This is a genomic window from Burkholderia sp. BCC1638 (assembly GCF_902833195.1).
GTDB lineage: Bacteria > Pseudomonadota > Gammaproteobacteria > Burkholderiales > Burkholderiaceae > Burkholderia > Burkholderia diffusa.
In genome coordinates this window covers 1-53,859 of record NZ_CADFEC010000003.1, presented here as the reverse complement: position 1 = coordinate 53,859, position 53,859 = coordinate 1, and the positions used below count along the sequence as shown (strand labels likewise).

Annotated in this window: 58 protein-coding genes and 1 pseudogene (1 of these 59 only partly in view); 26 read left to right on the top strand and 33 right to left on the bottom strand. The window is 64.8% G+C overall.

Annotated features, from left to right (window positions below; genetic code table 11):
• Positions 1-158, top strand: the end of a protein-coding gene (locus HWX22_RS03890; RefSeq protein ID WP_059529019.1) for an alpha/beta fold hydrolase. It extends 727 nt beyond the left edge of the window; only the last 158 of its 885 coding nucleotides appear in the window; the start codon falls outside the window, past its left edge; the stop codon is at positions 156-158.
• Between the two features lie 38 nt (positions 159-196).
• Here the strand turns inward: HWX22_RS03890 and HWX22_RS03885 are convergent, their stop codons facing one another.
• Genes HWX22_RS03885 through HWX22_RS03875 form a run of 3 tightly spaced genes read right to left on the bottom strand, consistent with a single transcriptional unit; the run spans position 197 to position 2,131 of the window.
• Complete coding sequence (locus HWX22_RS03885; RefSeq protein WP_175915070.1) at positions 197-1,147, bottom strand: diguanylate cyclase; 951 nt, start codon at positions 1,145-1,147, stop codon at positions 197-199.
• Positions 1,144-1,770, bottom strand: a complete 627-nt coding sequence (locus HWX22_RS03880; RefSeq protein ID WP_059689214.1) for a chemotaxis protein CheC — start codon at positions 1,768-1,770, stop codon at positions 1,144-1,146. The genes HWX22_RS03885 and HWX22_RS03880 overlap by 4 nt, the downstream gene beginning before the upstream one ends.
• Positions 1,763-2,131 carry a response regulator gene (locus HWX22_RS03875; protein WP_040138947.1) on the bottom strand — a complete coding sequence of 123 codons (369 nt, stop codon included), beginning with the start codon at positions 2,129-2,131 and terminating at the stop codon, positions 1,763-1,765. Before HWX22_RS03875 ends, HWX22_RS03880 begins: the two co-directional genes overlap by 8 nt.
• Positions 2,132-2,597: 466 nt before the next feature.
• On the opposite strand from HWX22_RS03875, the gene HWX22_RS03870 reads away from it, so the two are divergent.
• On the top strand, positions 2,598-4,841 hold the full coding sequence (locus HWX22_RS03870) for a hybrid sensor histidine kinase/response regulator (protein ID WP_059818509.1): 2,244 nt from the start codon (positions 2,598-2,600) through the stop codon (positions 4,839-4,841).
• A gap of 45 nt (positions 4,842-4,886) precedes the next feature.
• Here HWX22_RS03870 and HWX22_RS03865 read toward each other — a convergent pair whose 3' ends face one another.
• Positions 4,887-5,441 (bottom strand): NAD(P)H-dependent oxidoreductase, encoded by a 555-nt coding sequence (locus tag HWX22_RS03865; RefSeq protein WP_175910729.1) that lies wholly within the window; start codon positions 5,439-5,441, stop codon positions 4,887-4,889.
• A gap of 371 nt (positions 5,442-5,812) precedes the next feature.
• On the opposite strand from HWX22_RS03865, the gene HWX22_RS03860 reads away from it, so the two are divergent.
• Both HWX22_RS03860 and HWX22_RS03855 read left to right on the top strand, forming a co-directional pair.
• Complete coding sequence (locus HWX22_RS03860; RefSeq protein ID WP_059818511.1) at positions 5,813-6,409, top strand: RNA polymerase factor sigma-70; 597 nt, start codon at positions 5,813-5,815, stop codon at positions 6,407-6,409.
• Positions 6,390-6,629 (top strand): zf-HC2 domain-containing protein, encoded by a 240-nt coding sequence (locus HWX22_RS03855; RefSeq protein ID WP_175915069.1) that lies wholly within the window; start codon positions 6,390-6,392, stop codon positions 6,627-6,629. Before HWX22_RS03860 ends, HWX22_RS03855 begins: the two co-directional genes overlap by 20 nt.
• A 288-nt stretch (positions 6,630-6,917) precedes the next feature.
• On the opposite strand, the gene arsC is transcribed toward HWX22_RS03855, so the two are convergent.
• The gene (arsC, locus tag HWX22_RS03850) at positions 6,918-7,274 is read right to left on the bottom strand and encodes an arsenate reductase (glutaredoxin) (protein ID WP_175915068.1); all 357 of its coding nucleotides are present in this window, start codon (positions 7,272-7,274) and stop codon (positions 6,918-6,920) included.
• A gap of 901 nt (positions 7,275-8,175) precedes the next feature.
• Between arsC and parA the strand changes: the two genes are divergently transcribed.
• Positions 8,176-8,838: a ParA family partition ATPase gene (gene parA / locus HWX22_RS03845; protein WP_040138954.1), complete on the top strand. Its 663-nt coding sequence runs from the start codon at positions 8,176-8,178 to the stop codon at positions 8,836-8,838.
• 23 nt (positions 8,839-8,861) lie between these two features.
• A complete protein-coding gene (locus tag HWX22_RS03840) occupies positions 8,862-9,923 on the top strand; it encodes a ParB/RepB/Spo0J family partition protein (protein WP_059689211.1) in 1,062 nt (353 codons plus the stop codon).
• Between the two features lie 90 nt (positions 9,924-10,013).
• Here the strand turns inward: HWX22_RS03840 and HWX22_RS03835 are convergent, their stop codons facing one another.
• Positions 10,014-11,378 carry a replication initiation protein gene (locus HWX22_RS03835; RefSeq protein WP_059818515.1) on the bottom strand — a complete coding sequence of 455 codons (1,365 nt, stop codon included), beginning with the start codon at positions 11,376-11,378 and terminating at the stop codon, positions 10,014-10,016.
• A gap of 1,822 nt (positions 11,379-13,200) precedes the next feature.
• Between HWX22_RS03835 and HWX22_RS03830 the strand changes: the two genes are divergently transcribed.
• Positions 13,201-14,382: a DNA-binding protein gene (locus tag HWX22_RS03830; protein WP_175915067.1), complete on the top strand. Its 1,182-nt coding sequence runs from the start codon at positions 13,201-13,203 to the stop codon at positions 14,380-14,382.
• A gap of 139 nt (positions 14,383-14,521) precedes the next feature.
• On the opposite strand, the gene HWX22_RS03825 is transcribed toward HWX22_RS03830, so the two are convergent.
• The 3 genes from HWX22_RS03825 to HWX22_RS03815 form a co-directional block, all read right to left on the bottom strand.
• Positions 14,522-15,535, bottom strand: a complete 1,014-nt coding sequence (locus HWX22_RS03825; RefSeq protein WP_175915066.1) for a tyrosine-type recombinase/integrase — start codon at positions 15,533-15,535, stop codon at positions 14,522-14,524.
• A 102-nt stretch (positions 15,536-15,637) separates the two neighbouring features.
• Positions 15,638-16,015 (bottom strand): DUF2471 family protein, encoded by a 378-nt coding sequence (locus tag HWX22_RS03820; protein WP_059818518.1) that lies wholly within the window; start codon positions 16,013-16,015, stop codon positions 15,638-15,640.
• Positions 16,016-16,144: 129 nt separating this feature from the next.
• Positions 16,145-16,756 carry an XRE family transcriptional regulator gene (locus HWX22_RS03815; protein WP_059529054.1) on the bottom strand — a complete coding sequence of 204 codons (612 nt, stop codon included), beginning with the start codon at positions 16,754-16,756 and terminating at the stop codon, positions 16,145-16,147.
• Between the two features lie 161 nt (positions 16,757-16,917).
• Between HWX22_RS03815 and HWX22_RS03810 the strand changes: the two genes are divergently transcribed.
• On the top strand, positions 16,918-18,117 hold the full coding sequence (locus HWX22_RS03810) for a glycine C-acetyltransferase (protein WP_175915065.1): 1,200 nt from the start codon (positions 16,918-16,920) through the stop codon (positions 18,115-18,117).
• A 13-nt stretch (positions 18,118-18,130) separates the two neighbouring features.
• Complete coding sequence (gene tdh / locus HWX22_RS03805; protein ID WP_059529060.1) at positions 18,131-19,159, top strand: L-threonine 3-dehydrogenase; 1,029 nt, start codon at positions 18,131-18,133, stop codon at positions 19,157-19,159.
• 537 nt (positions 19,160-19,696) lie between these two features.
• On the opposite strand, the gene HWX22_RS03800 is transcribed toward tdh, so the two are convergent.
• Both HWX22_RS03800 and HWX22_RS03795 read right to left on the bottom strand, forming a co-directional pair.
• A complete protein-coding gene (locus tag HWX22_RS03800; RefSeq protein WP_175915064.1) occupies positions 19,697-20,098 on the bottom strand; it encodes a hypothetical protein in 402 nt (133 codons plus the stop codon).
• Positions 20,095-20,733 (bottom strand): GNAT family N-acetyltransferase, encoded by a 639-nt coding sequence (locus HWX22_RS03795; RefSeq protein WP_175915063.1) that lies wholly within the window; start codon positions 20,731-20,733, stop codon positions 20,095-20,097. Before HWX22_RS03795 ends, HWX22_RS03800 begins: the two co-directional genes overlap by 4 nt.
• Positions 20,734-20,924: 191 nt before the next feature.
• Between HWX22_RS03795 and HWX22_RS03790 the strand changes: the two genes are divergently transcribed.
• Both HWX22_RS03790 and HWX22_RS03785 read left to right on the top strand, forming a co-directional pair.
• Positions 20,925-21,539 carry a TetR/AcrR family transcriptional regulator gene (locus HWX22_RS03790; RefSeq protein WP_175915062.1) on the top strand — a complete coding sequence of 205 codons (615 nt, stop codon included), beginning with the start codon at positions 20,925-20,927 and terminating at the stop codon, positions 21,537-21,539.
• Between the two features lie 55 nt (positions 21,540-21,594).
• Positions 21,595-22,074: a nuclear transport factor 2 family protein gene (locus HWX22_RS03785; protein ID WP_012365039.1), complete on the top strand. Its 480-nt coding sequence runs from the start codon at positions 21,595-21,597 to the stop codon at positions 22,072-22,074.
• 514 nt (positions 22,075-22,588) lie between these two features.
• On the opposite strand, the gene HWX22_RS03780 is transcribed toward HWX22_RS03785, so the two are convergent.
• Entirely contained in the window at positions 22,589-23,674 is a 1,086-nt protein-coding gene (locus HWX22_RS03780; RefSeq protein ID WP_175915061.1) for a tartrate dehydrogenase, read from the bottom strand.
• Positions 23,675-23,791: 117 nt separating this feature from the next.
• Here HWX22_RS03780 and HWX22_RS03775 point away from each other — a divergent pair, with 117 nt between their 5' ends.
• Positions 23,792-24,715, top strand: a complete 924-nt coding sequence (locus HWX22_RS03775) for a LysR substrate-binding domain-containing protein (RefSeq protein WP_059689202.1) — start codon at positions 23,792-23,794, stop codon at positions 24,713-24,715.
• Positions 24,716-24,866: 151 nt separating this feature from the next.
• On the opposite strand, the gene argC is transcribed toward HWX22_RS03775, so the two are convergent.
• A complete protein-coding gene (gene argC / locus HWX22_RS03770) occupies positions 24,867-25,823 on the bottom strand; it encodes an N-acetyl-gamma-glutamyl-phosphate reductase (RefSeq protein WP_175915060.1) in 957 nt (318 codons plus the stop codon).
• Between the two features lie 118 nt (positions 25,824-25,941).
• Between argC and HWX22_RS03765 the strand changes: the two genes are divergently transcribed.
• Positions 25,942-26,826 (top strand): LysR family transcriptional regulator, encoded by an 885-nt coding sequence (locus tag HWX22_RS03765; protein WP_175915059.1) that lies wholly within the window; start codon positions 25,942-25,944, stop codon positions 26,824-26,826.
• Between the two features lie 75 nt (positions 26,827-26,901).
• Here the strand turns inward: HWX22_RS03765 and HWX22_RS03760 are convergent, their stop codons facing one another.
• The 4 genes from HWX22_RS03760 to HWX22_RS03745 all read right to left on the bottom strand — a co-directional run bounded on the left by HWX22_RS03760 (position 26,902) and on the right by HWX22_RS03745 (position 30,352).
• Entirely contained in the window at positions 26,902-27,366 is a 465-nt protein-coding gene (locus tag HWX22_RS03760) for a hypothetical protein (RefSeq protein ID WP_175915058.1), read from the bottom strand.
• Between the two features lie 60 nt (positions 27,367-27,426).
• Positions 27,427-28,644: a patatin-like phospholipase family protein gene (locus tag HWX22_RS03755; protein ID WP_175915057.1), complete on the bottom strand. Its 1,218-nt coding sequence runs from the start codon at positions 28,642-28,644 to the stop codon at positions 27,427-27,429.
• A 129-nt stretch (positions 28,645-28,773) separates the two neighbouring features.
• The gene (locus HWX22_RS03750) at positions 28,774-29,559 is read right to left on the bottom strand and encodes a 3-hydroxybutyrate dehydrogenase (RefSeq protein ID WP_175915056.1); all 786 of its coding nucleotides are present in this window, start codon (positions 29,557-29,559) and stop codon (positions 28,774-28,776) included.
• Between the two features lie 52 nt (positions 29,560-29,611).
• A complete protein-coding gene (locus HWX22_RS03745) occupies positions 29,612-30,352 on the bottom strand; it encodes an acetoacetate decarboxylase (protein WP_006485181.1) in 741 nt (246 codons plus the stop codon).
• 457 nt (positions 30,353-30,809) lie between these two features.
• Between HWX22_RS03745 and HWX22_RS03740 the strand changes: the two genes are divergently transcribed.
• Complete coding sequence (locus tag HWX22_RS03740; protein WP_175915055.1) at positions 30,810-31,391, top strand: undecaprenyl-diphosphatase; 582 nt, start codon at positions 30,810-30,812, stop codon at positions 31,389-31,391.
• Positions 31,392-31,417: 26 nt separating this feature from the next.
• On the opposite strand, the gene HWX22_RS03735 is transcribed toward HWX22_RS03740, so the two are convergent.
• The 3 genes from HWX22_RS03735 to HWX22_RS03725 all read right to left on the bottom strand — a co-directional run bounded on the left by HWX22_RS03735 (position 31,418) and on the right by HWX22_RS03725 (position 33,331).
• The gene (locus HWX22_RS03735; RefSeq protein ID WP_059533537.1) at positions 31,418-31,642 is read right to left on the bottom strand and encodes a hypothetical protein; all 225 of its coding nucleotides are present in this window, start codon (positions 31,640-31,642) and stop codon (positions 31,418-31,420) included.
• 119 nt (positions 31,643-31,761) lie between these two features.
• The gene (locus HWX22_RS03730; RefSeq protein WP_175915054.1) at positions 31,762-32,583 is read right to left on the bottom strand and encodes a siderophore-interacting protein; all 822 of its coding nucleotides are present in this window, start codon (positions 32,581-32,583) and stop codon (positions 31,762-31,764) included.
• 37 nt (positions 32,584-32,620) lie between these two features.
• Complete coding sequence (locus tag HWX22_RS03725) at positions 32,621-33,331, bottom strand: PadR family transcriptional regulator (protein ID WP_175915053.1); 711 nt, start codon at positions 33,329-33,331, stop codon at positions 32,621-32,623.
• Between the two features lie 261 nt (positions 33,332-33,592).
• Between HWX22_RS03725 and HWX22_RS03720 the strand changes: the two genes are divergently transcribed.
• Complete coding sequence (locus HWX22_RS03720; RefSeq protein ID WP_059818313.1) at positions 33,593-33,796, top strand: DUF2875 family protein; 204 nt, start codon at positions 33,593-33,595, stop codon at positions 33,794-33,796.
• 128 nt (positions 33,797-33,924) lie between these two features.
• Here HWX22_RS03720 and HWX22_RS31905 read toward each other — a convergent pair whose 3' ends face one another.
• The 3 genes from HWX22_RS31905 to HWX22_RS03705 all read right to left on the bottom strand — a co-directional run bounded on the left by HWX22_RS31905 (position 33,925) and on the right by HWX22_RS03705 (position 36,079).
• Complete coding sequence (locus HWX22_RS31905; protein WP_244135186.1) at positions 33,925-34,137, bottom strand: GH3 auxin-responsive promoter family protein; 213 nt, start codon at positions 34,135-34,137, stop codon at positions 33,925-33,927.
• A gap of 48 nt (positions 34,138-34,185) precedes the next feature.
• The gene (locus tag HWX22_RS03710; protein WP_175915052.1) at positions 34,186-35,133 is read right to left on the bottom strand and encodes an aldo/keto reductase; all 948 of its coding nucleotides are present in this window, start codon (positions 35,131-35,133) and stop codon (positions 34,186-34,188) included.
• A gap of 325 nt (positions 35,134-35,458) precedes the next feature.
• Positions 35,459-36,079 (bottom strand): LysE/ArgO family amino acid transporter, encoded by a 621-nt coding sequence (locus HWX22_RS03705; RefSeq protein ID WP_175915051.1) that lies wholly within the window; start codon positions 36,077-36,079, stop codon positions 35,459-35,461.
• 106 nt (positions 36,080-36,185) lie between these two features.
• On the opposite strand from HWX22_RS03705, the gene HWX22_RS03700 reads away from it, so the two are divergent.
• Complete coding sequence (locus HWX22_RS03700; RefSeq protein WP_175912360.1) at positions 36,186-37,079, top strand: LysR family transcriptional regulator ArgP; 894 nt, start codon at positions 36,186-36,188, stop codon at positions 37,077-37,079.
• 53 nt (positions 37,080-37,132) lie between these two features.
• Here HWX22_RS03700 and fnr read toward each other — a convergent pair whose 3' ends face one another.
• The 3 genes from fnr to HWX22_RS03685 all read right to left on the bottom strand — a co-directional run bounded on the left by fnr (position 37,133) and on the right by HWX22_RS03685 (position 39,236).
• Positions 37,133-37,879, bottom strand: a complete 747-nt coding sequence (gene fnr, locus HWX22_RS03695) for a fumarate/nitrate reduction transcriptional regulator Fnr (RefSeq protein ID WP_059447453.1) — start codon at positions 37,877-37,879, stop codon at positions 37,133-37,135.
• Positions 37,880-38,018: 139 nt separating this feature from the next.
• Positions 38,019-38,486, bottom strand: coding sequence for a universal stress protein (locus HWX22_RS03690; protein ID WP_059533566.1), 468 nt, complete (start codon positions 38,484-38,486; stop codon positions 38,019-38,021).
• A gap of 339 nt (positions 38,487-38,825) precedes the next feature.
• Complete coding sequence (locus HWX22_RS03685) at positions 38,826-39,236, bottom strand: DUF3005 domain-containing protein (protein WP_059692678.1); 411 nt, start codon at positions 39,234-39,236, stop codon at positions 38,826-38,828.
• A 278-nt stretch (positions 39,237-39,514) separates the two neighbouring features.
• Here HWX22_RS03685 and HWX22_RS03680 point away from each other — a divergent pair, with 278 nt between their 5' ends.
• Together HWX22_RS03680 and epsC are read left to right on the top strand one after the other, a co-directional pair.
• Positions 39,515-39,748: a hypothetical protein gene (locus tag HWX22_RS03680; protein ID WP_011659947.1), complete on the top strand. Its 234-nt coding sequence runs from the start codon at positions 39,515-39,517 to the stop codon at positions 39,746-39,748.
• Positions 39,749-39,885: 137 nt separating this feature from the next.
• Entirely contained in the window at positions 39,886-40,806 is a 921-nt protein-coding gene (gene epsC, locus HWX22_RS03675; protein WP_059533573.1) for a serine O-acetyltransferase EpsC, read from the top strand.
• A gap of 110 nt (positions 40,807-40,916) precedes the next feature.
• Here the strand turns inward: epsC and HWX22_RS03670 are convergent, their stop codons facing one another.
• The 3 genes from HWX22_RS03670 to HWX22_RS03660 all read right to left on the bottom strand — a co-directional run bounded on the left by HWX22_RS03670 (position 40,917) and on the right by HWX22_RS03660 (position 43,377).
• Positions 40,917-41,720: an SDR family oxidoreductase gene (locus HWX22_RS03670; protein ID WP_059818325.1), complete on the bottom strand. Its 804-nt coding sequence runs from the start codon at positions 41,718-41,720 to the stop codon at positions 40,917-40,919.
• A complete protein-coding gene (gene folE, locus HWX22_RS03665; protein ID WP_059698678.1) occupies positions 41,720-42,349 on the bottom strand; it encodes a GTP cyclohydrolase I FolE in 630 nt (209 codons plus the stop codon). The genes HWX22_RS03670 and folE overlap by 1 nt, the downstream gene beginning before the upstream one ends.
• Positions 42,350-42,450: 101 nt before the next feature.
• Positions 42,451-43,377: a LysR family transcriptional regulator gene (locus HWX22_RS03660; RefSeq protein WP_175912361.1), complete on the bottom strand. Its 927-nt coding sequence runs from the start codon at positions 43,375-43,377 to the stop codon at positions 42,451-42,453.
• 116 nt (positions 43,378-43,493) lie between these two features.
• Here HWX22_RS03660 and pobA point away from each other — a divergent pair, with 116 nt between their 5' ends.
• The 7 genes from pobA to HWX22_RS03625 all read left to right on the top strand — a co-directional run bounded on the left by pobA (position 43,494) and on the right by HWX22_RS03625 (position 50,412).
• Entirely contained in the window at positions 43,494-44,726 is a 1,233-nt protein-coding gene (gene pobA / locus HWX22_RS03655; RefSeq protein ID WP_175912362.1) for a 4-hydroxybenzoate 3-monooxygenase, read from the top strand.
• A 145-nt stretch (positions 44,727-44,871) separates the two neighbouring features.
• Positions 44,872-45,585, top strand: coding sequence for a 3-oxoacid CoA-transferase subunit A (locus tag HWX22_RS03650; protein ID WP_014900666.1), 714 nt, complete (start codon positions 44,872-44,874; stop codon positions 45,583-45,585).
• An 18-nt stretch (positions 45,586-45,603) separates the two neighbouring features.
• Positions 45,604-46,260, top strand: a complete 657-nt coding sequence (locus HWX22_RS03645; RefSeq protein WP_012365076.1) for a CoA transferase subunit B — start codon at positions 45,604-45,606, stop codon at positions 46,258-46,260.
• An 88-nt stretch (positions 46,261-46,348) separates the two neighbouring features.
• On the top strand, positions 46,349-47,722 hold the full coding sequence (locus tag HWX22_RS03640) for a 3-carboxy-cis,cis-muconate cycloisomerase (protein ID WP_175912364.1): 1,374 nt from the start codon (positions 46,349-46,351) through the stop codon (positions 47,720-47,722).
• On the top strand, positions 47,722-48,507 hold the full coding sequence (pcaD, locus tag HWX22_RS03635) for a 3-oxoadipate enol-lactonase (RefSeq protein WP_059698683.1): 786 nt from the start codon (positions 47,722-47,724) through the stop codon (positions 48,505-48,507). The genes HWX22_RS03640 and pcaD overlap by 1 nt, the downstream gene beginning before the upstream one ends.
• Positions 48,508-48,517: 10 nt before the next feature.
• Positions 48,518-48,904 (top strand): 4-carboxymuconolactone decarboxylase, encoded by a 387-nt coding sequence (pcaC, locus tag HWX22_RS03630; RefSeq protein WP_059692656.1) that lies wholly within the window; start codon positions 48,518-48,520, stop codon positions 48,902-48,904.
• Between the two features lie 149 nt (positions 48,905-49,053).
• A complete protein-coding gene (locus HWX22_RS03625) occupies positions 49,054-50,412 on the top strand; it encodes an MFS transporter (protein WP_059692653.1) in 1,359 nt (452 codons plus the stop codon).
• Between the two features lie 123 nt (positions 50,413-50,535).
• Here HWX22_RS03625 and HWX22_RS03620 read toward each other — a convergent pair whose 3' ends face one another.
• From HWX22_RS03620 to HWX22_RS03610, 4 genes are all read right to left on the bottom strand, one after another.
• Positions 50,536-50,784, bottom strand: coding sequence for a hypothetical protein (locus HWX22_RS03620; RefSeq protein ID WP_059818331.1), 249 nt, complete (start codon positions 50,782-50,784; stop codon positions 50,536-50,538).
• Between the two features lie 110 nt (positions 50,785-50,894).
• Entirely contained in the window at positions 50,895-51,512 is a 618-nt protein-coding gene (locus HWX22_RS03615; RefSeq protein WP_175915050.1) for a LysE family translocator, read from the bottom strand.
• A 576-nt stretch (positions 51,513-52,088) separates the two neighbouring features.
• Positions 52,089-52,490: a DUF6527 family protein gene (locus HWX22_RS31900; protein ID WP_230965824.1), complete on the bottom strand. Its 402-nt coding sequence runs from the start codon at positions 52,488-52,490 to the stop codon at positions 52,089-52,091.
• Positions 52,491-52,557: 67 nt separating this feature from the next.
• Complete coding sequence (locus tag HWX22_RS03610; RefSeq protein WP_175912366.1) at positions 52,558-53,649, bottom strand: ThiF family adenylyltransferase; 1,092 nt, start codon at positions 53,647-53,649, stop codon at positions 52,558-52,560.
• 93 nt (positions 53,650-53,742) lie between these two features.
• Between HWX22_RS03610 and HWX22_RS03605 the strand changes: the two are divergent.
• Positions 53,743-53,859, top strand: a pseudogene (locus tag HWX22_RS03605) (IS5/IS1182 family transposase); the annotation flags it as partial.

Here is a 53,859-nt window from a genome sequence, read left to right as displayed (position 1 = left end):
TGATCCTGCCCGCGCTGCAGCAGCGCTTCATCGACGAAGCCGACGCGTTCGTGCCCGGCAACCCGACGCATGTGCACCAGCTCGACAGCAGCCATTCGCCGTTCGTGTCGCAGCCGGCCGTGCTGGCCGGCGTGCTCGCGGATATCGCGAAAAGCTGAACGGCGCGCATCGCGCGCGCGAAGCGGCGGCGCGGCGGTTACGCGTAGGCGATCGACCGATCGCGCCCGAGCCGCTTCGCGCGATATAGCGCGGTGTCGGCCTCGTTGACGAGCGCGTCGAACCCCGACGCGCCCGCCGTCGCGCACGCGCCGCCGACGCTCGCCGTCACCGGCACGCTGACGCCTTCCGCGTCGACCGGCGTGCTGCCGATCGCGTCGCGTACCTTGTCGGCCACCCGCATCGCCTCGTCGAGATTCGTGCACGGCAGCAGCAGCGCGAATTCCTCGCCGCCGAAGCGGCCGAACGTATCCTGCGCGCGCACGATCGACGCGACGCGGCGCGCCGTCTCGCGCAATACCGCATCGCCGGCCGCGTGCCCGAACCGGTCGTTGATCGTCTTGAAGTGGTCGAGGTCGAACAGCAGCACCGACAGGTCGCCGCCGTAGCGCTGCCAGCGCGCGAATTCGTCGCCGAGCCGAGCCTCGAAGAAGCGCCGGTTCGCGATGCCGGTCAGGCCGTCGCGATTCGCATGCTCGCGCAGCTTCGCGACCGCCTCCTCGCGCTCGCGCTGCATCACGCTCACGTGCGTGACGTCCGAGATCGTCACGCAGACGGCCTCGACTTCGCGGCCGCGCGTGAGCGGCATGAACGTGCAGTCCTGCTGCATGTAGTCGACGCCGCCGGTAATCGGCCGGTCGTGCTCGAAGCGGAACAGGTAAGGCCGCTGCTCCCACGAACTGAATGCGAAACTGCCGAGCTGGAACACGCTCTCGAGCTTGCGTTCGAGCCATGCGCGCGGCAGTTCCGGAAAGCGGTCGAACAGGTTGCGGCCGATCACGTCGGCAGCCGGGATACCGCTGTGGTCCTGCATGAAGCGATTCCACATCAGCACGTTCATCGTGCGGTCGAGCACGAACAGGCCGAAGCCGACGCGTTCGATCACGAGGTCGCTCAGCGACGCGGCGGTGGTGGTCGGGGTAGTGGTCATAGCGCGGACAGCAATGCGTCGAGCGCGTCGCCCATCAGCCGGATCGAATCCTCGGCCATCAGCATCACGAAATGTGCGCGGAATGCGTGATCCTCGAGGCCGAAGTTCACTTCGAGCAGCAGCGCGACGCTCCATGCGAGCGCGTTCGGCTGGAACACGTCGTCGAACGACACGTTCGCGCCGAGCAGCCCAGGCGGGAAGAACACGGGCTTGCGGCCGAGCTCGTCGAGAATCGACGCGACGCACGCGCTCATCAGCACGTTCGCGACATCGAACACGAGTTCGTCCTGCGTGGCCATGCCGGCGTACACACCGTCGCCGAACGTGCGGTCCATCAGCGACATGAGCCGCGCGACGCCCGCGCTGCGGCACAGCACGATCGCCTCGCCCTTGATGTCGGAACGGAATCCCTGGCGCACGGCCGTCACGTTGTCGTGGATGCCCGTCATCTCGCGCAGCGCGTCGCCCGCGTCAGCGGCCTTCACGACGCGCACGCGCGGTACCGACAGCTCGATGAAATGCCCGAGCAGCAACGCGAGCCGTGAGGCGGCGCGGCCCATCGCAAGGTTGGCGATCTCCTGCAACGCGTCGCGTTGCTCCGCCGTGAACACCGATTCAGGCATACAACCCATACTCCTTGAGAATGGGCAGCAACGCCTCCGACGTCACGGGCTTGGCAACGAATGCGATCGCGCCCAGCTCGCGCACGCGTGCTTGCGCCTGCGGCTGAATATCGGCGGATACCACGATCACGAACGTGTTCAGATCTTCGTGGCGCAGTGTCTCGAGCACCTGATAGCCGTTCATGTCGGGCATCGTCAGGTCCAGAAACATCACGGAAGCTTTGCCGTCACGATAGAGCGCCAGAGCCTCGCGACCATTCGCCGCATACGCGACGTCGACGTCCCAGTCTCCCGGCAGTGCCTTTGTCAGAAGTTTGCGAGCGAGCAAGGAGTCGTCGGCGATCACGATCGGCAAAGGCATGGCGGCGAAGCGGTATACGGAATGGTCTCTCTCGCGTTAACGACCGCGCGGCGCGCTTCTTGAGGCGCCGTGCAATCAAGCGCGGGCAGCACCGTGCGACCGCGCGCGGGCGTCGCGGCGCGAGGCACGCGACACACCGCGCCGCGAACGCCGGCGGGCGCATATATCTGTCATAGGGAAAGCAAGGCGCGATTCTCTGAGTAAACCGAAGGCAGTGCAACTCGCCATTTTCACCATTTCGAACAAAATCGGTTCGATCGGCCTGCATTCCGAAAACAGGCGCGACCATTTTCAAGATAAGCACGCAAAATTTTTCTTTGTGTACGTTTGCGCTGCCGGATTCATAGCGTTTTCAAACTTTCATTTCGCCCTGTCGGAATCATCAGGTTGCACATCCGCGCGCGGGTACGGCGAGCAAGCGCAACTCGTTTATGATTGAACATCTCAGCTTGGCCCGCCTTCCTCGATGACGTCCGAACGTCCCGCCGACTCCCGCACACCCGTCTCTCCGCCCGCCGACGACTGGCAGGACGACGGCAGCTACGCGTCCGGCGCACCCGAGCACGATTTCGCGGTCCGGCGCGTGACGCTGATCGTGCTGCTGGTCGCGGCGATCGTGCTGCCGTGCATCTACGTGTCGGTCATGGCGTACAACGACCTGAAGGCACGCGAGGCCGCGGCGAGCGACGTGACGATGCGCACCGTGCGCGTCGCCGAGGAGCATGCGCTCAAGGTGTTCGACCTGAGCGAGACGCTCGACGCGCGCATCGTCGACCTCGTGCAGGACATGGACGACGCCACCGTGCGCCGCCACGAATCCGACATCCACGAAGCGCTGAACACGATCGGCGGCGGCTATCCGCAGGTGGCCGCGGTGTCGATCTTCGGTGCGAGCGGGATGCTGCTCGCGAACAGCCTCTACTATCCGGCGCCCTATGCGTCGATCGCGTATCGCGACGACTTCGCCGGCATCCGCGACGGCAAGGTGATCGAACACATCTCGAAGCTGATGATGGGGCCGCTCAAGCTCGAGAACATCCCCGTGTTCAACACGGGCGTCGCGCGACGCCACAGCGACGGTTCGTTCGCTGGAATGGTGTCGATCGCGCTGAAGTCGTCGTATTTCAATGCGTTCTACCGCGACCTGCTCGGCGGCGCGACCACGCCGATGACGATGGCGCTCGCGCGCTCCGACGGCGCGGTGATCGCGTCGTATCCGCCGCCGCCGTCGCTCGCGCACACCGATCTCACGGCCACGTTCGGCAACGCCCGCAACGATCCGCGCGCGGGCGTCGTGCGCGTGCGCCACGACGGCGCCAGCAGCGAGATCGTCGCGTACCGCCAGGTCGGCAGCTACCCCGTGTACGTGACCTGCGCGTACCGCACCTCCGCGATCTGGCATGAATGGTACGAACACCTGAGCGTGCTGTTCATCTCGATGTTCGCGCCGTCGATCGCGCTGTGGTCGGTGATCTGGCTGTCGCTGAAGCGGCTGAAGGCGGAAGAGGAGGCGTGGGACCGCTGGCAGGCCGAAGCGTCGATGCGGCGCTCGATCGAATCGGCATACCGGCAGTCGCGCAAGATGCAGGCGCTCGGCAACCTGGTCGGCAGCGTCGCGCATGACTTCAACAACCTGCTGATGATCATCTCGAGCAACGTCCAGATCGCGCGGCGACGCGGCGTCCAGCATCTCGACAAGGAACTCGGCGCGATCGAACGCGCGCTGAAGAACGGCCAGTCGCTCACGCGCCAGTTGCTCGGCGTCGCGCGCAAGCAGCCGCTGCACAACGAGACGATCGACGTCGGCCAGTGGCTCGGCACGTGTCGCGAACTGCTGAAGACGTCGCTCGGTTCAAAGTCGTCGCTGGTCGTCGCGATCGAGCCCGGCATTTGGCCGATCCGGGTCGATGTCGCGGAGCTTGAGCTCGCGGTGATCAATCTCGCCGTCAACGCGCGCGATGCGATGACGGCGGGCGGCCGCTTCACGGTCGGTGCGCGCAACGTGACGCTGCGCCGCGAGGACGGCTTTCCGCTGATCGGCGACTTCGTTCAGATCTCGCTCGACGATACGGGCTCGGGCATGGCGCCCGACGTGCTCGCGCGTGCGTTCGAGCCGCTGTTCACGACGAAGGCGCAGGGCATGGGAACGGGGCTCGGGCTGCCGCAGGTGTTCGCGTTCTGCGAGCGCTCGGGCGGCCTCGCGACGATCGACAGCGCGGTCGGCGCCGGGACGTCGGTGCGCCTCTACCTGCCGCGCGCACGCGTCGAGGACATCGTCGCGCGCTCGCAGCCCGTCGCGCACGACACCGGCGCGCTCGCAGGCCTGCACGTGCTGCTGGTCGAAGACAACAGCGAAGTCGCGGCCGGCACCGAAGCGCTGCTGACGCTGCTCGGGCACCGCGTCACCTACGCCCCCACCGCCGACGACGCGTTGCGCCTGGTCGAGGGCGCGGCCGCGAACGACGCCTTCGATCTGGTGATCTCGGATATCCACATGCCGGGCCGCCTGAACGGCATCGATCTCGCCGAAGCGATCGACAAGCGGCCGGGGAAGCTGCCCGTGATCCTGGTCACGGGATACGCGGAGGAACTCGACCGCACGCGTACCGTCAACGTGCGCGTGCTGTCGAAGCCGTTCGACATCGCGCTGCTCGACGAGATCCTGCTCGGCATCCGCGAAGCGCGCGATGCGCGGCATGCCGGCGCCTGACCCGCGGCATGCAGGCCGGTGCCGGCGGCGGGAAGGGGACGGCGCTCAGGCCGCCTTCAGCACGCGCACCCAGTCGACGTAGCGGTCGACGAAGCCCTGCAGGAACTTGCGGGTGTCCTCGCTGACGATCTGCCCCTCGTCGTCGATGCGCGCCGGGTCATGCTTGATGAACATTTCCGGCTGCCCGAGCATCTTCACGTCGAGATACGCGAGCACGTTGCGCAGGTGCTGCTGCGCGAGCGCGGTGCCGACCGCGCCCGGCGACGTGCCGAGCACGGCGCCCGGCTTGCCGGACCACGAGTTGTGACCCCACGGGCGCGAGCCCCAGTCGAGCGCGTTCTTCAGCACGCCCGGGATCGAGCGGTTGTATTCAGGCGTGACGAACAGCAGTGCGTCGGCGGCTTCGATCGACTGCTTGAAGCGCTTCGCGACTTCCGGAAAATCCGCGTCGTAGTCCTGGCTGTACAGCGGCAGTTCGCCGATCTCGACGAATTCGAACGAGAAATCGGCGGGGGCGAGCGAGATCGCGGCATGCGCGAGCGCGCGGTTCCAGGAACCGCGGCGCAGGCTGCCGACGACGACTGCAACACGATAGGACATGGCTTTCTCCTTCCGGTGGGTGAGGAATCGGATCGATTGATTCCGAACAGGCGACAAAGGTCTGTTTATAGGCAAGCCAGCCCGCGAGCCGTCCCACGGGGCCGACCGGCCGACTTTCCACAAGGTTTTCCACAGAAATTGTGGATAACTTGGCCGCTATGATCTGATGTTACAGACCGCCCGCGTCGCGATTTCACGACGCGATGCGGAGCTCCGGCAAGCATAGCGCAGCACGCCGGCCGGCTTCGTGAATTCGTGACGGAACATCCGTTGCAGCGCGGCGTCTCGACCAGTAAGCTGCTCGCACCGCGATGCGCCCGCCCGACAGCGCGCACATGATCGCCTCCGCTCCGTAAGGCTCCCGACCCGCCATGCCGTCCGCGTACGACGACCCCACCTATCTCGCGCAACTGCGCCGCGACCTGTTGCGCTTCGCGCGACTCCAACTGCGCGATGCCGATGCGGCCGAGGATGCCGTGCAGGAAGCGCTGACCGCTGCGTGGACGCATGCGGGGGAGTTCGCGGGACGGTCGGCCCACAAGACCTGGGTGTTCGGCATCCTGCGCAACAAGCTGATCGACATTCTGCGTGCACGGCAGCGGACGGTGAGTCTGTCCGCACTCGACGCGGAGCTCGACGGCGAATCCGTGCTCGATCGCGAGTTGTTCAAGGAAAACGGGCACTGGGCCGCGCACACGAAGCCGCGACCGTGGGCGCGCCCCGAAACGCTGCTGCAGCAACGGCAGTTCTGGACGCTGTTCCAGGCCTGCCTCGACCACCTGCCGGAACACATCGGACGCGTATTCATGATGCGAGAGTTTCTCGACGTCGAGATTGCCGATATCTGCAGCGAACTGACATTGACGACGAATCATTGCAGCGTGCTGCTGTATCGGGCGCGCACGCGCCTGCGCACCTGCCTGAGCGAAAAAGGACTGACGACCGAAGATGCTGCCGGGGAAATGTAGAGACGTGACGCGACTGCTTTCGGATGCGCTCGACCGATCGTTGACGCTCCATGAGCGCATGCAGGTGCACGTGCATCTGCCGGCTTGCAGCGGATGCCGCGCATATCGTGGGCAGATCGCGATGCTGCGAACGGCGGCGCATGCAGCGGCGGGGCGGGGGATGGTGGATGAGGCGATGGGTGATCGGGACGAGTCGTCGGGCGACGCGCCGAAGGGCTAAGTTGCCGATGTCGGTCTGTGGTTGCGCATCGCAGTTGGCGATGTCGTTGGCGATGTCGTTGGCGATGTCGTTGGCGATGTCGTTGGCGATGTCGTTGGCGATGTCGTTGGCGATGTCGTTGGCGATGTCGTAGGGGCGACGCTGGAGGGGGCTTGTGGGGCGAGCGCGCCGAGTACGGGCTGTCTGCTGCGTGGCGTCGACGATCGCTCGCGGTTGCGAATTCTGTCGGTCGATCCCGGCCTGCTCGCGCCGGGATCGATCCGATAAGAAAAATACGCCGAACTAAAATTATTCGAACAGCGTCCGCACCGACTCGGGCGGGCGGCCAATGGCGGCCTTGCCTCGATACACGACGATCGGACGCTGCAGCAAAATCGGATGCGCCGCAATCGCTTCGTAGGCTTCCGCGTCCGTCAGGTTCGTACGGGCCAGATCCAGCGTCTTGTACGGCTCCTCGCCGTCGCGAAGCATGTCGCGCGCCGGGCGCCCAAGCTGACGATGCAGCGCTTCCAGTTCCTCGACCGTCAGCGGCGTCTCCAGGTATTCGACGACGTTCACCGGCGTGCCGGTGGTGTTCAGCGTCTCGACCAATGCGAGCGTCTCGCGGGACTTCGAGCAGCGGGGGTTGTGGTAGATCGTGATCATCGTTCGGGCCTGGATGAGAAAGGCCCGTATTGTAGCCAGTCTGGTTGCGGGTGTTTCGGCGGGGTGTCGGTACACGGGTGGAAGGGGATTGGAGTCTCGGTGTGGCGTGCAGAGGAGAGTGATTTGCGCCGACGAGTGCGTAATCCGCTTGGTGCGTTTATGCGCATAAAGCGAGTGCGCTGCATGGGCAATTTGCGACGCCGTTTTCGGTGGCGAATAGCTCAGGGGATCGGACTCATCGTCCTATGGTGTTGGCGGCGCCGACGCCGAGCCACCTCATATATCCGTCGCCGGGTTTATGCGCATAAAGCTAGCGCGTCCCCTGGTGGAAAGGACCGCGGGTATCGCCATCGGCCCGGCCACTTCGATGCACCGAACGATCATCATCGCAATACACGATGGAGTCTGGGGCGTGCGACCTTCGATAACGGCCGAGCCTCCCGATGGTTTATGCGCATAAACACAGTGGGGACGGCCAGCGCGCTTCGTCACTGAACATGGCATGTATCGCGTCGCATCGGTCTGAGCCGCGCGGCGTTTGTCATCGGAGAGCACGCTCGAGCGAGGACTCAGGGTCGTCGGTGCCCTCCGGCACTGCCGAAGTTTATGCGCACAAACTCCCCCGACACCACGGCAGCGCCCCCCCTTCAACGATGGATAGGGCAGCGCCTCAGTATGCCGAACGTGGAACCAAAGCCGCCCGTCGTCACGACCATCACCATTCATCATCCACCACAGCGACCTCGCTTCCTCCACCGGCGCCAGCCATCCGACATCCCGAGCCCGTTTATGCGCATAAACCAATCGCCCGAATGGCTAACGCGTAGTTGGCGAACGACAATTTCATTGAAATATAAATATCGTCCTGTAGAATTCCAACGACCAAAAACAGGAGTGAAAATTGGCCGCGGAAATCATTGCAGTCACTCAACAAAAAGGTGGCGTCGGCAAAAGCACGATTGCTATGCACCTCGGCGCGGCATTCCATGAGAAAGGGAAGCGCGTCCTCGTCATCGACGCAGACGGTCAAAACACACTGGTTCACTGGTCGAGTGCATCCGGTGACAGCGACGCCGGGATCCCGTTCCCGGTCGTCAACCTCGCCGAAGCCGGCGGCCAGATCCATCGCGAAATCAAGAAGTTCATCAACGACTACGACATCATCGTTGTCGATTGCCCGCCGTCGATCACCGAGAAGGTCTCCGGCGTCGTGCTGCTAGCCGCATCAATCGCCGTGATCCCGACTTCGTCGTCGCCGGCCGATTATTGGTCGAGCGTCGGGCTGGTCAAGCTGATCCAGCAGGCGCAGGTGATGAACGAAGATCTCCGCGCCGTCTTCCTGCTGAACAAGACCGAAGAGAAGCGCATGCTGACCCGCGAGCTCAAGCGCGCGCTCGAGGAACTCGGCTTCCCGTTGCTGAAGACGCAAATCCCGACCCGGGAAGCGTACAAGCAGGCGATGGCGCTCGGTCAGACCGTGCTGCAGATGAACGATCGTGGCGCGAAGCTGGCCGCCGCGGAAATCCGCGCATGCGCCGACGAAATCGTCGCCATGCTGCCCTGACTTTATGCGCATAAAGGAGTCGCATGAAACCCTCCCAATTTGCAAAAGGATTCCAGGCGCGCCCGGATATCACGACGAGCGAGAAGCGCACGGCGCTTGATCGGCTAAATGCCATCGACGGCATCGTCAAGTCCGAGACAGCCACACCCGCCCCGACGAAGTCCGCCAAGAAGGACATCGCGCCGCCGCCGGCTCCGGACGTCCTGCTCGATCCGTCGACCGACGAGTCGCCGCAATATCGCGCGTGGCGCCTCGAGAACCGCTATGCGCCCGGCCAGGTGATCGAGCTGTCGCTGAAGGCGATCAAGCATAGCCCGTTCAACCCGCGGCACTTCTATCTGAAGTCGTCGATTGCCGAACTCGCGGTCAACCTCGCGAAGCAGGGGCAACAGCAGGCGATCCACGTGATTCCGGACTACGACAATCCGGGTTCGTATTTCGTCAGCGACGGCGGCCGTCGTGTGCGTGCGTTGAAGGAAGCGAACAAGGAGTCGGTGAAGGCGATCGTGATCGACGTGCCGATCGGGATCCAGAGCTACAAGCTCGGCTACGATCTGAACGTGCAACGCGATTCGCAGACGGTGTTCGACAACGCTGTCGTATGGCGCCGTTTCCTCGACGACAAACATTTCCAGAGTCAGAAGGAACTGTCCGAGCATCTCGGCCTCGACGAGTCGACGGTCGCGGTTGCGCTGTCGATCGGCAAGTTGCCGGAAAGCGTGATGCAGGAGATGGTCGCGCGCCCCGATCGCTTCGGGTCGAACATGGCGTATCAGGTCGGCCGTTATCACAATGCGCGCGGCACCGAGGCGACGCTGCGGCTGATCAACAAGATCGTGTCCGACGATCTCAGCACGCGCCAGGTGTCGGACATCGTCAAGGGCCGCGTCGCGGCGCAGGAAACGCCGAAGCCAGCAGGTCGCCAGCGCTATGCGCAGCGTCTCGAGATCAAGCTCGGCGGCAAGTCGGTCGGCGACCTGAAGTCGTATGGCGAAGACCGTATCGAACTGCGCCTGCGCGGCCTCCCGAAGGACAAACGCGACGCGATCCTCGAGCAGCTCGAGCGGATGCTGTTGTCGGAGTGATGGAAACGGCCGGCAGGGCCTGGCAAGGCGCCAGGCCCGCCGGATGGCGGGCGGCCGGCGACGGCCCCGTCAGAGGGGCCTGAACGGGCCTCAGGCGGCCCGAGATTGATTCAGGGTGAACGACAGCAGGTCGCCGTCGGTCGGCTCGCCCCAGGTCTTCTGGGCGAGCCAGTCGAAAAAGGCCGTCTCGGCCAGCTTCGATTCGAGACCGCGCTTGCGCCAGTCGTCGCGCAGGTGCGAGCCCATCGTCGGCAACACCTCCGACTCGAACGACTCACGCGCCACTTCGCGCTCCGCGTCGCCCTGCTCCTCGTACAGCACCTTCGCTTCCTTGCGGCGGAACGCCGCGAATTCGCTCAACAGACGCGCCTTCAGATCGTCCGGCTGCGCCGAGACGGCCTTCGCGGCAGGCGTGCCGGAAGGCAGCGCGTCGACGGACTCGACCGGCGGCGCATAACCCTTCTTCAGCGCGTCCTTGAACAACGCGGGCGCACTGCGCACCGGCGGCAGCGTCGTGCTGCGCATCCGCTGCTCGGTCATCTGCAGCGCGGCGCGAATCCGGTTTTCTTCGCTGTCCGCGTAGAGCGTCTGCGCTTCCTTGAGCGGAATCCCGAGCTTCACCATCCGGTCGACCAGCGTGCTGTCGAACACGTTCGGATGCTCGTCGAGCGCGAGCATCGGCTGCTTGCGCTCGGTCACGCGGAACTGGATCTCCGCGACCCGCCGCCCTTCACGATGCTCGATCAGCTCGACGAAGATGTTGGTGACCGCGTTGACCTCGGCGATCGCCGGACGCAGGTAGTCCCGCTTGAAGTACTTGTACTCGCGCTTCGCCTCGTCGCCGGCTTCCGTATCGGGCGTGCCCGACAGGATCGGCCGCCACCATTCCCACGGCTCGCGCATCGTCAGGTGGCTCGGGTTCGTCAGGTAGCGCACGCAGATTTCGTAGAGCGCAAGACCAGCGCTGCTACGCAGCTGGCTCTGGAACTGCAGGCTCAGACGCGCGTACTGGACCGGGTCGAGCAGCTTCTTCTTGATCTTCGGTGCAAATGAAAATTCGACCCACACGCGGCGGGTGGCCGGATCCTCAAGAATTTCGGCATCGGCGATCAGCGTCGAGATCCCCCACTTGCGGCCCGGCTTCTGGCTCGACGTCCCCGTGCTCCATTCGACCTGGACCGACACCATACGGCGCAGGTGTTCCTTCACCAGAGCGGTGTCGTTCGAATCGAAGGCGGAGTTGGCGACGATGTCCGACAGCAGCGCGCGATAGGTATCGCCCGAGTCGTCGGCCTGCTGCGCGACGGCGAGCAGGACGTTGAACAGCTTGCGGGTCAGGAGCGTGATCTTGCCGCTCTTCGGCTGAATTGCGATCGCCTCGACGGCCTTACGCAATTCGGCTGAACTGGCACTCACCACATCCACATCGGTTTTCTTGGCGCGCTTCGTGGCCATGCGTCTGGTCGGAGGAGAAGTTTCACGGAAGGATAGCGCCTGTGGTGATGTGCGTCCAGAACGACATGCTCACCATAGCCGGTGAAGTGCGCGTGCAAAACGACACTCACCCCAACCCTCTCCCGAAAACCCTCACCGGTCCGGATTTAAAGCGTTTCGGACTCGTCCAGACGTGTCGCGGGATGCGCGGATTCACAGATTTTTGCCTGTGCTCGATACGTGCGAAATTTGCTCCCGTATCGGCTCACCTTTCGATTTGTCGTAATTTTACGACTGCGCTTCCGTGTCCTCGTCACAGCGTCGCCACTGGCCGTCTCGGCATCGAGCAGACAAGCTCGCAACGCCCTGTATGCATGTACAGGCGCGGCTGATGGGGCAATCGCGACCGCGTCCCGCATCCGGAAACCGGCACCGAAAAGCGTCTCCGCAACGTCGATCGAAACCGTTTCACTGGCCCGGGCGCGCATTGTACAGCGCACAGAATCCGTTCGGTCCCGAAAATTCTCACCTTATCGGCTCGAAATTCTGTGACCACGATATCGACGAATCCCCGACCCACGCGGGATCAGCAGTCCAAGGCTCCCGAAAAACCTCACCTTAATGATAAAAACGACGTTCCGACGAACGCGGAAGCCGCTCCCGAAAAATCTCACCGTAACCGCCACGGTATCAAAAATGTCAATGACATCCGATACTTATGCGCGCCAAGCGTTCCGCTGTGTCCGGCGATCGTCCCCCGAAAAGCCTCACCTTTAGGGCGTTCGGGCGGATGCGGCAGCTGTGTGCCACCTCCTGAAAAATCTCACCTGTGCCAAAAAGTGGCACAGCGAAAATCAGATTTCCACCAGTCCCGGTGGGCTTTTCAGCGAATTCGCTGCTCCCCGGATCCCGGAAATCCTCACCTTTGGCCAATTTTCGAGCAAATGGCGCTCCTGAAAAGCCTCACCTGTGAGGCCCCCGACAGCCTGTGATCGATGCCCCGAAAAAGCTCACCTTATCGGGATCCGTGCAGGAAAACCCGGATTTTGCTCCCGAAAAGCCTCACCTTTCGGGCCTCGTTGGCTTCACAGGGCACTTTTGCTGTGCAAAATGACGGTCGTTTCCCGGAAATCCTCACAGCAAATCCCTGTGGAGTCCCGTGAAACCTCACCTTTCCCGAAAACTGCCCAAAAGATGGGCAGAATAGGGGCGCGAAGAAGGTCCCGCAAATTCTCACCTGTGTCTGCACAGGCAGAAAACTGTGCGCGTAGGCACAGCATGGGTTCTATGGCTGTGTGGCCCCGAAAAACCTCACCTTTGGGGGAATCTCATGCTTCACTGTGATCCCGAATCCGCTCACGACCTTTCCTGCATTGGCTCACGCAGATCCCCGAACCCCATCACTTCAGCTCCCGCAGAAGATCACCTTGGTTCCCGTAAAACTTCACCTTGTCGGCCGGAAAGCCTTGCTACATAAGGCTGTGCCGTGGCGTTAACGTTTTTAACTAAGGGTTCAAGGGTGTTTACTTCTAATACTCTCAAGACATCGGTCGTCGAGTTTTCCACAGAGACCCAACGCCTGAACACCGATCGGCTGCGATGACGCCGGTCATGTGAAACAAATGCGCTTTTTGGGGGCCTACTCAAAAATGCTTTCGGGACAAGGACTTGCCTTGTTTTCTTCGCTTTGTTTCACGGAATCGAAGAGCTGGTTCGTCCGGATTGGCCCACAGCCCTGATTTCTGTGCACAGCGACGTAAATTCACGACACTCCGCGAAAATGAGTATCAAAAAATACGTATTTCGTTATGATCGCAACATATCAATGTCTGTGAGTCCTCCCATGACGCTGGATGAAATGCGTGAAGTCATCCGAGAAGAACTGGAATCGCTTCGCGCGAGTGGCGCGCGACGCCAGGAGTTGTCGCTGCATGCGTGCAAGCGGTTGTTCTTCGATCTCGGTATCCGACCGTCGGCCGCCAACGTTCGCGACCTGACCCAGACCGGCAGCGCCAGCGACATTCCAAAGGACATCGATCATTTCTGGGAACGAATCCGTTCTGCATCGAAAATCCGGCTCGACGGTGCGGCGATCCCGAAAGCGGTCGAGGAAAAGGCAGGCGCGTTGCTCGGCGCGCTATATGAAGAGGCCTTGAAAGCGGCCAGGGAAAGCCTCGATGTCGATCGCGAACAGGTTCGCGCCGGACTGACCGATGCGGAACAACGGCTGCGCGATGCCACGGTTCGCCAGGAAACCCTCGAGGGCGCACTGACGCGCAGTGAAACCCGCAACGAGCAGCTGCAGGCGCGTGTGACCGAACTCGAGGTGCAACTGGCTTCGCAGTCGACGCACGGTTCGGCAAACGAGGCGACACTGCTCACCACAGTCGCTCGACTTGAAAAGGAACTGGCCGTCATGGCCGGCCGCGTCGACACCGAGCAGACGCAGAATGCGACGCTGCGCGACCGCATCGACACGCTGCAAGCCGAATTGCAGCAGCGCACCGAACACTACGCGCAGCAGATCAAGGATGCGGTGGCCGAAGCCGAGCGCCGTGTCAAACCGATGCTGGTCGAGCTGGACTCACTGCGCAGTATGGCGTCGACCTACCAGAGCGGTCTGCGTGACGTGCAGCGCAAGGAATTCGATTTTCTTCAGCAACTGAGTTCGGCCAAGGCCCGCGCAGACCGGCTCGAGGAACAGTTGCGCACCCAGAGCGACGAACTGGACCGCGCGACACGCGACGCGAATACGCTGCGCGCGAGCCGCGGGATGAATCCGGAGATTTCCGCACTGATTCGGCGCCTGGCCGACGCAGGTCAGCTCGATGCGGACGCGTTTTCCGCAATCGGCACGTCACTGGACCACGAAATTCCGGTGCCGACCCAGTGCCCGCATTGCGACGGGGAACCGGAGTTATCGCATGGCGATGACGGATTCGAAGTGTCGTGCCCCGAGTGCGAACATGCGTCGGGGCCCTGGCCTTCCCGATTCGAAGCGATCGCGCGCTTTGCGCGCGACTGACATGTCGCTCGGCACAGGGATCGCACAGGTGAGGCGATTCGGGACGCGTGAGGTGAGGTTTTCCGGGAGCTGTGAGACGGTGAGGCTACGCCGCACAAGGCTGCTCACGAGTCATGTCGCGTGAGCAGCCTGCTCGGCATCAGAGCGTTTCGTCTTGCTCGGACGCGTCACCATTCGCGAGATCATCGCGCCAGTTTTTCCATGCGCGGTGAAGACGGTTCGACGAAATCGGCCGCATGAAGCCGAGCCATTTGCCGACCCGTTCGGGCGGCACGTCATGTTCGAACAGTTCCGCTGCGTAAGTGTTGCGCAGCGTTTGCGGGCTCGCGCGTGCGGTGCGTGACGACGTGAGCCCCGCAGATTCGATGATCGCATCGATCGCGCGCAGCATCGTTGCCTTGTGCATCGGCCGCCCGGCGTGCGATGCCGGAAACACGAGCTCCCCCGGAATCTCCTGGCGTTTGCGCTCCACGAGCCATGCTTCGAGCAACGCGATCGCGAACGAGGCCAGATGGGTTTCGCGCGCGAAATCGGGATGCGTCGACGGGATCTGCAGCGACGTTCCGCTCGTATTGATGCAACTAATCGTGAGCACGCGTGCTTCGCCGGTTTTCACGCCGGCCCCGAGAAATGCGGCGACGAGTGCGCGGTCGCGCCGCTCCTTCCAGTATGCGGAGCCGGATACACCAATCGGCGAAAACAGGTAGGCCAGCAACTTCGCGCGTTCGGCCGGTGTCAGGAAACCGGTCGGCTCATTGTCGCGTGCCTGGCGCCAGTTCGCTTCGCCATCCTGAGCAATGAAGCGGGCCGGGTTGGTGGACGCGAGCTCGGTGCGCCGGATGTGGTCGAGCACGCGTTCGATCAGCCTCAAATAGCGCATTCGCTGAGTTTTCCGGATAGGAAGTTCGCTGACGAAATTCGCGATCGTTGCGGTATCGACCGTGGCCACGTTTTTTTGATGTGCACGTAGCCATGCGAGAAAAGCACCCCATTGTGCGCGGTAGACGTCGGCCGACGAACGGCGGTAGTCCTGCATGGCAAGCCATGCATCGAACGCAGCTTCGGGCGAGATGATCCAGTCGGATGCACCGCGGTCGAACAGATCCTTTTCTTCCGGGCGTGCGGGCGTGTCGGAGGATGTGGGAAGGGACATGTCGTTTATTCCGTTAGTTGCGTATATGATAGCCCTATCCGCAACGTCGCGGGCAGCAGGATGCAGGAGCCGGCCGCCGTATCGAACGGCCGGGGCCGGGCGTCAGTCGCCCCACGCCTTGGACGAGCGATGAATGCGCTCGCGGGGTGCCGCTTCCTGCGATCTGGCTGCGGCTTCATACGCGAGGACCGCGAACGAGAAGACAGCGGGTAGTGCATTCGATCGTCCGAAGTCGATCGGATCATCCGTTTCGGGAAAGGTCATGTCCGACGGCCGTTCGAACAACTGGCGCATGCCGGCTTCGTGCCGGCTGGCAAAGCCGAGATCGGCGAGCGCCTCGGCTTCGATGGCGTGCAGCAGACGCCACGACAGCGGGACGCGCTGATGGATGTAGCGCCCGGCTATATGACGCACAATCAACTCGAGGTCATGCGCGGCAGCTTTGAAGCTGAGCGCGGCCAAATCTTGTTCTTCTGTCATCGCAGGCTCCTGTCGACCGGAGCGGGCGCCTCGGTGCGCCAGCTCGGCCAATGCATGGCGGAATGTCCGTATACTGTACAAACATACAGTATTTTCCGCAACTGGCCTTTCGGCCAGCTATCCGCTTCGTCAGCGATGAATCACGATCAGTAGTGCGCGCGCTTCGGCCTTGCCGGGGTTGCGGATCGCGTGAGGTGTGTCGGCCGGGTAGCGCGCGGTGTCGCCCGCTTTCAGGCGCCGGCTTGCCGCCGCGGCTTCGATTTCCATCGCGCCCTGCAGCACGGTGAGGTGCTCGCGCGTGCCGGGTTCGTGCGCGTTCGACACGAGCGCGCCGCCGCCCGGCAGCGTCAGCTCATACCACTCGAACTTGCCGGCCAGGTCGATCGGGCCCCATACGCGCAATTGATAGCGGCCGTCGTGGCCGGCGAGCGTCGGGATGTCGTGCGGGCCGTCCACGCGGATCGTCTCCGGCGCTTTCGGCTGCGAGAACAGCTCGTCGAGCGTGATGCCGAGCGCATTCGTGAGCCGCCATGCGACCGCGATCGTCGGATTGGCTTTGTCACGCTCGATCTCGGAGAGCATCGACTTCGATACGCCAGCTGCGCGCGACAGGTCGTCGAGGGTCAGCTTGCGTTCGTTGCGCAGGCGCTGGATTTGCTCGCCGACGCGCGGCGGTGTCACGCCCGGCGGCTGCGGTGCGGCGCCGGCACGCGTGCGCCGCGACGCGGAGGAACTTGCCATTTGGTTTCCGTTCGCTTAGAGTTGTTCGGTATTTCGAATTCTAGTTCGGAATATCGGATAAATGCGGTCAACCGAACGACCGACTATAACAGTAGCAGGCCGCTGCGCTGCCGCCACGAGCGGCGCGCGGCGGATTGCGAACCCATGTCAGGAGCTTTGCGATGCGTGATGCCTTTCTCGCCCAGGTGCGCGGGACGCTCGACCAGATCCGCGCGGATGGTTTTTACAAGACCGAGCGCGAGATCGCGAGTCCCCAAGCGGCGGCCGTGCGGCTCGCCAGCGGTGCCGGCGTGCTGAATTTCTGCGCGAACAACTATCTCGGTCTGGCGAACGATCCGCGCCTGATCGCCGCGGCGCAGGCCGGTCTCGACCAGGATGGCTTCGGCATGGCGTCGGTGCGCTTCATCTGCGGCACGCAAACCGTGCACAAGCAGCTCGAAAGCGCGCTGGCGTCGTTTCTCGGCACGGAAGACAGCATCCTCTATTCGAGCTGTTTCGATGCGAACGGCGGCCTGTTCGAGACGCTTCTCGACGAGAACGACGCGGTGATCAGCGACGAGCTGAACCACGCGAGCATCATCGACGGCATCCGCCTCTGCAAGGCGAAGCGTTTCCGCTACAAGAACAACGATCTGTCCGATCTCGAGGTGAAACTGAAGGAAGCCGACGCAGCGGGCGCGCGCCACAAGCTGATCGCGACCGACGGTGTGTTCTCGATGGACGGCATCATCGCCGATCTGAAAGGCATCTGTGACCTCGCCGATCGTTACGGCGCGCTCGTGATGGTCGACGATTCGCACGCGGTCGGCTTCATCGGCGCGCATGGCCGCGGCACGCCCGAGCACTGCGGCGTCGACGGTCGCGTCGACATCATCACCGGCACGCTCGGCAAGGCGCTGGGTGGTGCATCGGGCGGCTATGTCGCGGCCCGTCGCGAGGTCGTCGAATTGCTGCGCCAGCGTTCGCGCCCGTATCTGTTTTCGAACACGCTGACGCCGAGCATTGCCGCGGCGTCGCTGAAGGTGCTGGAACTGCTCGGCAGCGACGAAGGGGCGAAGCTGCGCGCACGCGTGCGCGAGAATGGCGCGCGTTTCCGCGAACAGATGACCGCCGCGGGTTTCACGCTCGTGCCGGGTGCGCATCCGATCATCCCGGTGATGCTCGGCGACGCGCAGCTCGCGACCAACATGGCTGACAAGTTGCTCGAAGAAGGCGTCTACGTGATCGGCTTCTCGTTCCCGGTCGTGCCGCGCGGTCGCGCACGCATCCGCACGCAGATGAGCGCCGCGCATACGCCTGAACAGATCGATCAGACGGTCGCCGCGTTCGTGCGCGTCGGCAAGTCGCTCGGCATCGTCTGACGGAGGCGCGACCATGAAAGCACTGGCAAAGCTCGAGCGCGGCCCGGGTCTCACGCTCACGCGCGTGAAGCGCCCCGAAGTCGGACACAACGACGTGCTGATCAAGATTCGCCGCACGGCGATCTGCGGCACCGACATCCATATCTGGAAGTGGGACGACTGGGCGCAGAAGACGATTCCCGTACCGATGCACGTCGGCCACGAATACGTTGGCGAGATCGTCGAGATGGGGCAGGAAGTGCGCGGCTTCGCGATCGGCGACCGCGTGTCCGGCGAAGGCCACATCACGTGCGGCTTCTGTCGCAACTGTCGTGCCGGCCGCCGGCATCTGTGCCGCAACACCGTCGGCGTCGGCGTGAATCGCGAGGGCGCGTTCGCCGAGTATCTGGCGATTCCCGCGTTCAACGCGTTCAAGATTCCGCCCGAGATTTCAGACGATCTCGCATCGATCTTCGATCCGTTCGGCAACGCGACGCACACGGCGCTGTCGTTCAATCTCGTCGGCGAGGACGTGCTGATCACGGGCGCGGGCCCGATCGGCATCATGGCCGTCGCGATCGCGAAGCACGTCGGCGCGCGCAACGTCGTGATCACCGACATCAACGACTACCGGCTCGAACTCGCGCGCAAGATGGGTGCGACGCGCGCGGTCAACGTCGCACGCGAGTCGCTGCGCGACGTGATGGCCGACCTGCACATGACGGAAGGCTTCGATGTCGGCCTCGAGATGTCGGGCGTGCCGAGCGCGTTCACCAGCATGCTCGAGGCGATGAATCACGGCGGCAAGGTCGCGCTGCTCGGCATTCCGCCCGCGCAGACGGCGATCGACTGGAACCAGGTGATCTTCAAGGGGCTCGAGATCAAGGGCATCTACGGGCGCGAGATGTTCGAGACCTGGTACAAGATGGTCGCGATGTTGCAAAGCGGCCTCGATCTGTCGCCGATCATCACGCATCGTTTTGCGGCCGACGATTACGAACAAGGCTTCGCCGCGATGCTGTCCGGTGAAAGCGGCAAGGTGATTCTCGACTGGACGGTCTGAGTGCCGGCGGGGCGGCTCGGCGCGTTTGCCGACTGCCCCGTTCGTGTCGACATGAGCGTTTGTCGAGGCAGGGCGGCTTCGACGAACGCGTGAGGTGAGATTATTCGGGAGCTGTGTTTGCGTGCCGAATGGCGGCTCGATCGTGCTTTCTCGAGGCGCGCAGGCAAGTAAGTCAATGGGCTGCACGTCGTTTCTAGTTGGCGATATGAGCGCGATCGCGCTTCGATTCCGCAGCAAGGCCGCGTCGGTGACATGCAATCGCGCGTGCACCTCACCTGTCAGCGTCGCTCTCCCGTCCGCGTCATCGCGTCATCGCGTCGTTTGGCGCGTGTCTTTCTTCCTGCCCTTCCGTTTCGTTTGCCGTGCCTCAATAGCGAGCCTCTGTCGCATCGCCCGCTTGCCACGTTCTTGCCGTGCTTCCGCGCCAGCACGTCATCACGCAACGCCGTCACGGTACCGCCTCGATGCGTGAGCCGATCAACCACATGCGAACTCACCTGTCAGCATGCCCGGCTGCATTGATCGGTGCGCTGCCCGTTATTTGATCCGCTCACCGTTCAACCATCGCGGTTCGAGTTGCAGACTCAACACGACGAGCCAGCGTTTCGGGCATTGCGGTGCAATCTCGATCAGTTCGCCATGCGCACCGGACACCGTCACGAACCCGTGCTGCGCCGCATGCCGATACGCGCGGGATGCGTCCGCCTGAAGCCAGAAGCTGACGAGCGCGCACGTGACGAAACGGAACAGCAGCAACGTCGCGGCTTCCGGCGCGTAGCCGACTGCGGCGAGCAAGGCGTCGAACACGAACGTCAGAATTTGCGTGACCGCGATCGTGATGACAGTCAGCTTCACCAGCCCGCGCATACGCAGCGCTGCCCGCATGCGGGCATGCGTCAGTGCGATCCGCGCGCGGTCGTCGTCGGCTTCGTGTTTCATGACGCCGCTCCGGCGCGCCGCGCGACGTGGATCGACGTCATGTCGGATGCAGGTATCCGCCCGTCGAACGAGCCAACGGCCTTGCACAGGATCGCGCTGTCGTAGCTGTGCCCTGCAAACCGCATCACGTCGATCAACTGAAATCCTTCGCGTCGATAGAAGTCGACGAGTCGGATAGCCGCATGCGGCGCATCGAGCGCGAGGTGCGTCGCGCCACGCGCGGCCGCGCGCCGTTGCGCGAACGCGAGCAGCGCACGGCCGATGCCGCGATCCTGCCAGACTGGATCGACGGCCAACTGGCCGAGCGTCGCGACGCGTCGGCTGCGGTACGGATCGCACCGCGAATCGGGATCGTGCGGCCGCATCGTGATCGTCGCGACCAGATGCGCGTTCCCGAGCGCGACGAAACACTCGCCGGTGAGCATGCGTTCGCGCGTCGCCGACGCCGGCTGGTCGACACCCGGACAGTTGAAGCCCGCGGCGCCGAGAGGCGCGTACGCGCGATGCAGCAACGCGGTCAAAGACTCGTACGAATCGCTGCGCGGATCGAAACGCCGTACGACGATGCGGCCATCGAGCCGCTTCGCATAAGCCGCATAGGCACGCTCGGAGCGTGCGGATTCCGGTCGCTGCATGATGTCCTTTCGGCCAGACAGGTTGACCGAAGTGTAGTGAGCACCCAGCGTCAGCTTCAAGAAAAAATGTCGTAAACGCCGCCTGCAATGCGCTGCCCGCCATCGAAACCAGGCGGCGCTCGGCCCTTCCGACGACAGGGCCTTTTCACGTGGCAGTTGACGATGGAGAACGATCGTTCTACCGTAAACCCATGAACACACACGATGACTTCTCCGGCGAACCGGCCGTTCGCGACCGGTTGCTCGACGCGGCCGAAGCGCTGATCTACTCGGGCGGCATCCACGCCACGGGCGTCGATGCGATCGTGAAGCGATCCGGTGCCGCGCGAAAGAGCTTTTATTCGCATTTCGAATCGAAGGAGGCGCTGGTTGTCGCCGCGCTCGAGCGCCGCGACGAGCGCTGGATGCACTGGTTCGTCGACGCCACGCTGGCGCGCGGCAAGTCGCCGCGTGCGCACTTGCTCGGCATGTTCGACGTGCTGCGCGACTGGTTCTCGCAACCCGATTTTCACGGCTGCGCGTTCCTGAACGCGTCCGGCGAGATTGCCGACACCGACGATTCGGTACGCGTCGTCGCGCGTATGCACAAGGCGCGCTTGCTTGCGTTCGTGCGCGAGCGGCTCGACGCGTATGCCGACGACGCCGGCATCGAGCGTCGCGGCCTGGCCCGCCTCGCGCGCCAATGGCTGGTGTTGATCGACGGCGCGATCGGCGTCGCGCTCGTCAGCGGCGATGCGACCGCGGCGCGCGATGCGCGCGCAACCGCCGAACTCTTGCTCGATACGGTGTCTCGAGCGTCGAAGTAACGCGTCCCAACCGGCTGCGTTCATGCGCGGCCCCAACCTTGAACAGGAGCATCCCATGTCCGCTTCCCCGGAAGTTCGTCCGCCCGTTCCGCCCTTCACGCTCGATACGGCGCGCCAGAAAGTGCGTGCCGCGGAGGATGCGTGGAACACGCGCGACCCGCAGCGCGTGTCACTTGCCTATACGCCGCAGAGCCGGTGGCGCAATCGCGCGGAGTTCGTGACGGGCCGCGACGAGATCGTCGGACTGCTGCAGCGGAAATGGACGCGCGAGCTCGACTACCGGCTGATCAAGGAGCTGTGGGCGTTCGGCGGCAATCGCATCGCGGTGCGATTCGCGTACGAATGGCATGACGACGCCGGCAACTGGTTCCGCTCATACGGAAACGAAAACTGGGAGTTCGACGAAAACGGCTTGATGGCGCATCGCCACGCGAGCATCAACGACCTGCCGATTCGCGAAGCGGATCGCCTGTACCACTGGCCGCTCGGTCGCCGTCCGGACGATCATCCCGGCCTGTCCGATCTCGGGCTGTGACGCATCACGATAGCGTCGCGCGAACGCGCTCGTTCATGCATCGAGCGCGACGCCTGTGCAAAACGGTGAGGGAATACGGGAGCCGCAGGTTGAGGTGAGCGTTTTCGGGAGTGGAGGAATTTCGTGCGGGACGGTGTGATTTTTCACGCTCTGCATCTCACCGATCGATCTTCGCAGGAAACGATGCGGTTGCACTGATCGAAGCGCAGCATGCGACATCGGCGTCGCACTTGCTGCATACATGCATGACGGTGAGTTTCAAGTTTCAATCGGTGTATATCGATGCGCGATGCAACTCACCGCTCGACATCGACGTGACGCTGGCCACCGCGATGAATCGACACGTAACCGTGCGTGCCGCCGAATCGCGTTGCTCACCGTTCGACATCGACACGCAGGCCTCCAGGCGCGCGCGTCGGAATCGACGAAGGTGCGCGGCAGTCAGTCGTGCTGCTCACCATTGAGCACGACATCGATCGAACCCTTCCCGGCCGCGCGCCTTCGGATCGTTCCGTCAGCCGGAGATCCGCACCGCGATCGCCTCTCCCACTTCCTGCGTCCCCGCTTGGCCGCCGAGATCGCGCGTGCGCGGCCCGGTGCGCAGCACGTCCTCGATCGCCGCGACGATCGCATCGTGCGCCTCGCGTTCGCGACCCGCGCCGTTGCCGAGGAAGTCGAGCATCATCGCCGCCGACCAGATCATCGCGATCGGATTCGCAATGTACTGGCCCGCGATGTCCGGTGCGGAGCCGTGCACCGGTTCGAACAGCGATGGAAACGTGCGGTCCGGGTTCAGGTTCGCCGACGGCGCGATGCCGATCGTGCCCGTGCAGGCCGGCCCGAGGTCGGACAGGATGTCGCCGAACAGATTCGACGCGACGACGACGTCGAAGCGGTCGGGCTGCAGCACGAAGCGCGCGCACAGGATGTCGATGTGCTGCTTGTCGACGGCGATCTCGGGATAGCGTTCGCCCATCTCGGCCGCGCGCGCGTCCCACCACGGCATGCTGATCGCGATGCCATTGCTCTTCGTCGCGACGGTCAGGCGCTTCGCGCGGCGCTGCGCGAGCTCGAATGCGAACTTCAGCACGCGCTCCGTGCCGTGACGCGTGAAGATCGACTGCTGCATCACCACTTCGCGGTCGGTGCCTTCGAACATCGTGCCGCCGACCGACGAATATTCGCCTTCGGTGTTCTCGCGCACGATCATGAAGTCGATGTCGCCCGCTTTGCGGCCGGCGAGCGGCGACGGCACGCCGTCGAACAGGCGCGCGGGCCGCAGGTTGATGTACTGGTCGAATTCGCGGCGGAATTTCAGCAGCGAACCCCACAGCGAAATGTGATCAGGCACCGTCGCGGGCCAGCCGACTGCGCCGAACAGGATCGCGTCCATGCCCGACAACCGGGCCTTCCAGTCGTCCGGCATCATCTTGCCGTGCTGCGCGTAGTAGTCGCAGCTCGCCCAGTCGATCTGCTCGAACTGGAAACGGATGCCGAAGCGCGCCGTCACGGCGTCGAGCGCGCGCAGGCCTTCGGGCATCACTTCACGGCCGATGCCGTCACCGGGGATGACGGCAATCTTGTACGTCTTGTCGCTCATGCAAGCCTCCTTGGCTGGTCGGGCCGCCGGCAGCGTGCGCAGCGGAACACGACGCCATTTTATTTATTTCCATTCAGATTAAAATCGTGCGAAAGGTTAATCGACTTTCCACGAATCGTGAATAAATCGCCGAATCTCGACGACCTGCGCGTCTTCAGCCTGGTCGTCCGCCTGACGAGCTTCAGTGCGGCGGCCGAGCAGCTCGCGGTCTCGCCCGCCTATGTGAGCAAGCGCATCGCGCTGCTCGAGGCGCAGCTCGGCACGCGGCTGCTGCATCGGTCGACGCGCCGCGTGACGGTCACGGAGGCCGGCGAACGCGTGTTCGCGCGTGCCGAGAAGATTCTCGACGACGTCGACCATCTCGTCGAGGACGTGTCGACCACGCGCACGGTGCCGCGCGGCACGCTGCGCATCTCGAGCAGCTTCGGTTTCGGCCGTCATGTCGTCGCGCCGGCGTTGCTCGACTTCTCCGCGCGTTATCCGCAGCTGAACGTGCGGCTCGATTTGTTCGACCGGCTCGTCGACGTCGCGGGCGAAGGCTACGACCTCGACGTGCGCATCGGCGACGAGATCGCCGATCACCTGATCGCGCGCCGCCTTGCCGCGAACTATCGCGTGCTGTGCGCATCGCCCGACTATCTCGCACGGCGCGGCACGCCCCGCACGCTCGCGGATCTCGCATCGCACGACTGCCTCGCGATCAAGGAGCGCGACCATCCGTTCGGCGTCTGGCGGCTGAACCTGCGCGGCGAAACGGCAACGGTGAAGGTCGGCGGCGCGCTGTCGACGAACCACGGCGAGGTGGCCGTGCAATGGGCGCTGGCCGGGCGCGGGATCGTGCTGCGCTCGATCTGGGAAGCGGGGCCGCTGATCGAACGCGGCGCACTTCGTCGCGTGCTGCCGGACGTAATCCAGCCGGCGAACATCTGGGCGGTGTATCCGGAACGCGTCGCGGCTTCGGCGAAAGTGCGCGTATGCGTCGATTTTCTCGCGGAGGCGCTTGCCGGGTTGAACGCTGCAGCGGGTGACGATGCGGCCTGAAATCGGCCAAAGGTGAGCTTTTACGGGGGCATGTGAAAGCGTTGGCGGACGCCCGTCGTTGGCTCGCAATCGCGTCGCGATCCGGTAGCGTGCCGCGCACACCGGCGGCCGCGATGCGCCGGACCTGCCAATGATGACGCCCGCCCGTGATTTACGCCGCCTTCGGTGTGCTCGCCGCGCTCGCCGCACCGAGCATCAGGTCGAGATTCTGCACGGCCGCGCCGGATGCCCCTTTGCCGAGATTGTCGAACACGGCGGACAGCAGCACCTGACCGTGCTCGACATTCACGAACACGCCGAGCCGCAGGTCGTTCGTACCGTTCAACGCTTGCGGATCGAGATGCGCGATCGTGCGCGTATCCGCGAGCGGAGTGACCTCGACGTGGCGCGCGCCGGCGTAATGGTGCGCGAGACACGCATGCAGCGACTCACCGGTCACGCCAGCCGGGAGCAGGCGCAGCTCGATCGGCACGGTCAGCACGATGCCTTGCCGATAGGCGCCGTAAGCCGGCACGAACAGCGGACGATGCGCGAGCCCGGCGTGCAGCTGGATTTCGGGCACGTGCTTGTGCGCGAGCGCGAGGCCGTAGACCTGCAGCGGTTTCGTGCGTGCGGCTCCGTTCGATTCGAATTCGTCGACGGCGGCCCGGCCGCCGCCCGAGTAACCGGACACGGCATGGATGCTCACCGGATAGTCGCGCGGAAGCAGGCCGGCTCGTTGCAGCGGCCCGAGCAGGCCGATCGCGCCTGTCGGATAGCAGCCCGGATTGGTGACGCGCCGCGCGTGCGCGATCGTCTGCGCATGTCCGTCGATCATCTCGGGAAAACCGTAGACCCATTCCGGATCGGTGCGATGGGCCGAGCTTGCGTCGATCACGCGTACCGCCGGATTCCGGATGAAGCCGACCGCTTCGCGCGCGGCGGCGTCGGGCAGACACAGAATCGCGATATCGGATGCGTTGATCGCTTCGGCGCGCCGCGTGGGGTCCTTGCGCTCGGCATCGGGCAGCGTGACGAGCCGCAGGTCGGTGCGATTCCGCAGGCGCTCGTGGATCTGCAGTCCGGTCGTACCTTGGTCGCCGTCGATGTAGACAGTGGAGAGGCTCATGATGGTCGCGTTCCTCGCTTCGGACGTCGGGAAAGCCATATCGTCCATCGAACGCCTAGAATAGGAAAAGTTGAATTTCCTGATTGCGAGATTCAGATTTCCTGAACGAGAGGTGGAAATGCGCGAGATCAGTCTGGATCGACTGCGTACGTTGGTCGCGATCGCCGACCAGGGATCCTTCGTGGCCGCCGCGCAACTGCTTCATCTCGCGCCGCCGACGGTCAGCCTTCATGTTGCCGAACTCGAAAGCCGTATCGGTGCGCCGTTGCTGTCGCGCACGCGCGGCAACGTGCAGCCGTCGACCATCGGTGCCGTGCTGGTCGAGCGGGCGCGCCGTCTGCTGGCCGAGGTCGAGTCGACCCTCGACGACGTGGAGCGACAAGTGCAGGGGCTGACCGGGCGGGTGCGTCTCGGCGCATCGACCGGCGCGATCGCTCATCTGTTGCCGCAGGCGGTGGCCCGGCTGCGCGAGCGGCATCCGGACATCGATGTCCAGATCGCGGTGCTCACGTCGCACGACACGCTGGCGCGCATCGCGCAGGGCACGCTCGACGTCGGCCTGGTGGCGCTGCCGCAGCCGGCGGTCGCGGGGCTGTCGATCCGCGCGTGGCGGCGCGATCCGGTGCTCGCCTTTCTGCCCGCGGACTGGCGGCTGCCGGCGCGTGTGACGCCGGCCTATCTGGCCGCGCGCCCGCTGATTCTCAACGATGCGACCACCCGCCTGTCGCGGCTCACGACGGAATGGTTCGCGCTCGGTGGCCACCGCCCCGAGCCGCGCATCGAACTCAACTACAACGATGCGATCAAGAGTCTGGTCGCCGCCGGCTACGGCGCGACGCTGCTGCCGCACGAGGCGGGCGCCCCGTTGCCGGACGCACGCATCGTCATGCGGCCGCTGCGTCCGGCGTTGTGGCGCGAACTGGGCATCGCCCATCGGGCAGGCCCGATCGAGCGGTCGACCCAGCACGTGCTCGACGCGTTATGGGCGCTCGGCGCGAGCTAGGAAGCGGCCACCGGTATTCCGGTTCGTCGGGCGTCGCGCGCGGCCGCGCCGGCGTCGGCACGTGGCCGTGGCCCGTCACAGCCGGTTGTCCCGCGCGAGCATCAGCACGCGCGCCCAGCGCTGCGCATCGCGCTTGTCCATCATCGGCAGCTTCCATTCGCCGCGTACGGCGTCGCGCACACGCACGACCAGATGCCAGCGGCCGTCGATCGGCGCGGCTTCGCAGCCGTCGAGCTGCGACAACGTATAGCGGCCGTCCGCGCCGTCATGCGACAGCCACAGCAACCCCTGCGTCGCGGACACACGCACCTCGCCCCACGCGCGATGCACGATATGGGTCCAGCCTTGTTCCTTCGTGTTCGGTGCAATGTCACGACGGCGTTTGATCCACCACGCGACCAGCGCGATCAGGATCGCGGCGGCGAGCATGGCGGCCGCGATCGCGGCCGGCTGGCCGAACTGCGCGGCGATGACGTGAAACAGGTGAACCGCGCCCCATCCCAGGGCGATGAGCGCGAACAGCGCAATGAAAATCGGCATGTCGAATCGGAAAGGAGGACGGACCGGCGCAGGCAGCGCGCCGGTCCGTCGCACGCAGCATTACCGGCGGCGGTGAATGTCGTGCGTGACGAAGCCCGCGTCGTTGGTGGGCAGCGCGAGGCCGTCCTTGACCGCGAGCGTCTTGCGGATGTCGTCGAGCCCCGCGCTCCAGTGGTCGCGCATCGTCGACAGACCGAACTGATAGTCCTTGTAGTGGTGCTCGTACGCCTTCTGCTGATAGATCAGGTGCTGGATGTTGTACTTCTTCCCGCTCGACATCGCTTCAGCCTCGACGCACCACGGGTCGTTCTTGCGCTGTTCTTCGGGCACCTGCTCGAGCACGTGGCGCAGCACGTTGCGGTAGCGCTGCTCGCGCTGCAGCGTGTCGGTGACGAAACGCGTGCGGCTCGAATACTGCACGTCCTTCGTGCGTTCCGCGACGTCGGCCATCGTGCGCGGCAGCGGCCCGCGTGCGCTCCACAGGTCGACCTGGAACGCGAGCGTGTCGCGCCGCGGACGCGCGCGCAGCACTTCCATCAGCGGCGTATTCGACACGACGCCGCCGTCCCAGTAATACTCGCCGTCGATCTCGACCGGCGGGAACGCGGGCGGCAGCGCGCCGGACGCCATGAAGTGCTCGGGCGCGAGGCGGATGCGCGAGTTGTCGAAGTACACGAAGTTGCCGGTGCCGACGTTGACCGCGCCGACCGACACGCGCGTCTCGCCCGAGTTGATCCGGTCGAAATCGCACAGCTTGAGCAGCGTCGCGCGCAGCTGCGACGTGTCGTACCAGCTGATCTTTTCCGGATGATCGGACACGCCCGGCAGCGGCGGCGGGAAGCGCGGCACGAAGAAGCCCTGCTGGCCCTGCATCATCGCGCTGGCGGCCTGCGACGCGGTGAAGAACGTGCGGATCTGATCGATGCTGTTGAACAGCGCGAACTCGAACGCGGCCGGAATCGCGGGAAAGAACGCCGGCTGGCAGATCGTTTCCCAGAATTCGCGCAGCCGCTCGACGCGATGTTCGGGCGCATTGCCGGCGATCAGCGCGGTGTTGAGCGCGCCGATCGAGATGCCGGCGATCCAGTCGAGCGGAACGTCCGCTTCGTGCAGCCCTTCAAATACGCCGGCCTGATACGCGCCGAGCGCGCCGCCGCCCTGCAGGACGAGCGCGATCGTTTCGTATGGCAGCGACCGCGCAGCGGCCGGCGCGCCGGCTTCGTGATGCAGGTCCGCCGCATCGACGGCCTGCTTTTCTGTACGCGCGTGCGGTTTCATCAGTTGCTCCGAGAAATCCCGCCGTGGATGGCGGATACGAATGGCCTGCCGTCGCTCGACGGCACGCCATCGTGAGTCGTGAGAATGGACGTGATGCGGGAATCGCCTCCCGTCAGGGAGGCGAGGACGTTACTGCATGAACCAGCCGTGGCTGACGATGAACGACTGGCCCGTGAGCGCGGCGCTCGGGAACGCCGACAGGAACAGCACCGTCTGCGCGACGTCCTGCACCGTCGTGAACACGCCGTCGACCGTGTTGCCGAGCATCACCTTCTTCACCACTTCCTCTTCGCTGATCCCCAGTTCCTTCGCCTGCTCCGGAATCTGCTTGTCGACCAGCGGCGTGCGCACGAAGCCCGGACACACGACGTGCGAGCGCACGTTGTGCTTCGCGCCTTCCTTCGCCAGCACACGTGCCAAACCCAGCAGCCCGTGCTTGGCCGTCACGTACGCCGACTTCAGCGGCGACGCCTCGTGCGAGTGCACCGAACCCATGTAGATCACGACGCCGCCGCGATCGTCCTTGTACATGTGCTTGAGCGCGGCCTTGGTCGTCAGGAACGCGCCGTCGACGTGGATCGCCTGCATCTTCTTCCAGTCGGCGAACGAGTAGTTCTCGATCGGATTGACGATCTGGATGCCCGCGTTCGACACGAGGATGTCGACCGAGCCGAACGTTTCAGCCACCTTGTCGATGCCGCTGTTGACCGCTTCCTCGCTGGTCACGTCCATCGCGACGCCGATCGCCTTGCCGCCTGCCTTGTTGATCTCGTCGGCAACCGCGTTTGCGCCGTCCTGGTTCAGGTCGGCGATCGCGACCGCGGCGCCTGCATTGGCCAGCTCCAGTGCGATTTCCTTGCCGATGCCGCTTGCGGCGCCCGTGACGACTGCGGTCTTGCCATTCAGGTTGCTCATTTCGAATTTCCCGTGGTGAAAGGTTTGACAGGGAGAAAGGACTGCGGACGTGTTACTGAGCCAGGTAATCGTAGACGACTTCGCCGAGGCCGAGTGTCAAATCCGCGACGAGGTGGCGCGCTTCGACGATCTCGAGCACCGGCAGGTCGGCTACCGGCGCAAGTGCGTGCGGTGCCAGTTCGAGCGAGGCCGGGCCCGTCCACGCGCCCTTCATCTTGATGTCCTGCATGTAGTAGCGCACCAGTTCGCATACGCGTGCGGTGCCGTCGACGTGCGGGATGATCTTGAGCAGGAAGTTCGGGCCGGCGAGGCGCTTCGTCTGCTCGTCGATGTCGAGTTCCTTGTGCTTGTAGCCCATCGTGCCGGTCGCGACGCGTACCTTGCCGTAGTCGAGCGTGCCAAGGATGTGATCGGTGTTCACGTGCAGCGTGGGCGACGCGAGTTTCTTCGGGAAACCCCACAGCTCGCGGCCGCCGGCGATCGGCGGGTGATCGTCGAGATACATCGCGAGCGTATAGCCGCCGGCCTGGCCGTTGTACTCGACGGGGATCACCTGGCCGCTTTCCGTGTAGTCGCCGAAGCCGGTCGAATCGGCCATGCGAATGAATTCGTAATGGACGAGCGGCTCGGTGACCTGCAGCGGCTCGGGCACGATTTCACGCAGACGGTCCGGATCGGTGCGATACGTGATGATCAGAAACTCACGATCGACGAAACGGTACGGGCCCATCGGAAAGGCGGGGCTGGTCAACGGCATCGCAAACGCTTTCGATCGGACATCGCTGGGTTTCATGCGGACTCCTTGTTGTTGATCGCTTCGTGGATGAGTGCTCGTAAGCCCGTAATCCTATGCCTGTGCGTTGCCGTTGTGCGATGCCGCATCTGGAATTAATTGTTGCCGATTTCGAATTATTTGCAACGCAAATATTGAGGCGAACGGTGCGAACGGCATGGAGCGCAGGGGGGCGGTCCGATATTCTCAGGCGTCGATGACGCCACGATGTGAAAAAGGTGAGCCTTTACGGGATGGTTGGTGAGCTTTTGCAGGAGACGGTCGCGCAGGAATGTGACAATTGCGTGAACTTGTGTTGCAGTGCTGGCTCTAAGTGCGTTCGCGCGCGACGCACGCGCCCGGTTCTTATCCCCGGCCGTCCGACGCATTAAGCATTGCTTAAGCGAGTGAGCACTAGCATCGTTCCAACCGACCGGCACGCCCGGTCCAATCGTTACGCCCCCACGCAACCGCATTCATGCAGAACCTCAATCTCACCCTCTTTTCCGCCGTCAATGCCGGCGCCGTGCCGCACCCCGGTGTGGCTCGCGTCGCGATCTTCGCCGCCGACTGGCTCGTCTATGCGCTGCCCGCGATGCTCCTGCTGACCTGGATCTTCGGCGAGCGCCCGACGCGCCGCCAGGCGATCGAAGCCGGCGTCGGCACGTGCGTGGCGCTGGCGCTCGCGCAGGTGATCGGGCATTTCTGGTTTTCGCCGCGGCCGTTCATGGCAGGCGTCGGCACGCAACTGATTCCGCATGCGCCGGACAGCTCGTTTCCGAGCGATCACATGACGTTCGCGTGGAGTCTCGCGGTCGGCATGATGCTCGCCGGCAGCACGCGGCTGACCGGGTTCGTGATGGCCGCGATGGCCGTCGTGATTGCATGGGGGCGTGTGTATGCGGGCGTGCACTGGCCGTTCGACATGGCCGGTGGCGTGCTGGTCGGCACGGCCGGCGCGCTGGCCGCGCATCTGTACGGACAACGCGTCGTCGAGCTGCTCGAACGGATCGGCGACGTCGTGCACGCGGTGATGATGGGGCGCGAGCGCGCGCCCTGAGCGGGAGAACCAGGGGCCGGACGCCGTCAACCGGGCGTCTTGGCCGCTTCAGCCGAAGCGGACGGGCCGCCGCCCGCTTCGTGCAGTTCGGGCGTCTCGCCCGGGTGCTGTGCGGCGTCGCGTTCGAGTGCGCTTTCCTTCAGGATCGCGCACATCGCAACGAACAGCGCGAGCACGACGGCCGCCAGGCCGCAATAGCCGGCGATCTTCAGGTTGCGAAGGAAAGGCGAAGCGTGGCTTTCTTTTGTCATGACCGGGCGCTCCTGGGCGGGCTGCGGCGGCTGTCGCCCGACAGCGGCGTCGCAGACATAGATATATACCAGCCGCCCCGCCGATGCCAAGCTCGCCGCTGCGCGGGCACCCGTTCGCGTCAGTCTTCCAGCGTTTCGTGCACGGCCGCCGCGCCGCGCTTCCAGTATGCCGCCGCGCGGATGCGCGACTTGTCGACGCCGCGCTCGCCGGTCAGGTGCTGCCGCACCGCGCGCATCGACTGCGCTTCCCCCGCTGCCCACACGTAACCGTCGCCGGAGGATGGCAGCGGCAACTCGCGCACCGCATTCAGCAGTACGTCGCCGTCTGCCGCGTCGGCTTCGGCGCGAAAGCGCCAGATTTCATGCACGTCGGCGCGCGTATCGAACGCGATTTGCGCGGTGCGATCCGCGACTTCCAGCACGACCGCCGCGCGCGCTCCGGCCGGCAATTGCTCGAGACGCCGCGCGACCGCGGGAAGCGCCGTATCGTCGCCGATCAGCAGATGCCAGTCGAAATCGATCGGGACCACGAACGAACCGCGCGGACCGCCGATGCCGAGCCACTGGCCGACGCGTGCCTGCGCCGCCCATTGCGATGCGGGGCCCGGATGGTTCAACACGAATTCCAGATCGAGTTCGCAGGCGGCGCGGTCGAAGCGGCGCGGCGTGAAATCGCGCGCGACCGGCTTCGGTTGGCCTTCGGGAAACTCGGGGCCATTCGCGCCGAGCGTCGGCATCGTGGGCCGGTCGGCGCCGGGCGGCGGGAAAAAAACTTTCACGTGATCGTCGAACGACGACGATTCGAAATCTGCGAGGTCGGGGCCGCCGAGGGTGACGCGCAGCAGGTGCGGCGTCACTGCGTGCACGCGCACGACCTGCAGCAGGCGGAACTTGAGCGTATGGCGCACGCGGGTGACGGCGCGTTCGGATGGGTTCTGCATCAATCCGTTCTCCTTGGGTTTTGACGGGCGGCGCGGATCACGCGCCGGTGCCGCCTTCGATTTCGGCCGTTGCGCGGCGCATGATCGCGGCGATGCGCCGCTGTTCGTCGGCGTCGGCGGCGCTCTTGTGGAGCAGCGCCCGCTTCAACGCGAGGCGGGCCTCGACGAACTCGGGCAGCCAGCCGGGCTGCGCTTCGTCCTGCGCTTCGCCGCCTGTCGATTCGCCGGCGAACGCGCGGCGCATGAATTCCATCTTGCGCGCGAGGTGCGTGAGGCGTGCGAACAAGGTGTCGACGCGTTCGCGCTGCACATCGAGATGCGCGCGGCCGTCGTCGGTCAGCGCATAGCGCTTGCGGTTGCCTTCCGCCTGCGAGGCGACGAAGCCGACTTCCTCGAGATACGTGAGCGCCGGATACACCATGCCGGGGCTCGGGCTATAGAAACCGTTCGAGCGCGTGTCGAGTGCCTTGATCAGTTCGTAACCGTGGCTAGGTTGCTCGGCGACCAGCGCGAGCAGCAGCAACTGGAGATCGTCGGAGCTGAACTGGCGGCCGCGCGGCATGCCGTCGTCACCGAAATCGCCAAAGCCGCCGCGTCCGCCACGGCCACCGAACGGGCCGCCGCCGAATGGATCGTGGCCGCGCCGATGCCGGCCGATTGCTTGCCAGATGCTGGCGTACCAGCCAGGGCCGGCATGCGCACCATGACCGTCGCATCGGGCATGGCCGCGGGAGGGGTTGTGTCGCATGATTGTGTCCTGTATGTCGTAAAACATATCTAAAGATATATATCGAAAGATATAGCGTCAAGCAGCAAATAAGGGGGCGGATGAAGTGAGGGCAGATCCGTAGGTTTGCGGGGAAGGTGGGTTTTTTTGCGGTATTCAGTTCTTCCACCAGCCGCGACCGGATACACGGCAATCTGCCCTTTCGCAGCGAGGGCACTTCAATACGTTGCCGACCACGCCGAGCGGACCATCGCGATATCGCGACTCCATCGTGACTTTGCGGTGACCGTGGACGCCGTCACGGGCCAGCCTCAAAGCTCGATCCGGGTCCAGACCGCGCTGGCGCTGATGATGGGTTATGGCGACGGGAAGACGAGCGCACTGATCGACATACGGGATCCGCTGCATGCCACGATCGTCATGCTGACACCGCCGGACGCCGCGTCGCGGCAGGCGCATCCGCAGACGTTCAGCTGGGATTTTTGACGAACCGGATCAACACGTCATGGCGCACGCCCGGCCGCGACGCCGGGCACGGCGCGATGCAGATCGGAGAGCCAGACGATCAGTGCGAACTGCAATTCTTCGAGAAAAGCCCGCGCGTAGGGAATGAGCTACTGCTGCTCGCTGCTGCCACTCGTGCACTCGAAGAAACGCGGCGCTTGCGCGGTCAGGACCGGACCGAAATCCTGGAGTGCACGATCGATCCATGGGGACATGTCGGCGTAGAGGGCCGCCGGCACGCGCTCGCGAAATTGTGCCGGATCTGCGATTTCGACAAAACAGTTGGCAGTACAGAGCGCTACGCTCCAATTTGCGTCGAGCACGCGTGATAGATAAGCTGCCCGCACATCGCCTGGCGCATCAAGTGGTCTTCAGACCGCGCTCGCTGCGTCGATCTTGCGAATGTCTTCCTCGTCGAGCCGCACGCGGATCGCTTCTCCGAGCAATGCGAGCTGCCCGAGTGACGTCGCACTCGCGATCGGTGCGGTGATCGTCGGCCGCGCGATCTGCCATGCGAGCGCGATCGCGGCTGGTTGCGTGCCGTGCTTCGCCGACACGTCGTCGAGCGCCGCGAGAATGCGCAGGCCGCGCGCATCGAGATAACGGGCGACGCGATCGCCGCGCACGCTTTTCTTCAGGTCGGCTTCGCTGCGGTACTTGCCCGACAGGAAGCCGCTCGCGAGCGCGTAGTAGTTGACGACGCCCAGTTTCAGGTCGCGCACGACCGGCTCGAGATCGCGCTCGTACTCGGCGCGGTCGATCAGGTTGTATTCCGGCTGGATCACCTGGTACGCGGGCAGGCCGTTGCGCTTGCTGACGTCGGCGGCTTCGCGCAGGCGTGCGCCGCTGTAGTTCGACGCGCCGATGATGCGCACCTTGCCCGCGTCGATCAGCTTCTGGTAAGCGGAGAGCGTTTCTTCGAGCGGTGCCGTGTCGGCGAGATCGCGGTGCGAGAAATACAGGTCGATGTAGTCGGTCTGCAGGCGGCGCAGCGAATCGTCGGCGGCCTTCAGGATGTTGTCCTTCGTCAGGCCGGCGCGCGCCGCGAGCAGGCCGACCTTGGTCGCGATCACGACCTGCTCGCGCTTGCCGGAACGCTTGAGCCACTTGCCGATGATCGTTTCCGATTCGCCGCCGCTGTTGCCGGGCGCCCAGGCCGAATAGACGTCGGCCGTGTCGATGAAGTTGATGCCGGTGTCGGCGAGCGCGTCGAGCAACTCGAACGATGCGTTCTCGTCGACGGTCCAGCCGAAGACGTTGCCGCCGAAGGCGAGCGGGGAAACCTGGATGTCCGACGTGCCGAGGGTGCGTAGTGCCATGTTGCTCTCCGGAATCTGAGGGGTGACGGGATGAGACGCCGGGATTGGCCGGGATGAATGCGACGGGAAGGCGAACGGGCGAAGCGCTTTAGCCGTTGTCGCGGACACCGGAACATTCTCGCTGATCGAGCGGAATCGTGCAGCGGACGGCGAATGGTCCGTCCGGCAGATGGATGATCCGCGCGGCGGCGTTCGATCCGGAACTGAATCTTGAGGCGTCCGGGGAGAGACAGGCGGAGATCCGGCGTATCGCACCACTTCGACGGAGCGGAACGAAAAACGGGCGGCGAAGTTGCCGCCCGCGATCGATCGGCGCCCCAATCCGTTACCGCAACTGCACGGCCGCCAGAAACAGCACCATGCTGCCGATCGCGCCATCCAGCACGCGCCACGCGACGGCCTTGCGGAACCACGGTGCAAGCAGCCGCGCGCCGTATCCGAGCCCGAGGAACCACACGACGCTGACCGCCATCGCGCCGATCGCGAACGCAAGCCGCGAGCCGTCCGGCTCGCGCGCGCCGGCCGTGCCGATCAGCAGGAACGTATCGAGATACACGTGGGGGTTGAGCCACGTGAACGCGAGCGTCATCAGCACGATCGCGACCGCGCTCTGCGGCGGCGGCGCGACGGCATCGCCGCGCACGTCGAGCGTTTCGTGTCCGGGCTTGAACGCGCGACGCAGCGCGTTGATACCGAACCACGCGAGATATGCGAGGCCGACGTACAGCACGACGTGGACGAAGGTCGGATAGCGTTCGACGAGAACCGATGCGCCGCCGACGCCCGCGCCGATCAGGATCATGTCGGACAGCGCGCACAGCAGCACGATCTTGCCGACATGCGAGCGCATGATGCCTTGCCGGAGCACGAACGCGTTCTGCGCACCGATGGTGACGATGAGCGACCCGCACAGGGCGGCGCCGTGGGAAAAAGCGATCCAGTTCATGATGGGAAGAGGTCGAGCAGTAGACGGGTGAATCGGTTGGCGCTAGTCTGCGGTCAGCCGAAACATAAGAGAAGCTAATTCATCTAATGCCGATTAAGGAAATCTAATGCTCGACTACGCATTGCTCGACGCTCTCGCGGCGGTGATCCGGCACGGCTCGTTCGAACGGGCGGCCAGGGAGCTGAACGTCACGCCATCGGCGGTATCGCAGCGCGTGAAACTGTTGGAGGAGCGCGTCGGCAGCGTGCTCGTCAAGCGCGGGCAGCCGTGCGTCGCGACGACGTCCGGCGCGTTGCTGTGCCGGCATACGGAGCGCGTGCAGTTGCTCGAGGCCGAACTGGGTGGCCGGATGCCGGCATTGCCCGGCCAGATCGCAAGCGCATGGCCGATGTTGCGCGTGGCCGTCAACGACGACAGCGTCGCGACCTGGTTCATCGATGCGGTCGGGCCGTTCTGCACCGAGCGCGAGACCTTGCTCGACCTCGTGATCGACGACCAGGACTACACGGCCGCGCGCATTCGCGATGGCAGCGTGCAGGGCGCGGTGACCGCGCAGGCCGAGCCGATCCAGGGATGCCGTTCGACGCGGCTGGGGCGCATCCGCTATCGCGCGGTGTGTTCGCCGGCGTTTTACGACCGCTATTTCGGCGCGGGCATCACGCGCGATGCGCTACGTCGTGCGCCGTGCGTGATGTTCAATCCGAAGGACGGTTTGCAGGCGCGCTTCATCCGGCGCGTGACGCGCGCGGATCTCGATCCGCCGCAACACTGGATCCCGCACGTCGCGGGCTACCTGCGTGCATGCGAAACGGGGCTGGGATGGGGGATGTGCCCGGACCGGATGGTCGATCGCCAGCTGGCGGCGGGCGAACTGGTCGACATGTCGCCCGGGCGGACGGTTGATATCGACCTGTACTGGCAGAGCTGGCGTTTGTCGATCGGCTGGCTCGACGATTTCAGCGCGGCGCTGAAAGCGCGCGCCGCGCTGTTTCTCGACTGATTGGGGCCGGAGGGATGGACGGCGGCGGCGCGCAGGATACGCGCCGCGCGGGGTCAGACGTGGTGCAGGCCGTCGAAGTCGACGATCTGTACGAGGCGGCCGTGCATTTCGATCAGGCCGCGCTTCTGGAACTTCGACAGCGTGCGGCTGACCGTTTCGAGCGTCATGCCGAGGTAGCTGCCGATGTCTTCGCGTGTCATCCGCAGGTTGAATTCCGACGGCGAGTAGCCGCGCTTCAGGTAACGCGACGACACGTCGAGCAGGAACGCGGCGACGCGCTCTTCGGCGTTCAACGAGCCGAGCAGCATGGTTTGCGACGTTTCGCGCACGATCTGCTCGCTCATCAGCTTGTGCATGCGCAGCTGCATCGTGCCGGCTTCCGAGCACAGCGACTTGAGCGCGCTGTACGGAATCACGCAGACCGAGCTGTCTTCCAGCGCAACCGCGGTGCGCGGGTGCGTGTCGTCGCAGATGCCGTCGAGGCCGAGCGCTTCGCCCGCGAGGTGCAGGCCGGTGACCTGCTCACGTCCGTCGTGGCGCGTGGCGACGGTTTTCAGCGAACCCGAGCGCACGGCGTACAGGTTGTCGAAGGTGTCGCCTTCGCGGAACAGCGCTTCGCCGCGCTTGACCGGGCGCGCCGCGCAGATGACTGATTCGAGGCGGCTGAGCGCTTCGGGTGCGAGGCCCTGCGGCATGCACAGGTGCCGCATTGCGCACGACGAGCAGTGCGGTGCCTGGCGGGGAGCCCAGTTGCCTGCATGGGACGAGGCGGCGGGACGTGTGGCGACGGGCGTCAACATGATCGTTTACTCCGGCATTGAATCGACCGAATCATTGTCCCACCGCAAGTTGCCGCTGTCGGGTGACAAAACGTCGCGACCGCGCGCACATGTCGCGGGCGTCGGCATCGGCATGCACGCATGCCGATGCCGACGCCGCTCAGCCTTCCTGATCGTCCGTATGCGCGGCGGCCGGGATCAGCAGCACGGGCAGCGTCGCATGCCGCACGCACTGTTCGGCGATGCTGCCGAGCACGAGGCGACGGAACCCGCGGCGGCCGTGCGTGCCGAGCACGAGGAGGTCGGCGCCGAACGCTTTCGCACCGTCGAGGATCAGCGTCGACACGTCGTTGAGCGACGACGCCTCGCTCGTCACCGTCTCGCCCTTCACGCCGGCTGCCTGCATCAGCTTCTTGAACTCCGCCGCGAGCGCATTGCCTTGCGCGATGAGCTGGTCGCGCAGCACGGACGGATCGTAGCCCGGCACGTTGTAGTAGATCGCGGCGTTTTCGACGACGTAGAACGGTTGCAGTTCGGCGCCGTGCTCCTTCGCGAGCGCGAGGGCGGCATCGAACGCGTGGCGGGCCGTGTCGCTGCCGTCGATGGCAACCAGAATGCGCTTGTACATGGTGTCTCCAGGTGGCGGGTTGAACGAAAGTCGGCCGAACGGCCGAGCAGGCCGTGCGTCGCTGCGAGGCAGCGTAAACCAACGGCAGGGACTTTGCAGCGACGTGCCGGTCGCCGCGAGTGTGCATTGAATATCATCCATATCGCGACGACGTGACTTCGATCAACGCCGATGCATCGACGTCGCGAAACCCGCGTGTCGAACGCGAAGCCGGCGCCGATATCGATTCCAGCGCCGATTCGGAGGACGGCGCGCGAACGCGCACGTCGCTCCGCCGCCATCGGTCATCGGCCGCGCATCGATCCGCCAATCGAACGATCGATTCAAACGCCGCGCGCGTCACCGCGGCACCGGTGTGATTTCGATCACCCGTTCCGGTCGGCGTCCATGGCCGGGCCAGTAAGCGCTGCCGTACATCCGGTGAACCGGGCCGTACAGCGCGTCGTCCGCGTGCGACGGCGCGTCGAACCCCTTCTCGATCACCATGTAGCCGGCACGCAGCGCGAACGCCGGATGATTGCCGCCCGGCCGGCTGTCGAAGCCGGCGAAGCCGTCGCCGGCCTCGGGCATCGCGTTGACGAGCGACGCGTTGCTGTGCGTGATCTGGTCGGGCGAGAAGGCGCGGCCGCTCGCAAGACGCGCGGCCTCGCGATTCTTGCCGTCGGTGTCGACGGTGCTGTCGTGCGTGTCGTCGTTGTCGAGTTCGATGCTGCGCGGACGCGCGGCGCGGGCTGGAGCTGTCGTTTCCATCACGGCTCTCCTGGCGGCGAAGCGCTCCGGATCGAAGCAAATCCCGTTCCGGGCAAGACGGGAAAACGGCGCGCGGACGATCGCCGCGGTCGTGCCGCGCGCGCTGATTTGTCATGATTTATTTCAGCTAGAAGACCCGTTTTCTACAGAGTATGATTCATTTCCTGCGAAGCGGCGACAGGGGATGCGGTCTCGCCGCCTCTGCCCGCACCGGGGCGCCGCAGCACCCTTAAGACGGGTAGTGAACAACAAATCAAGGGACTAGAGGTGGCGGATTCATGCAAGCGACTACTGCCTTCACGCACCGCGGTTATCTGTTGAATTGCGCGCCCGCGCGCGCCAGCGACGGCTCGTTCAAACCCTACGTCGTGATCTCCCGATCGAGCGACGGGGAACTCGTCGCGAACCGTTTTTTTCCGACCGAGCTCCAGTTCAACGACGAAGGCGACGCGATCGCGCACGCGCGCGACTGGGCCGTGCGCTGGATCGACGCGAGCAGTATTACGATCTGACGCCGTCGCGCGACGGCGGCATCGGCCGTCCGGCCGATCCCCCGGCGTGCCGCTGCCGGACGAAAACGCGGTAATCTTCTGGAACCCGTCACTTTATTAGCGGCCGTGCGATCGAGCGCGGCCGCCTGCATTGGCATATGTCGACATCACCCGCCCGTCAGTGGGGCCTCGAAGAAATCGTTGCCGGCTTGCGCGAATCGCGCGAGGAACTTCATCGCACGCGACATCCGCGCGGCATCCGCGAGCTGCCGTCGCGCGACGCGATCTGCAAGATCGTCACCGGCCTGCGCGCGTCGATGTTTCCGACGCACTATGGCGCGCCGGATCTGACCGACGAAAGCGTCGACTACTACGTCGGCCACACGCTCGAAAGCACGCTGCGGATCCTGTCCGAACAGATCCGCCGCGCGCTGCCGTTCCTGCCCGAGCATGCGGACACGCCGTTCGCCGAACTCGACGAACGCGCGTTCGAGATCGCGCGCGAGTTCGGCCGGCAGTTGCCGGCGGTACGCGCGCTGCTGGTCAGCGACATCCAGGCTGCCTACGCGGGCGATCCGGCCGCGCAGCACATCACCGAGATCCTGCTGTGCTACCCCGGCGTGCTCGCGATGATGCACCACCGGCTCGCGCATGCGCTGCACCAACTCGGTGTGCCGCTGCTCGCGCGTTTCATCAATGAAATCGCGCACTCGGCCACCGGCATCGACATTCACCCGGGCGCGCAGATCGGCCCGAGCTTCTTCATCGACCACGGCACCGGCGTCGTGATCGGCGAAACCGCGATCATCGGCGAGCGCGTGCGCGTGTACCAGGCCGTCACGCTCGGCGCGAAGAGCTTCCCGGCCGATGGCGACGGCGCGCTGGTGAAGGGCAATGCGCGACATCCGATCGTCGAGGACGACGTGGTGATCTACGCGGGCGCGACGATCCTCGGCCGCGTGACGATCGGGCGCGGTTCGGTGATCGGCGGGAACGTGTGGCTCACGCACAGCGTGCCGCCCGGCACGAGCGTCGCGCAGGGCAAGGTCCGCGAAGGCGGCAGCGCCGAGAAGCCGTAACGCGGCGCGCGAACGGCGTAACGGTCGTTCGCGCAGCGCAGGTGAAGGCGTGTGCCGATACCCGCGCGCCGGTGTGCGAAGGGCGCGGCTGCCGCTGACCATGCCGTTCGTCAGTGCTTGCCGGCCGGCGAGCGATGCTTGTACAGCACGTCCTGGTCGACGCGGATCAGGTTCTGCCCCGCATCGACGACGAAATCCACGCCGTTGTACGCACTGCCCGTCAGCAGCAGGATCGCGCCCGCGACGTCGTCGGGGCCGGCGATGCGCGCGAGCGGCGTCGATGCGCGGCTCGCGTGTTCGAAGTCGGCCTGCGTCTGGTCGTCGCTCGGCAGCATCAGCCCGGGGAACACCGCGTTCACGCGCAGCACCGGTGACGACGACAGCGCGAGCATCTGCGTGAGGTTGCCGAGCGCGGCCTTCGCGACCGTGTAGCTGAAATGGTCGCGGTGGAAGTTTTCCTTGATCTTCTGGTCGACCACGTTGACGACGACGCCCTGCGTGCCGGCCGCGCGGGCTCGTTCGTAGAATGCGCGCGTGAGCAGGATCGGCGCACGGCAGTTGACGGCCCATGCCTGGTCGAACGCCGCGAGGTCGAAGCTCGGGAAATGGTCCTGCCAGAACACCGACGCGTTGTTGACCAGCACGTCGAGGCGTCCGAAGCGCGCATATACCTGGTCGATCAGCGTGGTGATCTGCCCGGCATCCGACAGGTCGGCCTGCAGCGCGACCGAATCGTGCCCGCGTTCGGCGATCGCGCGGGCCGCCGCCTGAGCGGCATCGGCGGAGCGGTCGTAATGGACCGCGGTGCGATAACCGTGCGCGGCGAAATACTCGGCGAACGCGCGCCCGGCCCGGCGCGCGGCGCCGGTCACGAGCACGACCGGCGCGTTTGCCGCTTGCTTCGTGGACTGCATTACGTATTCGTCAGGTTGACTGAAGAAGGATTCGCGACGATCGACAGGAATTCGCGCCGCGTCGACGGATCGGTGCGGAACGTGCCGAGCATGCGCGACGTGACCATCTCGACGCCCGGCTTGTGCACGCCGCGCGTCGAGATGCACTGATGCGCGGCTTCGAGGATCACGCCGACGCCCTTCGGCTGCAGCACGTCGAACAGCGTGTCGGCGATCTGCACGGTCATCTTTTCCTGAATCTGCAGGCGCTTCGCGAACGCGTCAACGAGGCGCGCGAGCTTCGAGATGCCGACGACGCGATGGTTCGGCAGATACGCGACGTGCGCGCGGCCGATGATCGGCACCATGTGGTGCTCGCAGTAGCTCTCGAAGCGGATGTCCTTCAGCACGATCATTTCGTCGTAGCCGTCGACTTCGCTGAACGTGCGCGCGAGGATGTCGCGCGGTTCCAGCGCGTAGCCGGCGAAGAACTCTTCATAGGCGCGCACGACGCGTGCCGGCGTGTCGAGCAGGCCTTCGCGGGCGGGATCGTCGCCGGCCCAGCGCAGCAGCACGCGAACGGCATCCTCGGCTTCTTCCCGGCTCGGCCGGGATGCGGCCGGCTCGGGCCGCGCGGATTTTTTACCCATCTAGTCGCTCCATCGAATGCGGCCGCCTGCGGCGGCGCGGATATCCGGGCATTGTTTCATGCTTTCGCGGGTCGTGCGTGCGGCCTGCCGCACGCCCCGCGTCACTTCGGCCATTCGTCCTGCTCGTCGTTGAACAGCGACGCGACGACGCCGCGCAGCCACGCGGTGCGCGGATCGTTGTGGAACTTGCGATGCCAGTGCTGCTTCAGGTCGAAGCGTGGTAGCGGCAACGGCGGCTCGACCGGCACGATGAACGCATGCTCGGCCGCATATGCATAGCCGATCGCATGCGGCACCGTCGCGATCAGGTCGGTGCGACTCAGGATGAACGGCAGGCTCATGAAGTGCGGCGTCTCGAGCACCGCACGGCGGTGCATGCGCTGCTTCGCGAGGTATTTCTCGAGCACCTCCTGGCTGCGCCCCTCGGCGCGCACCACCGCATGCCCGCACGCGAGGAACTGCTCGGCCGTGAACGGGCGCGCCTGTTCGAGCGGATGGCCGCGCCGCATCAGGCAGACGAACCGGTGCGTGAACAGACGCTGCTGGAAGAAGTTGTTGCCGTCGAGATCGGGGAAGTAGCCGACCGCGAGATCGATCGAGCCGGCTTCGAGGCCGCGGCTGACTTCGTCGTGCCCGAGCGAGACCGAGCGCAGGTTCGCGTGCGGCGCGCGCGTCGCGAACGCCTGCAGCAGCTTCGGCAGGAACACGATCTCGCCGACGTCCGACAGCGCGATCGAGAACGTATGCGTGCTCGCCGCCGGATCGAAGTCGTGTGGTGCGACGAGGCCGCGCTCGATCTGCGCGAGCGCATCGCGTGCGGCCGGCAGCAGCGCGAGCGCGCGCGGCGTCGGCTCCATTCCGCGCGACGTGCGCACGAACAACGGGTCGCCGAAATACTCGCGCAGGCGGCCGAGCGCGGTGCTCACGCGCGGCTGGCTGACGCCGAGCAGGTCGCCGGCGCGGCTGACGTTGCGCGTGTCGTCGAGCGCGACGAGGTAGGGAATCAGGTTCAGATCGAGCGTATCCATCGTGAGGCCGGTATCCGGGAAACGTATACAACTTATCTTCAAAATCGCGTTGCCGCATAGTCGGGAAAGCGCTCAAATGGGTTCCATTATTCGAACCAATGTTCAGGAGACGAACAATGCGCACCCAGGTCGCCATCATCGGCGCCGGTCCGTCCGGCCTTTTGCTTTCTCATCTGCTGCGCCTGCAAGGCGTCGATTCCATCCTCGTCGAAGCGCGCTCGCGCGAATATTGCGAGAACCGCATCCGCGCCGGCGTGCTGGAGCAGGGCACCGTCGACACGCTGAACGAAGCCGGCCTCGGCGAGCGGATGCGCCGCGAAGGGCTCGAACATCACGGCATCGAGCTGCTGTTCTCCGGCCAGCGCCATCGCATCGACCTGAGCGCACTCACCGGCGGGCGTGCGATCACCGTCTATAGCCAGCACGAAGTCGTGCGCGACCTGATCGCGGCCGGCGACGCGCATGGGCACCAGATGCACTTCGAAGTCAGTGATGTCGCGCTGCACGATATCGAAAGCGAGCAACCGTTCGTCACGTTCAAGCACGCGGACGGCCGCGCGGACCGCATCGACTGCGACTACATCGCCGGCTGCGACGGCTTCCACGGCATCGCGCGACAGACCATTCCCGCCGAGCGGCTGAACACGTTCGAGCGCGTCTACCCGTTCGCATGGCTCGGTATCCTCGCCGACGCTGCGCCGTCGCTCGACGAGCTCGTCTACGCGCATCACGACAACGGCTTCGCACTGTTCTCGATGCGCTCGCCGACGGTCACGCGCCTCTACCTGCAATGCAAGCCCGACGAAGACCTCGCCGAATGGTCCGACGCGCGGATCTGGGACGAACTGCACACGCGCTTCTCGAACGACACCGGCTGGACGCCGACCGAGGGCCGGATCACGCAGAAGAGCGTGACGCCGATGCGCAGCTTCGTGTCGGAGACGATGCAGCACGGCCGCCTGTTCCTTGCGGGCGACGCCGCGCACATCGTGCCGCCGACCGGCGCGAAGGGGATGAACCTCGCGGTGGCCGACGTCCGCGCGCTGTCCCGCGCGCTCGGCGCGCGCTACCGCAACGGCGACGCGACGCCGCTCGAGCGCTATTCGGCGACCTGTCTCGAACGCGTGTGGCGCGCGGAGCATTTCTCGTACTTCATGACGAACATGCTGCACTCGTCGCCGGAGGACTCGCCGTTCGTCAATCGCCTGAAGTTTGCCGAGCTGAAGTACGTGACGCGCTCGCGGGCCGCCGCGCAGTCGCTCGCCGAAAACTACGTCGGCCTGCCGTTCGACGACCAGACACCCCCCGAGGGATCCCGCCTTGACAACGCGCTGTGCACGACTCTATGATCGGCGCATCGTTCGCTAATCGAATCTAGGTTCGAATAGCGAACAAATGCCGAAGGTCGACGACGGCCTTCGACGCGGCACGCGACACGCGCGTGCCCCCTCGACAGGCCGCGCATCGTGCCGCGGGTTCGTATCAGGAAGAGACATGGTCAACAAGATTTTCGAATCGCTTCAATCGGCGGTCGCGGACGTCCACGACGGCGCGACCATCATGATCGGTGGCTTCGGCACGGCGGGCATGCCGTCCGAGCTGATCGACGCGCTGATCGAGCAGGGCGCGCGCGGCCTGACGATCGTCAACAACAACGCGGGCAACGGCGAGACGGGCCTCGCGGCGCTGCTCAAGGCGAAGCGGGTGCGCAAGATCATCTGCTCGTTCCCGCGCCAGAGCGACTCGCAGGTGTTCGACGCGCTGTACCGCGCGGGCGAGATCGAGCTGGAGCTCGTGCCGCAAGGCAACCTGGCGGAGCGGATCCGCGCGGCAGGCGCCGGCATCGGCGGCTTCTTCACGCCGACGGGCTTCGGCACGAAGCTGGCCGAAGGCAAGGAAACGCGCGTGATCGACGGCAAGTCGTATGTGTTCGAGACGCCGATCCACGCCGATTTCGCGTTGGTGAAGGCATACAAGGGCGATCGCTGGGGCAACCTCGTGTATCGCAAGACCGCGCGCAACTTCGGGCCGATCATGGCCAGCGCCGCGAAGGTCGCGATCGTGCAGGTGTCGGAAGTCGTGCCGCTCGGCGGGTTGAATCCGGAACACATCGTGACGCCGGGCATTTTCGTGCAGCGCGTCGTCGAAGTGCCGCAGGCCGCGCATGCGGCCGAGCTGGCCGCCGAACGTGCATCGCAAGCCGCCTGACAGCAGAGGAGACCCGACATGAAACGACTGACCCGCGATGAAATGGCCAAGCGCGTCGCCCAGGACATCCCCGAAGGCGCGTACGTGAACCTCGGCATCGGCGTGCCGACGCTGGTGGCGAACCACCTCGACCCGAGCAAGGAAATCTTCCTGCACAGCGAGAACGGCCTGCTCGGCATGGGCCCGGCGCCGGCGCCCGGCGAGGAAGACGACGAGCTGATCAACGCCGGCAAGCAGCACGTGACGCTGCTCACCGGCGGCGCGTATTTCCACCACTCGGATTCGTTCGCGATGATGCGCGGCGGCCACCTCGACTACTGCGTGCTCGGCGCGTTCCAGGTGTCGGCGAACGGCGACCTCGCGAACTGGCATACGGGCGCGCCCGACGCGATTCCGGCCGTCGGCGGCGCGATGGACCTCGCGATCGGCGCGAAGCAGGTGTTCGTGATGATGGAACACCTGACGAAGCAGGGCGAAAGCAAGATCGTCGCGCAGTGCTCGTATCCGGTCACCGGCGTGCAGTGCGTGAGCCGCATCTATACCGATCTCGCCGTGCTCGACGTGACGGCGGACGGCCTCGCGGTGAGCGAGATCTTCACCGACCTGTCGTTCGACGAACTGCAGAAGCTGACCGGCGTGCCGCTGATCGACGCGACGCGCAAGGCCGCGGCCTGAACGGCAAGCGTGTCGGCGCACGCGATCGCGCGCACGCCGGCACGCTTGGGTAGACAATAGGCGCACGCCGTTTCCCCAATCTGATGCCATGCTCGAAGACAGCGCCCGCCTGACCTCCCTCATTTGCGGCACCGAGCCGCTCAACCGGATCTGGTCGCCGCGCGCGACGATCCAGCGGATGCTCGACGTCGAGGCCGCGCTCGCGCGTGCGCTCGCCGCGCGGCAGGTGATTCCCGCCGCCGCGGTCGCGCCGATCGAACGCGCGTGCGACGCCGGCCGGCTCGACGCCGACGCGCTCGCGCACGGCGCGGCGCTCGGCGGCAATCTCGCGATTCCGCTCGTCAAGCAGCTCACCGCCCAAGTCAAGGCCGACGACCCCGAGGCCGCGAAGTTCGTGCACTGGGGCGCGACGAGCCAGGACATCATCGATACCGCGACCGTGCTGCAACTGCGCGACACGCTCGACGTGCTCGAGCCGCTGCTCGACGAAGCGTGCGCGTCGCTCGCGACGCTCGCGCGCACGCATCGCGCGACACCGATGATCGGCCGCACGTGGCTGCAGCAGGCGCTGCCGATCACGCTCGGCCTGAAATTCGCGCAATGGCTCGACGCGCTGCTGCGCCATCGCGCGCGCTTCGCCGAATTGCGCGAGCGCGCGCTGGTGCTGCAGTTCGGCGGCGCCGCCGGCACGCTGGCGAGCCTGCGCGAGCAGGCGGCCGGCGTGAGCGCCGCGCTCGCGGCCGACCTGAAGCTCGCGCTGCCGGCCGTGCCGTGGCATACGCAGCGCGACCGCATCGCGGAAGCCGCGTCGTGCTTCGGGATGCTGACCGGTACCCTCGGCAAGATCGCGCGCGACGTGTCGCTGCAGATGCAGACCGAAGTGGGCGAGCTTGGCGAACCGGCGGCTGCCGGCAAGGGCGGCTCGTCGACGATGCCGCACAAGCGCAACCCCGTCGGCTGCGCGGCCGTGCTGACCGCCGCGGTGCGCGCGCCGAACCTCGTCGCGACCGTGTTTGCAGGGATGGTCCAGGAGCACGAGCGCGCGCTCGGCGGCTGGCAGGCCGAATGGGATGCGCTGCCCGACCTCGCGCGCCTGACCGGCGGCGCGCTCGCGCAGATCGCGCAGATCGTCGCGGGCCTCGACGTGAACACCGAACGCCTCGCCGCGAACCTCGACCTGACGCACGGGCTGATCCTCGGCGAAGCCGTGATGCTCGCGCTCGGCGACCGGATCGGCCGCCTCGATGCGCATCATGTCGTCGAGCATGCGTCGAAGGAAGCCGTGCGCACCGGCGCGACGCTGTTCGACGTGCTCGCCGCCGTTCCGACCGTATCTGCCCATTTGTCGCGCGACGCGCTCGCGCGGCTGCTCGATCCCGCACATTATGTCGGCGAGGCGCAGGCCTACGTCGACGCCGTGCTCGCGCTGCACGCGGGCACGACACAACCAGGAGAACACTGATGCCTTTCGCCACTGTCAACGGCGTGAAACTGCATTATCGGATCGACCGTGCCGCGCGCGACGACGCGCCGTGGCTCGTCTTCTCGAACTCGCTCGGCGCCGACCTGCAGATGTGGGCACCGCAGATTCGCCCGCTCACGCAGCACTTCAACATCCTGCGCTACGACACGCGCGGCCATGGCCATTCCGAAGCACCGGCCGGCTCGTACACGATCGACCAGCTCGCAGGCGACGTGATCGGCCTGCTCGACCACGTCGGCATCGATCGCGCGTGCTTCTGCGGGATTTCGATGGGTGGCCTGACCGGCGCGGCGCTCGCCGCGCGCTTCCCGTCGCGCATCGTGCGCGCCGTGCTGTCGAACACCGCCGCGAAGATCGGCTCGCCCGAAGTGTGGGCGCCGCGCGCGCAAAAGGCACGTGCGGAAGGGATGGCCGCACTGGCCGACGCCGTGCTGCCGCGCTGGTTCACCGACGCGTTCGTCGATCGCGAGCCGCGCCTGTTCGACGCGATCCGCGACACGTTCGTGCATACCGACAAGGACGGTTACGCGGCGAACTGCGACGCGCTGAACGCGGCCGACCTGCGCGAGGAAGTGAAGGGCATCGCGCTGCCGGTGCTCGTCGTGACCGGCGCGAAGGACATGTCGACGCCGCCCGACCAGGGTCGTGCGCTGGCCGCCGCGATTCCCGGAGCGCGTCACGTCGAATTCGACGCCGCGCATATTTCGAACATCGAGTGCACCGACGGCTTCAACCGCGCGCTGCTCGACTTCCTGACCGCGTGAGGCACCGACGATGGACGACCAGCAACGTTACGAAGCGGGGATGAAGGTGCGGCGCGCGGTGCTCGGCGACGCGCACGTCGACCGCTCGATCCAGAACCGCACCGAAGTGACCGACGAATTCCAGAACCTGATCACGCGCTATGCGTGGGGCGAGATCTGGACGCGCGACGGGCTGCCGCGCCATACGCGCAGCCTGCTGACCATCGCGATGATGGTCGCGCTGAACCGCGGCGAGGAACTCGCGCTGCATCTGCGCGCCGCGCGCAACAACGGCGTGACGCGCGACGAGATCAAGGAAGTGCTGCTGCAGACCGCGATCTACTGCGGCGTGCCGGCCGCGAATTCCGCGTTCCATCTCGCGGACAAGATCTTCAAGGAACAGGATGCGGCTGAATAACACGGCCGGCTCGCGCCGGACGTGACCCGATCGCGACGCCTGCCGCTGCCGGCAGGTGTCGACGACGCATGACGCGCCGGCGGCGAATCGGCGCGCAAACAAGGAAAGACGCGGCCATCAGGCCGCGTTGTTTACATAGGAGACTCGCGATGAATCGCGCACCCGTGGTCGATGTCCAGACCTTCATCAACGAGCAGCCGTTCGGCGGCTTTCAATGGCTCGTATTCCTGATGTGTTTCGTGATCGTGCTGCTCGACGGCTTCGATACGGCCGCGATCGGCTTCATCGCGCCGTCGCTGCTCGGCGAATGGAACCTCACCAAACCCGATCTCGCACCCGTGCTGAGCGCCGCGCTGTTCGGCCTTGCATGCGGCGCGCTCGTGTCGGGCCCGCTGTCCGATCGCCTCGGGCGCCGTTCGTTGCTGCTCGGCTCGGTGTTCCTGTTCGGCGCCGCGTGTTTCGCGTCCGCATTCTCGACGACCATCGGGCACCTGACGGTGCTGCGCTTCGTCACCGGCGTCGGCCTCGGTGCGGCGATGCCGAACGCGGTCACGATGATGGGCGAGTTCTGCCCGGACAAACGCCGCGCGACCGTGATCAACCTGATGTTCTGCGGCTTCCCGCTGGGCGCCGCGTTTGGCGGCTTTCTCGCCGCGTGGATGATCCCGCATTTCGGTTGGCGCAGCGTGCTGATGCTCGGCGGCGTGACGCCGCTGCTGCTCGGCGTGCTGTTGCTGCTGAAGATGCCCGAATCGGTGCGTTTCATGGTTGCGCAAGGCCAGAGCATCGACCGGATCCGCGCGACGCTTTCGCGGATCTCGCGCGATGCGCTGAACGCTGGCTCGTTCGCGATGACCGAATCCGCGCCGCAGACGGGCAGCAAGGGGATCGGCGTCGTGCTGTCGCGCTCGTACGTCGTCGGTTCGGTGATGCTGTGGCTCGCGTACTTCATGGGCCTCGTGATCTTCTACGCGTCGATCAACTGGATGCCGATTCTGCTGAAGGATGCCGGCCTCACGCCGAAGAGCGCGACGCTGATTTCCGCGCTGTTCCCGCTCGGCGGCGTCGGCGCTGTGCTGTGCGGCGTGTTGATGGACCGTTTCAACGCGAATCGCGTGATCGCCGTGTGCTACGCGCTGACCGCGATCAGCGTGTATGCGATCGGGCAGGCGGCCGGGAACGTCGGGCTGCTCGTGCTGGTCGTGTTCATCGCCGGCGTGCTGATGAACACCGCGCAATCGTCGATGCCGGCGCTTGCCGCCGCGTTCTATCCGACCGAAGGGCGCGGCACGGGCGTGGCGTGGATGCTCGGTGTCGGCCGCTTCGGCGGGATCGCCGGGTCGTTCCTCGTCGCCGAACTGACGCGCCGGCACTTCTCGTTCGCGGGCGTGTTCGCGACGATCGCGGTCGCGGGCCTGCTTGCGTGCCTTGCGTTGCTGATCAAGCAGAGGGCGCGGCCGCACGGCGTCGCGCAGCCGGGCGGCAAGATCGAGTCGCTCGGGCATTGAGCGGGATCGGGGCCGGGGCGATGCGCCGGCCTTTCGCTTGTTGCGATAGGTCGTGAGCCGGCCGACACGCAACGATGGACCGGGCCGCTTTGGCGGCCCGTCGACTTTACGGCCGTCGCGCCGCTACTCTTCCGCGTCGTGTTCCTTGACGAAGTTGCGCAGATACGCACGCAGCGCGGCCTCCTGGCTGCGATGATCGGCATGGTTCGCGGCGCCCATCTCTTCCTCGTCGCCGAACAGCGTGGGCGGCGCGCAGTACGTGCCCACTTCGATGTTTTCGCGCAGCACCCGGATCTCGTGCGTGAGCGGGTGGTACTCGGCGATCCAGTGCATGCCCTCGATGTGCTCGCCGGCTTTCAGCATTGGCTTCATCGGCAATCTCCATGCAGAGCAGCGGTGCAGCCGGCGAAGCGGCTGCACGCGCCCTTACCAAAAGGGTACGCCTGCATGGCGTGAAGCTCAACGGGGGCGCTTGTGAGCGCTTACTGCGGGAGCAGATGCGCGACGAGCGGATACAGCGACAGGATCAGCAGCACGGCCATCGTCACGTTGAAGATGCGCAGCGCGCGGCGGTTCGACAGGAAGCGGCGCAGGCCCTGGCCGAACGCGGCCCACAGGCTGATGCACGGAAAGCCGATCAGGATGAACACGACGGCCATCCACGCGGCGTTCATCCCGTAGTCGGCGGACAGGCGGATCGTCGTCGCGGCGGTCAACACCATCATCCATGCCTTCGGATTGACCCACTGGAACGCGGCGGCTCCGAGGAACGTCATCGGCCGCGGCTTGGCGCCCTGCGCCTTCACTTCGCCCGATGTGCCGATGCGCCATGCGAGGTACAGCAGGTACGCGACGCTCGCGATCTCTAGGACGGTATACAGGACCGGCACGCGCCGGAACGCCTCGCCGAGACCGAAGCCGACGCACAGCATCAGGATCGCGACGCCGATGCTGATGCCGAACAGGTGCGGCATCGTGCGACGGAAACCGAAATTGACGCCGGAGGCGAGCAGCATCGTGTTGTTCGGGCCGGGTGTGATCGACGTGACGAGCGCGAACAGCATGCCGGCGGGCAATGCGCTGACGGTGAGGAAGTCCATCGCGGATTCTCCATTCGGGTTCGGGACTGGGATGGAGCCAGTGTAGCGACGGTTTTCTGTACAGTACCGGTACAGTTTGATGGATGGATGCCGGTACGGGAATAGAGAAGTTGCAGATCAGAACGAAATCGCTGTTGTCTCTCAAAAAAGATGTCCGCAGTCTCAATAAGTTGTCTTTGAATAAAAGACGACAAATCGGCGGATGTCAGACCAATTTATGTCAGCCCGAGCGGATGCGAGGTCAATCTTTGCAATCAAAGGACTTTTGCACAATTTTCGATCGATAGCATCGTATCATTGACGCCTCATTTGACAGTGAGCGCAGCAGTTTCGCCCCCCGACGTGTGTGCAAGGTCGCGGGGCTGCCTTCACTTCAGGTTGCCGGTGCAGTGGGGTGAAATTTTGTGGCGAGAGACGGCACACGATCTTGGGAGTTCGATCTTTCTCGACACGAGATAGCGGGTACTAATGCGGCGCCTTGTGTTGCATCGATCGCTCATGGTTCGCCATCAACTTCCATGGCGCATGAACGACCGATGCAGCGTCTTCGTCAGGGAGCGCCGCTAAGGCGCGCTCTTAGCCCAACAGCCAGCGAGTGATATTGGCGATAACGCGCCGGATGCCTGATCGCTCTGCCGGACTTGCCGGTACCGCTTGAATTGCAGGTGCTGCATCCATGGGGGCACGCGCGGCATCCCTGGACGAGCCAGCATCGTGGCCATAATGCAAAGCTTTTGCTGCTTTGTCTCGTCGCACCTCAGCGTCGACCATCTGACGTGTCCACGGGCCTGCCTCTCGGACGACATTTCGACTAATCACGTAATGTGATTGGCATGGCAGGTTCCAGTTGCCGACGGACGGTGAAAGTGAAATGCCTACGCCGTCGAAAGTGAGTTTCCAATCGGTCGGCGTCAACGGAGTAACGACCTCTTCGCCGCAACCACAGCAGCACCGGTGCAGTACAGTTCCGTACTCCATTGAGACGTATAGGACACCCTCATCGAGCTCCGACGGGACCTCGGTCACAAACTTGGGTTCGAGTCGCTTATGGCGCAGCATCGGCCTCTCCGTTCGCAAGACAGTTCCCGTCGACGGTATATAGACTGTTGAACTCACCCTCGAGATCGCGGTAGAACGCCAGATACCGCTTCCAGCGAATTACTGCCAGCGCGGCGTTTAAAGCGTTGAGATCGGCAACTTGGATGTTGGACCCGTAGAGATTCTCGCCGCTCCGCTCTTCGAAGGAAATTTTCGACTGCGCATATTGCCGCTCTTGGGGCGTACTTAGTGTCACGCGCAAGATTCCCCCCAAGGTGCCGTCGGTGAGGTCCAAGCCCATGCCAACGTCGATGAACGGCACCCCCATGAGCTCCAGTCGCTCAACGATGATCCGTTTGGACTGACCTGCATCCATGCAAAGAAATGCGAACGTGATCCCGTCGAGCAGCTGGGCCGACGTTTCGTCGATGGCAACCGCATGCGCGGTTATGCCGCGATGCATGTTGCTATAGATGTTCCGAAAATAATCAACCTTCTTCGGTACTTCGCGCAACTGGTCGATGGTCGGCGCCCCGGGTGCCCGGAAGGCGTTGTGTTGCAAAAATTCGTCGCCATCGATCAGTCGAATTTCCCGGACCGGCGTCTTCGCAATCTGATCGAGGATGTATGACCCTGTTCCACCGACGCCAACAATCGCGATCTTCTCCTTCGACAGGCGTTCGGTAAGTTTCTCGATACCGGCGCGTCCTGAGGCGTTTTCGAGATAGTTGAAGATACTCTCTTCGTCCGGCAACGCATGCCAGACTTTTCGGGCACTCACTGTATTGTCTACTGCCGAGGCATGACTCGAAATGATGTTCGCGTACGTCGTCATCTTTTGGTAGTAGTCCGTATATCCTCTCTCGTCAGGCTTGGTTGAGAGATAGTGTGCCATTACTGCATGCCGATCCGCGGGAACTTGGTTTCCGGCTGCAATGTTACTCAAGGGCTTGCCATTTGTATCGCAAGGAAACTCCCCTTCGAAGTGCACCGTATGTGGTTCTGGCTTCTGAGTCATATCCCCCGACAACAGCAATGTCGAGGTGATCTTGCCCGTCTTGATCTCGCCCCTGGCGTTGAGATAGGGCACCTCGTACATGACTAGGGAAACACTGATTTATCCGGCTCTGTGGTCATCGCTGACGCAGCCGAGGACGTTGTAGAAGATAGTTCACGGAACGGGTCCACGACGATGAAACGGCAAATGAGCTTTGCGGAAGCGGAAAGCACGGGCAAGAAGCGCATGACTCGGCGCCAGCGTTTCCTGGAAGAGATGGAGAAGCTCGTGCCGTGGTCGCGATTGCTGACG

What these genes read in the sequence shown, in the direction of transcription:
- HWX22_RS03835 (WP_059818515.1), bottom strand. Translation starts at nt 11,378, where the DNA reads ATGGCCACGAAGCGCGCCAAGAAAACCGATGTGGATGTGGTGAGTGCC.
- HWX22_RS03860 (WP_059818511.1), top strand. Translation starts at nt 5,813, where the DNA reads ATGCCGTCCGCGTACGACGACCCCACCTATCTCGCGCAACTGCGCCGC.
- HWX22_RS03800 (WP_175915064.1), bottom strand. Translation starts at nt 20,098, where the DNA reads ATGAAACACGAAGCCGACGACGACCGCGCGCGGATCGCACTGACGCAT.
- fnr (WP_059447453.1), bottom strand. Translation starts at nt 37,879, where the DNA reads ATGTTGACGCCCGTCGCCACACGTCCCGCCGCCTCGTCCCATGCAGGC.
- HWX22_RS31900 (WP_230965824.1), bottom strand. Translation starts at nt 52,490, where the DNA reads ATGGAGTACGGAACTGTACTGCACCGGTGCTGCTGTGGTTGCGGCGAA.
- HWX22_RS03760 (WP_175915058.1), bottom strand. Translation starts at nt 27,366, where the DNA reads ATGCCGATTTTCATTGCGCTGTTCGCGCTCATCGCCCTGGGATGGGGC.
- HWX22_RS03830 (WP_175915067.1), top strand. Translation starts at nt 13,201, where the DNA reads ATGACGCTGGATGAAATGCGTGAAGTCATCCGAGAAGAACTGGAATCG.
- HWX22_RS03640 (WP_175912364.1), top strand. Translation starts at nt 46,349, where the DNA reads ATGCTCGAAGACAGCGCCCGCCTGACCTCCCTCATTTGCGGCACCGAG.
- HWX22_RS03870 (WP_059818509.1), top strand. Translation starts at nt 2,598, where the DNA reads ATGACGTCCGAACGTCCCGCCGACTCCCGCACACCCGTCTCTCCGCCC.
- HWX22_RS03875 (WP_040138947.1), bottom strand. Translation starts at nt 2,131, where the DNA reads ATGCCTTTGCCGATCGTGATCGCCGACGACTCCTTGCTCGCTCGCAAA.
- HWX22_RS03680 (WP_011659947.1), top strand. Translation starts at nt 39,515, where the DNA reads ATGCAAGCGACTACTGCCTTCACGCACCGCGGTTATCTGTTGAATTGC.
- HWX22_RS03820 (WP_059818518.1), bottom strand. Translation starts at nt 16,015, where the DNA reads ATGACAGAAGAACAAGATTTGGCCGCGCTCAGCTTCAAAGCTGCCGCG.
- HWX22_RS03755 (WP_175915057.1), bottom strand. Translation starts at nt 28,644, where the DNA reads ATGAAACCGCACGCGCGTACAGAAAAGCAGGCCGTCGATGCGGCGGAC.
- HWX22_RS03610 (WP_175912366.1), bottom strand. Translation starts at nt 53,649, where the DNA reads ATGTACGAGGTGCCCTATCTCAACGCCAGGGGCGAGATCAAGACGGGC.
- HWX22_RS03785 (WP_012365039.1), top strand. Translation starts at nt 21,595, where the DNA reads ATGTCCGCTTCCCCGGAAGTTCGTCCGCCCGTTCCGCCCTTCACGCTC.
- tdh (WP_059529060.1), top strand. Translation starts at nt 18,131, where the DNA reads ATGAAAGCACTGGCAAAGCTCGAGCGCGGCCCGGGTCTCACGCTCACG.
- HWX22_RS03790 (WP_175915062.1), top strand. Translation starts at nt 20,925, where the DNA reads ATGAACACACACGATGACTTCTCCGGCGAACCGGCCGTTCGCGACCGG.
- HWX22_RS03615 (WP_175915050.1), bottom strand. Translation starts at nt 51,512, where the DNA reads ATGGACTTCCTCACCGTCAGCGCATTGCCCGCCGGCATGCTGTTCGCG.
- HWX22_RS03740 (WP_175915055.1), top strand. Translation starts at nt 30,810, where the DNA reads ATGCAGAACCTCAATCTCACCCTCTTTTCCGCCGTCAATGCCGGCGCC.
- HWX22_RS03780 (WP_175915061.1), bottom strand. Translation starts at nt 23,674, where the DNA reads ATGAGCGACAAGACGTACAAGATTGCCGTCATCCCCGGTGACGGCATC.
- HWX22_RS03750 (WP_175915056.1), bottom strand. Translation starts at nt 29,559, where the DNA reads ATGAGCAACCTGAATGGCAAGACCGCAGTCGTCACGGGCGCCGCAAGC.
- HWX22_RS03625 (WP_059692653.1), top strand. Translation starts at nt 49,054, where the DNA reads ATGAATCGCGCACCCGTGGTCGATGTCCAGACCTTCATCAACGAGCAG.
- HWX22_RS03700 (WP_175912360.1), top strand. Translation starts at nt 36,186, where the DNA reads ATGCTCGACTACGCATTGCTCGACGCTCTCGCGGCGGTGATCCGGCAC.
- HWX22_RS03765 (WP_175915059.1), top strand. Translation starts at nt 25,942, where the DNA reads ATGCGCGAGATCAGTCTGGATCGACTGCGTACGTTGGTCGCGATCGCC.
- HWX22_RS03810 (WP_175915065.1), top strand. Translation starts at nt 16,918, where the DNA reads ATGCGTGATGCCTTTCTCGCCCAGGTGCGCGGGACGCTCGACCAGATC.
- pcaC (WP_059692656.1), top strand. Translation starts at nt 48,518, where the DNA reads ATGGACGACCAGCAACGTTACGAAGCGGGGATGAAGGTGCGGCGCGCG.
- HWX22_RS03745 (WP_006485181.1), bottom strand. Translation starts at nt 30,352, where the DNA reads ATGAAACCCAGCGATGTCCGATCGAAAGCGTTTGCGATGCCGTTGACC.
- HWX22_RS03795 (WP_175915063.1), bottom strand. Translation starts at nt 20,733, where the DNA reads ATGCAGCGACCGGAATCCGCACGCTCCGAGCGTGCCTATGCGGCTTAT.
- HWX22_RS03650 (WP_014900666.1), top strand. Translation starts at nt 44,872, where the DNA reads ATGGTCAACAAGATTTTCGAATCGCTTCAATCGGCGGTCGCGGACGTC.
- HWX22_RS03645 (WP_012365076.1), top strand. Translation starts at nt 45,604, where the DNA reads ATGAAACGACTGACCCGCGATGAAATGGCCAAGCGCGTCGCCCAGGAC.
- HWX22_RS03880 (WP_059689214.1), bottom strand. Translation starts at nt 1,770, where the DNA reads ATGCCTGAATCGGTGTTCACGGCGGAGCAACGCGACGCGTTGCAGGAG.
- epsC (WP_059533573.1), top strand. Translation starts at nt 39,886, where the DNA reads ATGTCGACATCACCCGCCCGTCAGTGGGGCCTCGAAGAAATCGTTGCC.
- HWX22_RS03825 (WP_175915066.1), bottom strand. Translation starts at nt 15,535, where the DNA reads ATGTCCCTTCCCACATCCTCCGACACGCCCGCACGCCCGGAAGAAAAG.
- HWX22_RS03670 (WP_059818325.1), bottom strand. Translation starts at nt 41,720, where the DNA reads ATGCAGTCCACGAAGCAAGCGGCAAACGCGCCGGTCGTGCTCGTGACC.
- HWX22_RS03735 (WP_059533537.1), bottom strand. Translation starts at nt 31,642, where the DNA reads ATGACAAAAGAAAGCCACGCTTCGCCTTTCCTTCGCAACCTGAAGATC.
- HWX22_RS03660 (WP_175912361.1), bottom strand. Translation starts at nt 43,377, where the DNA reads ATGGATACGCTCGATCTGAACCTGATTCCCTACCTCGTCGCGCTCGAC.
- HWX22_RS03710 (WP_175915052.1), bottom strand. Translation starts at nt 35,133, where the DNA reads ATGGCACTACGCACCCTCGGCACGTCGGACATCCAGGTTTCCCCGCTC.
- HWX22_RS03815 (WP_059529054.1), bottom strand. Translation starts at nt 16,756, where the DNA reads ATGGCAAGTTCCTCCGCGTCGCGGCGCACGCGTGCCGGCGCCGCACCG.
- HWX22_RS03725 (WP_175915053.1), bottom strand. Translation starts at nt 33,331, where the DNA reads ATGCGACACAACCCCTCCCGCGGCCATGCCCGATGCGACGGTCATGGT.
- pcaD (WP_059698683.1), top strand. Translation starts at nt 47,722, where the DNA reads ATGCCTTTCGCCACTGTCAACGGCGTGAAACTGCATTATCGGATCGAC.
- arsC (WP_175915068.1), bottom strand. Translation starts at nt 7,274, where the DNA reads ATGATCACGATCTACCACAACCCCCGCTGCTCGAAGTCCCGCGAGACG.
- folE (WP_059698678.1), bottom strand. Translation starts at nt 42,349, where the DNA reads ATGGGTAAAAAATCCGCGCGGCCCGAGCCGGCCGCATCCCGGCCGAGC.
- argC (WP_175915060.1), bottom strand. Translation starts at nt 25,823, where the DNA reads ATGAGCCTCTCCACTGTCTACATCGACGGCGACCAAGGTACGACCGGA.
- HWX22_RS03620 (WP_059818331.1), bottom strand. Translation starts at nt 50,784, where the DNA reads ATGAAGCCAATGCTGAAAGCCGGCGAGCACATCGAGGGCATGCACTGG.
- HWX22_RS03685 (WP_059692678.1), bottom strand. Translation starts at nt 39,236, where the DNA reads ATGGAAACGACAGCTCCAGCCCGCGCCGCGCGTCCGCGCAGCATCGAA.
- HWX22_RS03865 (WP_175910729.1), bottom strand. Translation starts at nt 5,441, where the DNA reads ATGTCCTATCGTGTTGCAGTCGTCGTCGGCAGCCTGCGCCGCGGTTCC.
- HWX22_RS03690 (WP_059533566.1), bottom strand. Translation starts at nt 38,486, where the DNA reads ATGTACAAGCGCATTCTGGTTGCCATCGACGGCAGCGACACGGCCCGC.
- HWX22_RS03885 (WP_175915070.1), bottom strand. Translation starts at nt 1,147, where the DNA reads ATGACCACTACCCCGACCACCACCGCCGCGTCGCTGAGCGACCTCGTG.
- pobA (WP_175912362.1), top strand. Translation starts at nt 43,494, where the DNA reads ATGCGCACCCAGGTCGCCATCATCGGCGCCGGTCCGTCCGGCCTTTTG.
- HWX22_RS03705 (WP_175915051.1), bottom strand. Translation starts at nt 36,079, where the DNA reads ATGAACTGGATCGCTTTTTCCCACGGCGCCGCCCTGTGCGGGTCGCTC.
- HWX22_RS03855 (WP_175915069.1), top strand. Translation starts at nt 6,390, where the DNA reads ATGCTGCCGGGGAAATGTAGAGACGTGACGCGACTGCTTTCGGATGCG.
- HWX22_RS03840 (WP_059689211.1), top strand. Translation starts at nt 8,862, where the DNA reads ATGAAACCCTCCCAATTTGCAAAAGGATTCCAGGCGCGCCCGGATATC.
- HWX22_RS03730 (WP_175915054.1), bottom strand. Translation starts at nt 32,583, where the DNA reads ATGCAGAACCCATCCGAACGCGCCGTCACCCGCGTGCGCCATACGCTC.